Consider the following 57,671-nt stretch of genomic DNA (forward strand, 5'->3'; position numbering starts at 1 on the left):
CCTAGAAGAAATACTTCGACTTGGAAAAACTTAGGCTTAAATTAACGGCTATGATTTCCCAATATAGAAACAATAAAAAATCCAAAAAGACAGAAACGTTTGATAAAGACAATAAAAATCTATAATTCTCGTAAAGCTGCTTTTGATGCATATTTTGATGGAACAGCAATTGAAAAGATTAAATACGAAAATGAAAAAGGGGAATCTCAACATCTATCTTATGCTGAAATAAATAGATGGATGAAAAGATGCCTAGAAACAACTGCTACAGGCAATATTTATGGCTACACTGGTCTAATTCCTTATTATCATATTGAACCATATAAGCGAACTAAAAGCTGTAAAGATGAGATGAGTACCAGCGGACAATCTGGAATTTTTACTAGGTTTCTTAAGCTTCATCCCGAAATAGATGACATGATTAAACAGAAATATCTGGCTGGTGGGACATCAGAAATTAAGACAAAAGGTACTAAGGTGAAAGATATTTATAAAGAAATGATGACTATGTGTGCGGATATGAACCTTTATAATGAGTACCCACTCAATCGAGATGGTTTAACAAAGCATCCTGGGAAACGTGCATTATATGATTATTTAAAGAAACTTAAATCGTCTTATTATAGCTCGTATGCAAAATATCATCTTACTAAAGATGCCGCTACTTTAGCAGCTACAACTGGAGCTGGTCAAAAAAATAATCCTTTACCCGTAGATCTCTTCCAAATAATAGAAATCGATGAGCATACTATTGATGGTAAATTTATCATTGATTTATCAACTTATGAAGGAGATGGTTTCAAAGAAGTAGTAGATAATATTACATTAATTACAGCTGTTGACCGTAATAGTCAGGCTTTGATAGATTATCATGCAGTTCCGGGAAAAGGCTTTACTTCACAGGATATTATGAGATGTATCATTAACTGTCTTATTCCACATAAAAGAATGACATTTAATGTTGAGGGATTTAAGTATCCAGCAGACGTATGTTTTACATCAGAAGTAGCTCCAGAAATGGAATGGGCAACATTTGGACAAATTATGTTTGATAATCATATAACACACAAAGCTGTTGAAATTCGTCACTTCCTCGAAAATGAACTAGAGGTGCATGTCAATTATGGGCCTCTAGCTCATCCTACAGTAAGAGCTTACATTGAAAAATCATTCGATCTTTTAAAAGAGAATGTGTTTACTAAATTACCTAGTACAACTGGAGGCAGTAAAGATAGTCCTTTACGTAATAATCCAGAGGAACAAGCAGTTAAATATGGTATAACTTTTAATGATGCTAAACAAATCATTGAGCTAGGCATTGCTAATTATAATGTATCTCATAAGATGGGTAACTATAATATGACACCAATTCAAACTATAAAAAGCAGACTAAGTACCGGAAGAATTCCAAAAACCTTAGAAGAGTATAAGCGATCTAAAGTTACCACAATTACAAATAAAGTTAGTGTAACTGTTCTTGGTGATTTAGAAAAAGGAAGAAATCCCTATGTCAATTACAAATATGCACGATATACTTCAAAAAAATTAGCAGCAGAAAAATCTTTGATAGGTGAAAACTTAACACTTGTTATTAATATTGATGATGCCCGTTATGCAAAGGCCTATAAACAAAATGGAGAATATCTTGATACATTAACTGCAAATGGAAAATGGGGGGTTATAGAACACACGCTCAATTTCCGTATCAAGTTATGCACATTAAGGAATGAGGGCGAACTTGATTTCTTAGATACAGATGATTTTATGGAAGTATATAAACAGTATATAAGTAAACATCATAATGCAAAAGTTGCTAATGACTTTATTAGAGATGCAGAAGAAGAAATTGCACGTTCAAGTAAAAATGCAGAAATCCCAGAGGTTGTAAAAGGAGAAGATGAAATCAGTATTGACGCATTAATCCCAAATGCTGATGATAAAACTACCTTTATGCAAGAACAAAATCAAGCTACTTCCAAACTTAAAAACACTGGATTATTTGAACAATTAAGTAAAGATATGCAGTTTAAATTTTAGGAGATGATAATATGAGCGAAAAAACACAATCAGACAATACTAATGAAAATAATAGAGCAGTACATCCTGATATTCCTAAGGGAACCCATCCTATATTTACAGGGGAATATGTTATCATTAGCGATGCTATTATGCTACTAGTTCAAAATGTACTGTTTTGGTTATCTAGCCGTAGTCCAGGCTCAATTATTTATGGAATTTATCGCTGTGGTAAAAGTGTTGCAAAAAAAGTATTAATTAGAGCTATTCATACTACCTTTAGTGAGGAGATTCCTATATTCTCTATTTCTTGCACAGGAGGTAAAAGCGTAAATGAGAACCGCTTTTTTGGTGATATTTTAAGTGGATTAGGTTTAGCACTTAAGAATAGAGAAAAACCAGAAGAAAGAAGAGAACGCATCATACGCTATTTATTAGAAGCAAGTCATCATGCTAACTCAAAGAAAATTATCCTTTTTATAGATGAAGCTCAAAATATGAAACCTTTAGATTACGTGTTATTGATGGATATTTATAATCGTTTAGAAGATAATAACATCAATTTGAATGTTATTCTAATAGGCTCAATGGAGCTAAAGGATACAATGGATTTGTTTATCGCACAAAAGAAAATGTATATTATTGGACGATTTATGATTAATGAATATAATTTTAAAGGTCTTCAAAATCTAGAGAATATCGTTACCTGTCTAAAACAATACGATTCTCTCTGCTATCCACAAGATAGTGGATGTACCTTTACACAGTATTTCTTCCCACAAGCATACGAAGACGGCTATCGCCTTACGGATGATGCAGAACTCATTTTTAAACTGATTACCGCTGAATTAGAGAAAAGTATTCATTCACCTGACCTGAACATTCCTATGCTGCCATTTGTTCAAACAATTAATAACTGCTTAATTAAGATAGGCTTTGAAGGAGAATGTAAATACAAACCAAGCAGTGAAGACTGGAAGGAAGCAGTTGATATGGCTAATTTGAGAAAATATCGTTATTAGTATCGTCAAATTATAGAAAGCAAGGTGATTATAATGATTTATACTTGGGACGATTCATGAGTTCAACCTTATGAATCATCATGGTGCACACTACAGAAATTTCAATTTGCAAACGCCCTTTCTCTTGGGCAGTTACTTCAGTTTCTACAAATTCATTTAGAAAAGAGTAGAATACCAATCTATGACTATATGCATCTAATTGATACTTTAAGTAAGATAGACTATAAGTTAGTGGAACATCAAGCAGCCTCACTAAAATTATTACTGGGTCAATACTACAGTAAATACGCTATACACAGATACTTTCATCCTTTCTTGTGCTATTGTCCTGAATGTATGAAGGTAGGTTATCACGCTTGGTTCCATCAAAGTATCTTTGCAAACGAATGTCCTATCCATCATATTCCCTTACGATATACTTGTCCGAAATGTAAACAACCTATATTACTAGATTTAGTAGGTAATAGGCAAAATCATGCTTACAGCTGCAAATGCGGATATAATCTGTTAAATACATGTAATTCCTCTAAAATACTTTCTAAGTGGTTTTCACAAAATATAGCTTCACAACTTTCAAGGTGCGACTATGAAAAGTTATCCTTGTCTCATAAAAAGTTTGTTTCACTATATTATTATGATGACTTAGATTTCAAAAGTCACAAACGCACGTATATTCCTTTAAATGATGGTGTAACTGTAGCGAAGATAACTACAGCCTCTCTAAAATCATCCAAATTAGTGTTATCAGAAAGAGAACGACTTATGCACTTTATATTGCTCTATAAAAGTACCCTAAAGGGCATTGCAAAATACTTACGTAAAATGATCCCTAAAATGAGTTCTCGCATTAAATATCTGAAAAAAGCCATCACATATAACATTTCTACTGAAATTATCCCTAGTGAAGATATTGCGGCATATACCTATCTTATGTGGCGAAGAGATATAGAAGGGCACTTATCGTACCAGACGGTTCATTCGCACTTAGAGTCATCAAGCCGTGCTTCTGGGTTAGAGGGTTATAATAATTTAATTTGTAACAGTATGCTATTTCAATACTTTTGAAATGAACTAAATGCTTATACTGGAGAAGAACTGGAGTTAAAATTCGCGGTTATAGCACCTGTATTAGCGAATATGATGCTTCGTCATTATTTAAATTGGAAGGAGTATATTCTTACATTGCCTCTAAATACCATATATTCTCAAGCACAAGCCTCTCATGCAATTCCATATATGTTTTCTGCTTATATGATTCAAGAGATTTCTAATAACACTTTTCAAATTAATGCATTCCCAATAACAACATCTCAAATATAGGAGGATAGTATGAATACAACTAGACTAAACAACCTTAAATATATAGATGGTAGTATACTACTGCATGATAGCTGCACAATAGAACCGCCCGTAATGAGTGAAATTGTAAGTCGTATTAAACAATCCCTATATTCAGATGAGCCTATCTACCTTATTTATGCTGATATTTTCTGTGGTTCAGCAGCTGTAGAGGTTACGCTTAATCAAGCGTTACAACAACAGCTCCATTCAACAGCGATTATCTTTGAAACATTAAGCTATGGACATTATGTTTCAAATAATAAAGAACTTCCGTGTGATCTATTGTGTAATCTAGAACATGGTTTATGGACTGTGGGCAATGCTGAGGCATTATTTACACGATTAACAAGGTATCTTATATTTCTTTCATTGAAGACTCATAAAACACACATTATTCTTATAGTTAAAGCCGCACAAAATTTACATCAAGACAGCTTAAATGTTCTTTTAAAGTTAGTTCATAAACTAAAAGAAGAGCATGTCAAATTGTTTTTAGTATTAGTTGGAGAAACTCTAGAATTGAGTGAGTTAATATCACATTACCCATTCTATGAAGACGGTATAAATCAACCTAATAGCTATCGACTGACGCCAGTTAAATCAGAAGACTTATTTGAAACGATACTTAAACAGTTCGATGTATGTTTGACGGGCGATTACTTTCCTATCGCATATAAAGAGGGCTACAGACTTTGCAATGATCGGCAAATCCTGTTTGAGGCTTTTAGAAATGCTTCTGCAGAAACAGCAGCAGTGTTTACCGGTATTCCTTATGAAATCCTTCTAGATACAATCTATATTTGTATGGGTTTAAAGGGCATAGATGGTGAAAACAAATATTGGCCGTCAGTTGAAGATTGGGTAGAATGCATTAGATACACTTCATATCAAAGGTACATTCAAAAGGTAAATTTATCGTGTTAATTACGCTTGAAATAGGTTTTATCGACTAAATCCTTACTTTGACAACCTAGTAATTTTGAAATGGTATCAATAGAGGCGTTATTATTTGCTTGTTTCAGTGCAAAGTATTTTCTTAATGTATGTGTTGTAATGCCATTTTCATTTAGAGATAGTGCTTTTAATAACTCTCCAATATTCATCAGTCTATGGCGTGAACTATTTAAAAAAAGTGCCTTTTCATCCTTAACATCAAATCTTTTTCTATCTTCCATATATAATGTCATAATTTGTTGTAGATGAGCAGACATAGGCAGCAGCGTCGGTTGATTATGACGTTTTACTTTAATATACTGATTTTCAAGATTAACATCCTCCACATTTAGGAGTTTACATTCGGACATCTTTATTCCTGTTTCCATGAACAAAGTTATAAGAGCTAAATCTCTTAGCTCAGAATAGATTTTATGAGATGGTGGTTTTACAGATTGCTCATAGATTGTATATAAGGTAGTATATGCCTCATCTACTTTAGAGAGGATTTCGTTATCATCAATATGAACAATATCTGAAACCTCACTAGAGATAGACATATTAGATAGAAGTTTGCAAGGATTACTTTCAATCAGTTGCTGATCTGCAAGATAGCCAAATAGCATACGCAGTGAAGAGAGGTTTCGGTTATAAGAAGACCTAGAAAACTTACTAAGATATGTTGTAATTTGAGTGTCTGTTACGGTAGCTAAAGTTAAATGGTCCAGTTGAGATACTTGTTTATTACTGTAGTAGTTTTCTATAAGGTACTCAAAAAACTTACTTATATCATTAACATACTCAAAAGTAGTGGAAGATGACCTACTTGCTTTGAGATGCTCTATAAAGAGATTCATAAAAGCTGGAAGTTCTTTCTTCTTATCTTCTAATTTTATTTCAGCGTTTTGTTCACGAATTAAGTTACTGCTTGATTTGTTCATTATTTATCACCTAGTACGTAGTATTAGATTGGTTCTATAAAATTATTCTATATGCAGCAAGGAGACGACATCAAATGATTACTTGGGATAACGATTGGATTAACTTATACGAATCACCATGGTCAGTTTTAGAGAAGATAAAATATGCTAATGAAATCACTATAGATGATTTAGTGGAAGTCTTGGGGGTTAATCCTAGTTTAGAAGAAAACAGCAACGCATTCAGTACTTGTGCAGAGCTCATTAAGCAAATAGAGATTCAACTCAATGAGACCATCACTACAAGCTTTCTTGAAGATACGCAGCAGGCATTAGGGTCTTTTTTCAATGAAAAGGATTTGGTAAAGTACTTTCGCCCATTTGTTACTTATTGTCCTATATGTATTAAAGAGGGATATCATTCGATTTATCATCAACTCATTTTTAAAAATGAATGTTTTATACATCATGTACCCTTAAAAATTGGGTGTCCCAATTGTGGTTGGAAAATCCCTTTTAACCAACCAGCTAATAGGTTAAAGGGATTTAACTGTATATGCGGCTATAACTATTTATCTAAAAGCAGTTTTACTGAAGTACTTATTTCATGGAATGACTTTAGCAGTAATCAATACAGTCTCTCTGATCTATTATCAAAACCAGAATTAGAGAAGCATAGTTACCTATACTATTTAGCACCAGCGGTAAATCATTTGCAATTGGATGCCACTAATAAAGAGCGTATTATTTCAAAGGATATTAGGACACTTGCTCATGTAGCACTGCCAATAAAAGCATTTAGTTGTACCGCAGCAACTGTAGCTATTGAAAAAGATCTTGAGTATTTATATACCTTATATATTAATGCCTATAAAGCTATTGCAAAGCATTTAAGAAATGTAATTCCTTCCATCAATAACTACGTTTCGCATTTAAAAAGTATAGAACTGCTCCTTAAACATAATCTAGGAAACAACAGTAATTACACCTATCAATCTATTTCAGTTGAAGGATTTGCCTATTTAATGTGGCGAACAGACGTTGAAGGGCATCATAGTTATTCCACTGTACATTCAAGATTAGATTACAGAGAATTAAACCCTAACTTCGATGCTATGAAAAATATCTTAAACCATAGTAAGTTATTCTATTTCTTCTACAAGGAGTATAAGAAGCAGAGCCAAAACAAACTACACATAAGTAATGCAGCCTTTTGGGAATCATTAGAATATGTTATGTATGTCTATGTATGGGTACATTATCAAAACTGGTACAAGCATGCTCAATTTCTAAAGAGAGAAAGAGCAGAAGAGAGGATTAATATTAGTGAAAGTATTCCATATCAACTACCAGGTATTTTAGTTGAAGAAATAGATAAAGAAGTACAATTATACTTATTTTTAAAAAATGCATATGAATAGGAATAACATTAGATCTCATGTTGCCTTAAAAATGAGTAAAAAAACAGCATCACATCATAATTCGACAAATATTTCAGTTGTTATAATATAAAATTAGAACATGACATGCTGCTGATATTCTTATTAATAAGAATATCGATAGTATAAAAAGAGGTGAATTAGATGATTTCAATAAATAAAAGTGATTTTTTTAAGCTAATAGAATTTGCTTTAGAAGAATATAGCGGAAGAAACACCTTAAACCGAGTATTAACGGTAGATGATAAATTAACTCAACGATTTGGGTCAATTTTTGCAGAGGTTTCTATAATAGTAGCAGATAAGCAGCATCTTTACGTAAGACGATATGAAGTAAAGGATACTAAAGGAAATACGATAGTAAGTTTTATTTTAGGACATGTTGCTATGCTATTTTCAGTAAGTACTCGAAAATTTAGAGAAGAACTCCTTAGTATATATTCTATAAAGGGTGTTATTACACTCAAACAACGTATGTTTAAGCATATTACTACACCGATGGCAGTAATAGTGTTGAACAAGGATAAAGGATCTACATGGTTTACATCTGTGGAAGACATAAATATTTTTATAGATATACTACTTGGAAATATTCCAGATGAACAGAAAATATATCATTCAGATTCTATTTCCGTTGAAAGTATGATGCCGGAATATTATAACGGAGATGATCAGATAATTGAAGATAGTATGAATGAAAAAGAAACAACAGAGCTTGGTAAAATCGCAGTAATTATTAATGGTAAATGTGCTAAGAAGGAAGATTTTGTTGAGATAGGAATACCATATTTGAGAGCAAGAGATATACAGGATGGAAAGATTAAGTTACCAAAAATATGTATTGATCCTAATAAAGCCTCAATATTTTCAAAACAATTGCTTCAAGAGGGAGATATCCTCCTAACTAAATATTTTAAGCAGAATAAATTAATACGTATTACCTCTGCTGATACACCAGCTATTGCATCGAATAGTTTTTTTATTATCCGCCCGTATGGTGTATCTGAAGGCTATTTGTATAGATATCTTAATAGTAAAACTGGAAGTAATATTTTCAATAAACAGTTAAATAGGATTCAAAAGGGCGAAACAATTCCTTTTGTAACACTTAGAGATTTGGCCCATATACGTGTCCCAATTTATGATAAGCAAACTATGCAAGATATTGAAGGTATTGATAGTCTTGGCACATTTGAAACTATTAATATGACTAAACGATTAGTTGAAAATAACAAACGTGGTTTTGATTTAGAAAAAGAAGTATATGAAAAGTTAATAAAAGCTGGATGGTCTCAAGAAATGCTATTGAATGAGAACGAGAGAGAATCATGGATTTCAATCGATAAGAATAGGAAATGGAGGCCTGACTTTGTTTATGAACTACCTGATAAGCGTCGAGTATATATAGAAGTTAAAACAGATTTAACTCATGTAAAGCCTGAATGGGTACTGGCAATACAGAAACTTTTATATGGTAATAATAATTGTTTTTTTATCCTTACAACAGGTATGTATTATGAGGTACATGTAACTGGAATAGATAGTTCGTTGAAATTGCTTCAGACACCTACAATTACTGAGATATTAAGGTGGGAAAAGGAGATGTGTTAGAATGGATGTTGCTCAAGCCTATTCAAATGAAATGTTAGAAATGCTCCTCGAAAAAAATGATCAAATCTTTGATTTACTACAGTATCTTATAAAGAATGCTAATAATATAACCCAGATTGCAGAAAAAATTGATTCTAAGATGGATGTTGCCTTAGAAAGACTTAATGGACTTGAAGTAGATTTGGGTGATTTGAAAAATGAAAAGCGTGAAATTGAACAAAAGTTTATACTAATGACATCTAAACTATCTAAATGGGATAGTTCTATTGGACAAGATGCTTTGGAGGATTATTATGCATTGGCTCAAAGCATGTATTCTAATTGGGAAGATTTAGATGCTTTGACTAGAAAATTTATTCCTTTAGCAGAATATCTATATTCTAAACTTCAGAAATATGATAAACCAGATTACTCCCCCGTTATTCTAGAATTATGTAGAGCAATTGAGAATGAATTTCTACTAAAGATTTTTAGAAAATATACTTTAGATGTTGTACAGCGTAAAGGTAACTGTTTAGATGAATTTTTGGCTAAAGATAAAGCTAATTATAGGTTAAAAAATAAAACAGATTTATTTGCAAAAGCTATTACAAAAGCTCAGAAGACAAAAAAACCAGAATACACATTAGGTCAGATGAATACAATTTTATCTATTATAAACCAAGAAAATTTAGTACAAATAAGTCCATTATTACAAGATTTTAAGGATTATCTAAAAAAGAATACAGAAGTACAGAGATTATTGGATAAGAAATATATTGATAACATAGATGATATTGTTAAAAAGTATCGTAACCCATCAGCACATCCAGAATTGATGTCACTTGAGAAAGCAACTGAGTGTCGCGAGATAATGCCAGATAGATTGGACTATCTTATGGACTGTATGAATAACTAAATAGTATAGTAGAAGGTTTTATAAATAGTTAACTTATCGGTTTACCGCCATTAGATGAGCAGAAAAGAATTGTGGCTAAAATTGAAGAGTTGATGCTATGTTGCAAACAGTTAATTAAAATAATGCTTATAAGTTATAAGTGAATATATATTGTCAAGAAATTCTTGACACTATATTAGTAAAGTAAATGGGGGGATAGTATGAGGATGTTAGCCGGTAGAGAAACATGGAATAGACTTCTTAATTGGGACCGTGGACAAGCTGCAGCAGAACGATTGGCTGCACTAATATTAGCAAGTGATGGATTTCATAACATTGATCCATCACATCCTTTAGGTGGAAAAGACGGACTTAAGGATATGGTTCTTTCTAATGATGGGAAAAAGTGGATTGGGGCAGTATATTTCCCAAGAGGGCAAAAGAATTTTCAGGATATCAAAGATAAATTTATTCATGATCTTGAAGGGGTACATACTAACGGAGCAAAAGGTATTGCATTCATAACCAATCAAGAAATTAGATTAGCTGAAAGAAAAATTCTTACAGAGATTGATAGAAATATAGATGTTAATATCTATCACTTAGAACGATTAGCCTCATTACTTAATATGCCTATCAATTATGGCGTTAGAATGGAGTTTTTAGAGATAGAAATGGAAAAAGAAGAACAGCTAAGCTTTTTTGCAATGCAAGATAAACGAATTACAGAACTTGAAACCGTCTTAAAAAGGGTTACTATTGGGCTAGAAGAATTTAAGCAAATTCAAGGTAATACTGTAGCAATGAAACAAAGTTTGCAAACATGTTTTAAGGAAGAAAATACTCAAAATGAGGAATCTACAGAAGCTGATTATTATGAGGGTGATAGTTATGAAGATAAAACAAGAGCTATAGATGAAATAGTAAGAGCTATAGATGAACTATTTGATAAAATTTGGTTTGATCGACATTTATCATTAAGATATCGTATTGAAAATAAAGGAGAATATGTAGATCCTAAGATTTGGAAAGATGCTTTGAAAGCTGCTCAAAAAGTTATTGATAAATTTGGTGAAGATAATCTGGGACCATACAGTGATTTTGAGTGGGGAATGCTAAATGGCAAATTATCTGCACTCAGATGGGTACTAGGCGATGAATGGGATATGCTTGATACATAAATGTATATTTATATGTCGATTTATTTTACATAGTTTCTAATAGCTTATGTAGAAGAAGATAGATAATCAATTTTCATAGCATACCTATATTATCAATGATTTCTTGTAGAAAGGGGGTGAATAGTGTGACAGATTTTGAAGAACAAGTAATTAAATTATTAAAAAAAATACTTAATAAGTTAGATGAAATTGAAAGTAATACAGGCGACGTTTACTACACAAAAAGTGAATGTGAGACAATTAATACTAATTTAGGAGAAGTGCTAGAAAAACTAAAAGATATAGAACATGATATAACACATCCAGAAGAATATACAGAATAAAATACATATATGGGCTACCAGGACACTGATAGCCCTTTATTTTTAATCATTTAAGTATATATACATTTAATCATGGAAAAGAATTTTTCAAAAAAGAAAGAAGTAGGTAAATTTAATTTATGAGCTGAAATAGAGGAAGAACATAGAAGAGAAATGGGGAAACAGAATATAGATCTACTTACTAAATAATAGAAGTTGGCACAATCCAAATATAAAGACAAATGGGATGTATCAAAGTTATTAATTAGTACAATATATTTCTGTATACATATTATAAAGTAAAAATGAGGTAAAACTCTATATATTATGTATGCCTAGTAACATACATAATATATAGAGTTTTACCTCACAAATTAAACCTAGAATTACAATAACTCTAAATAATTACCACACAAATAATTACCATCTAATAACTATAAACTTTTACCTACCTGAAAATAAAGGTTAAGTGCTAAGGATTCTGGATAAATTAGCTAAAACAATCTTATCTATAAAGTTTTACCTCAAAAGTGAAAAACTTTTACCTCGCTGATCATTTACTATTATATAATATTCTAAAATTAAATGAAGCTAAGGGGACTGGTAGTCGCTTTAATTTTTTAGAATTTGCAAATAATACATGGCAAAGAGAACATGTTTTTGCTGCTTATAGCATAGAACTATTCGTAAAACCGGTGTTTCGCGAATAGTTGTATGCTATAAGTAAATCGCTCTTCTTATATCACCTATAAGGAATCTTGTTCTGCTGCTGAGCAATTTGCTTTATAGGTGGTCTCAATTTATTTTCCTATAGGATGCCATTTAAAATCTGAATCTCTCAATATAGTTGTTCCTTCTGGATAACCATACTGATAAAGAGCTTTGCCTTTTTGATCTACTCCTATAATATCCATAGTATTTACATTAGATAGAGCTGTTTTAAATGCTTCTGGATTATCAACAAAGTTCTCTATACTATATATACAATATAGTATAGAGAACTTTATAAGTATTACATTTCTAGTAAATTAGGCATAGATAATTATTGTTTTGCGAATAGCTGTATACTATAGTAGATGCTTAGTGCTGTATTAACTTATAGGTCTAAAGCAATATGCAGCAGTTTCACTATTGTTACTACTTGTTTGAGGGGCATCACTTAAATCAACAGGTGGCTGATACTCGGTAGTCATATCAACTACAATACCAGCTGGCGTTGATTGATTCATATCTATTTGCGTTTTCATTAAATTCAAGCTTTCTAATTGAGGATTTTCCCACCTTTTTTTACAGCACATGATTTTCCCAACTCCTTTCTCTGTTTATCAATGAATAATTTGAGAATTTTGCAACTTCTACAAAATTTCTCTGTACATCACCACCAGTGATAATATAAGGGCCGCATCTAAGCCATGCATGTGCTAGTAGTGTTTTATCTTTTGCAACACCTAAATATAAGGTGGTGGGAATATTATAATACTTAAGTATCCAGCTAACTACTAAGGCTCTTACTAGACATTTACTTTCCCACGGGGTATATTTACAAGCTAGTAAACTTAAATGTCTTATCCGTTTAATTGTCTGCCAATCTTGTAAGCAAATATTCTTATGAGGAGAATCTTCATTGGGAATACCAATATAAGGTTGATATCTTTTTAGAGGAACTGTAATTATTAGTGCTCTTGCAATACCACTTAAAATAAATGCAACTAAAAATAGTAACTGATCTTTAAAGGGCATATGTATAAAAAGTTGGAACTTTTTTAAAACTCTAATCTTCATTTATACTCACCTACCCTTGTAGCCTATTTTTAACAATATAGTATATGTTCATTAATCTTTTTTAGAACAATCTCTAAACGACATGCTCTTTTTTCTGATCTTGAAAAACTTTAATGAGTAACATAATCTGTTCGTCTATGGTATATTCAGAATCAGGTCTTTGTAATTGGTATACAGGAATTTGCTTAGCAATCATAAGGCACCTTTTAAAGTAGTTAGATGGCATAGATAGATGTTCCCAAATACTACAACGATAAATATTTCTAAATAATATCTTTAACTTTTCTTTACCTTTAATTTCATTTAATTGAAGAGTCGTTCCAATGGCAATTTCTATAATGCAGGTCAAAGGAATTGCATGATTAATAAATTGTTGCTTGACAGGTAACAAATATTTATCACGTTCTTCATCAACTTTTATGTAATTATTAGGTGTATACCCCATTTGTATCATCGCATCTCTACATAATTTTTGCTGTGGAAAAGCTGGTTGAACAATACATTGATTTGCATGATTAAGTGTTGTTACTGAAACATCATCAGCTAAGAAACCATATCCTTGATTTCTAAGTGCAGTAGTTAATGTGGATTTACCTGCGCCGGATTCTCCGGTAACAATAATAGCACCATGATTCATAACAATGGTACCACCATGGAATGCTACTTGCTCGCGTTGTGCTATTAAGCAGCCAAAGGCTGTACCTAATAGATAACCTTTAACAAGTTGGAAGTCCTTATCTTCATCATAATCCACTTCGATAGATGTACCATTTTTTATATGATAAGTACCTAGTCCTTCTACTTCGTACCATATATCGTTAGTAGAAAAATGATAATGAATATTATTTATTTGTGCCTGTTTAATCTCAGCAGATATTGGTTTCTTTATGATAAGAACATCTATATTATCTTGTTCAGAGGACACTATAAGTTCTGTTAGTTCTATTTCTGAAGCAACATGTAAACCATATAATTTATAATGATATAATGAACTTGAGTTATTCATAAGTTTAATCCTTTCTTATAATAGTCTCTTTTATTTTTATGCATAGATACTAATATGTATGTTTCAAAAAATATCTATAGATTAACCTTTTATCCGATTAAGCCAGATGTATACGTTTGAATATACATGTTAGTTTTTTTATATTTTGAGTTTTAATATAAATAAACACCTATTTATTAGTCAATAGGTGTTTATTTATATTATCCTAGATATAACATATGTTATTTATTTTAGCTTACACCACCGGCCCACCATTTACCAGATGTATCATATGTTGTTGCATCATGATCTGTAGTTGGATTAGAGCCTTCTTTTGTTGCATCCAGACTAAGCTGAGACATTACAGGATTATTCCATTGTTTTTTCATTTAAAACCACCCCTATGTTTTGATTTTAGATTAATCTTATGATTAATCTATGTAAACTTATGGTGAACTTAAGTCAAACTTCTTTCTGTGGGATGCGCTTTAACTTATGTTCATAGTTACTTATATGTAAGTCAAGAGAATGTTATGACTAAAATTTATACATGTTAAGCATTTCTTGAATCAAGCTATTATATGATATATAGTAATTAAGCGTTTTGCTATAATATAAATAAGCACCTATTGAACCAGTAGAATTTAATCTATTAGTTCATAGGTGCTTGTTTGTTATTCTAGAGATAGTACATATTATTTATTTTGGCTTACGCCACCAGCCCACCACTTTCCAGTTGCATCATAGGTAGTCATATCATGTTCTGCTGTTGGTGAAACACCATCTTTAGTAGCACTTATATTAATTTGAGACATTGTAGGAGTATACCATTGTTTTTTCATTTAAAACCACCTCTATTATTTTTTATTTTAGGTTGCTTTATGTATCTCTAGAACGAACATAAGTTAAGTTACTTTATTTAAAAATTTACTTTGGCTTATGTTCATACTTACTTATATGTACTACAAATAGATAGTATGATAAAAAATGTCCAATTCATATGCTTATATATTTTTTTGAATAAAACAATCACATATATAAAGTAACAAAAACATCTTTACTTCATACCAGTCTTCTTCTTGAAGCTCATGATTTAGGGCTTCTAGATGCCGCTGATATTTTTCTTGGTTAATTAAAGAACATATATAATGATGTTGTGGTAATTCTTGAAGGTTTTTATAGAGTACTTTCCACGAAGGCTGTAATCTTTGTAATTTATCAGCGCCTTGTATCCCACGATTTTCAGTATTACATCGAATAATATCGGGTAGAATATCTTGCATACTATAGCGAATCAACCGCCTCTCTATGCCATCTTTCATAAACTGCTCCCCTGGTAAGCTTAAACAAAATTCAATAAGGCGTTTATCACGTGTGGGGTCTCTTATAATAAGCCCGTTTTCTAAGCTTTGCTTCATTTCCATACTAGCAATTTGGGTAAATCCCATTAAGTCTATAATATTTTTACGCTCTTCTTTTAGGTTATAAAAACGCTCTGGATATTGATAAAAATTAGCATTGCGTAATCGCTGAAGTAGATGATGCTTTTGAATAAGTGTTTCATTTAACAAGGAGTATTTAAAGTAATCAAATGATTTAATCTGCTTGTGTTTAAGGAGCTGTTTTAACTTATAAGGAATAGAAATAGATAAGACTTTTTTAACCACACGTTTACAACTGATATGATGAGACATGCTAAAGGCTTTTATTTCTTGAGCCAACTTAAACCATCTTCCTTTCTGCAGTAAGGTTAAACTTTGAGTTAAAAAATTCCCATAGGAAATTGTACTATTACCATATTGACCATTCAGTACAATTTTACATCCTTGTTCTTTTGCAGTTTTTAAACATTGTCGATACCAAGGAATGTTTTCTAACATCTTATAAGGGTATTCAAAGACATCTAAAACATGTTCAAGGTCTGAAATAGCAGTTTCGCCGTCGGCCTTACAATAATGCTGATTAATATTGGAATAAGCTGCATTTAGTGCTTCAATAAATAGTGTTTCATTGGCCTGGCGACCTGCAATAGTATACGGTTTATAATTAGTCATCGGAATTGAACTAAAGGCTTCTAATATTCTATTTTGTTTGGCTAATGCTTTAGAAGCTAAACAAGCAACTGCACTAGAATCAAGCCCTCCACTTAATAAGATCCCTATGGGATGTGGTGTATTTAATCTACATCTAACAGCTGAATTAAATATATCTAAGAAAGCCTCTTTGTATGCTTTATCGTTAGGAAGTTTAAGTGGCATGATATGTTTAAGAGGTTCCCAGTACTTTACAAGATGTATGGACGTTTTTGTAATTAATAAGCTATGTGCAGGTGGGAGCTGTTTAATTCCTTCAAAGGGTGTACTTTCATAGTTAAATTGATTTAAAACAATGGATGTGGATAGAAATTCTAAGAACCAATCTTCATTTAATGCATGCTTCTTTTCATCTGCCATTTGTATAGCTTTTATAACCGAACCAAAACAAAAATAATTGTCTTTAAGGCTATAATAAAAAGTCCTTGTACCAGTAGCATCTCGCGCACAAAAAATTTGCTTAGTAACTTGATCCCAGATAACAAAAGCAAAGTCTCCAATTAAATAGTTAGGACAAGCCTCGCCCCATTTATCATAAGCTAATAAGATGAGTTCACTATCTGTTTTACTCTCCCCTTCTGCTACGCTCAGATGCAATGCCCTATAGAGTTCTTTACGATTATCTAAGACGACATCTGCTGTAATTAGCCTTGTATGATCTTTGTTGTAAAGTGGCAGTGTTTCAGTTTGATTTAAAGTTGTAATATAAAGTAATCCACATCCCATAAAGACAGCATTCTCTTTAATTTCTGAATAACTATCTACTTGATAACAGTTTAAAGCAGGTTGTATATTTTCCGTATTCTTTAAAGAGTGCCCATCAAGATTAATCATGCCATAAATAATACCACTCATTGTTGCCTCCTCCTTAACTGATATAAATGATAGCTTATAAGTAAAATAAGTGTTACAAGTGAAATGGCACGCCCTATCTTAAGACCTGGAACTTCATATGACATTATAATATGGTGTAGTCCTGTATCCAATGAAATCCCAAGAAGGGCATCTTGTATAGCTTGCGCAACTTGCTTCTTGCCATCCACGTTAATCTGCCATCCTGGGTCATATAAAATAGAAGTCATTAAAAGTTGATTATCTTTTTGAATAGTGATATCCCCTTCTATATAACCTTCATGCCAATGCGTTACGGATATGCTTTGGGCCCTTAAGTTTGCATTGAGTGTTTTAAAACGCTCTAAGTCTAAGGTATAAAATAAACTATCTTGCATAGAGAACTGTGAATCTATTAGTTCTAAGGTGACGGTAATACTCTCCCCTTCCTCATAAGTCCCCAGATTTTTAATGCCATAAGTTGTGCCTAAGAAATAATAGGATGCATCTATACCATTCACGTAAATCTCTACTGGATTTCTAGAAAGCTGATTTGACTGAAAGCGTGGAGAAGTCAGATACATATAAAGAGGTGCGTGATTTTCTATAGCCAACTTATAGGTAATGGTTGCCTTTTTCGTAATATCTTGCTTAGTATAAACTATTTCGCCATTCTCTTCCTTTTGGAGGATATTACTATAGCTTACATTTTGAATGGTGACAGGTTCATAATAATTTATAGAAGTATCATTTAATTGATTTAAAAAATGATTTTGTATGTCAAATACATTTGTGGTATTAGGTAAGGAGCGTAGAACTTCTTTTGAAACACTATAACCTACTGGCAAAGCATAGGGATTTTTATAAACGGTCATAGAACCACTTTTCTCCAAGATAGGATAAAAAGATTGTGCCCCCCAAGTAGTAGACAGATAGTCAATAGGTTTATATTGGTGCCATATTAAATAATATTTAATACCTAATAACATATCTGTCGGTAATGTCCCCCCTTCTATATACTTTTGATTGACAGTGGCAGAACAAGAACATACACCTAATTTTTTTAGAAAATCCAATCCACTTTTATCAATAGCTGAGCTAGAATGATTGATGCCGTTATAACCAAATAACATAGGCTCTGTATCAACAGCTTGATAAAATTCTTCTAAACGGAAAAAGTCATTTTGATGAGTAAGGTTTTCAAGAACAGGGGCAAAACACTTCATGCTATTTACAATGTATTTTCTAGGAAAATAGGAGAACTGCTCTTCGATCGTCCAACCATTAATTAATAATTCACTATAAACTATAAGCATTTCTAATAATAAAAAAGCTTTTTTAGATTTAAGTGTATAAATATAGAGGCATAAACACCCCAGAAAGACAAAGAATAGGGTTAGAATAATTTTCTTTTCACTTAAGTAACCATAATTTTTCCACCATATGACGCCTCCTAATAAACTCCATATGCCTATAATAGTTATATAATGTTTAAGCCGTATGCCCTCTAAGTGTACAAAGCACTTATAAGCTAATGTAATCAAGAAGAAGTTTACAATAAAAGCATTTCTATAGGGAAAACAAACAGGATAATCAAAACCATGCCATATTAAGTTTAGAGTACTGACACTAAAACTAAGATAAAAGATAATAAGCATACTTGCAGAGGCAATCTTTTCCTTAACACAAATCCGTTTATTTAAAAAGTAACCCAATACTAAACTAAGTGTTAAGCTGCCTATAAAGATTACAGGAAAGCCGTTTTCTAGCTGCTCACCATTAAAGCTACCTATAAAACATTTACTAAGTAAATCGCTTAGACTAATTTCTAATTTTATAGGAATTTGTGTTAACCGAAAGCTTGTCTTGCCATTTCTTAATGAGAGTAAAGTAGGAAAAAGTAAAAAGGCGATAAGACTCCCTGCTGTGAGAGAAGCTAATATAAATTTACAGATTGTTTTTCTGAGCTGTTTGGCCTCTCCAGTTTTGATGAATAAATTGTAAATAAAGTAAAGAACACTTGCTAAACAAAGCATATAACCTATATAGTAATTTGAATAAATACTAATGGCTAGGCTAATGACATAAAGATCTATTTTTTGTTTCTTGATTAAGCGTTCAATACCTAATAAAATAACTGGAAGCCAGATCACACCATCTAGCCACATAATATTAGAAAGATGCCAGATATTATAAGACATGAGTGCATAGCAAGAAGAAAAAACAAGAATACTGCCATCATATTTATGAAAGTGTTTATTTAAATAAATGGCAGATGTTACGCCGCAAAGTCCTATTTTAATTAATGTAATCACTAATATTGCTTCTGTAATATGATATTTTGAAAACAAAAGTAAAATTAAATTGAGGGGACTTGCTAAATAATAAGCAAAAAGCCCGCTCATATTTCCGCCTAAGCCCTTGCTAAAAGCATATACGAGGCTTCCCTTTCCTAAATAAATATCTCGTAAATAAGCGAGCATGCCAATATATTGGCCTCGTAAGTCCACCGTTAAAATAGTGTTTTCACCAAAAGGATAAATACCTTGCTGAGCTATAAGTATTACCATTACAAATATAGGAATAAAAAAAGTAAGCAATCCTAATATCTTATTTGTTAAGTGTTTTTTTAACATACTCCCCCTCCTTGTCTTAATATATGTATAGCAAGCTGGCCTTAATATATACCATGAAGTTTTATGTTTTAAAAATTTAATGACAGGCATATATATACTAAGAAGTTGTTAAAGGAGGACTATACCAATGAAAAAATTGATAATGCAGTTTAAATGGCTTATCCAAAAAGCTAACCCTATTAAGTGGTTGTTAGTAGTAAATACGTTAATGAATATGGTCTTATCAGGTATCTCTATTTATCTTGCGTTAATCTCTAAATCATTAATTGATGCAGCAACTAATGGAAATATAGTGTTAGTTTTTAAATGGATTAAAATTTTAGCAGTTATTTTTATGCTCCAATTGCTATTGCGTGCACTGGTAAAATATCAACATACTTTTGCTGTTACAAAGCTACTTAATGATATTCAGAAAAAGTTGTTTAATCATTTATTGCATAGTAACTGGCAAGCACAAATCTCTTATCATAGTATGAATTTATTAGGGCATATTGGAAATGATGCCGCTAAAGTAACTACTTTAATATGTGATGTCTTTCCTAGTTTAATCACTTTATCCGTAACATTTCTAATTTCTTTTGTTACCTTATTAAATTTGGAACCTACAATTGCATTAATAACACTTCTAATATCTCCAATCTTTGCACTCCACAGCTTATTTATCCGAAAAAAGATGCGACAAACTTATCATGAAACTCAAGAACAAGAAATTAAATATAATGCTTTTATGCAAGAAAATTTACAAAACATAAGTATTGTAAAAAGTTTTTGTCATGAAAGAATGAGCATGATGGATTTTGATATTTTACAAGAAAAAAGATTTAATTTAAATTTACATACGTGTAAATTAAATATCAAAGCTGATACATTATTAAGCATTGGCTCTACCCTTACATATTTTTTTATTTTTAGTTTCACTGCTTATGAATTAGCATGTCATAAGTTAAGCTTTGGCACATTGGCTGCCTTATTACAGCTCTATCGTAATGTGCAAACACCACTTTCAAATTTAGCAGGAAGTCTTACAAGTATCATACAAGGATTAGTTTCAGTCGATCGACTAATAGAAATAGAACAAATATCAGAAGAACCATTAGGATTACCTACTGAAATGAATCATTTTGAGTATTTGGGATTTAAGGGACTAAGATTTAATAAGGTTAATTTTGCATATATAATGAACCAACTTGTTTTAGAAGATATTAATTTAGAAATTAAAGCAGGCGAAATTATTGGACTTATGGGACAGTCAGGTTCAGGCAAAACGACGTTAATTCGACTGCTCCTTGCGTTATTAACTCCATTACAAGGAGAAATTACTTTTGAAATGCAGGAACAGACAATGAAGCTTATGACGTCACATCGCCATCTAATGAGTTATGTGCCTCAAGGCAATACACTTTTCTCAGGAACTATTGAAGAAAATATAACCTACGGTAATGCACATGCAAGTTTTGAACAAATTAAAGAAGCAGCCGTTTTAGCTGCTGCATGGCCGTTTATTAATTCCCTAAAAGAAGGATTAAAAACATCAGTTGGTGAAAAAAATAAAGGTTTATCAGAAGGACAAGCGCAACGCATAGCCATTGCAAGAGCTTTGCTCTGTAAAAAACCAATCCTAATATTAGATGAAGCAACTTCTGCTCTAGATGCGACAACAGAACGAACGATATTAAAACATCTAAAAAACTGGGAAAGCTGTCCTACTTGCATCATTATTACACATCGTCATGCGGCACTTGATATTTGCGATCATGTGTATGAAATAACAAATGGCCATATCATTGAAAATAAAAATCTTAATATTATCTAACTCAATATTATCTAATAGGAAGGGATTGGTAATACATGAAAGAAAGAGAGTATAATTTGGATTTGTTACGCATTATAGCCGCATTATTTGTAATTATTATTCATGTAATAGTACGACCACTAGTAATAAGTTTTGAGCAACCGTATCATTCTATAGACTTCTTGATTTGTAGTGGTATTAAAGGTTTTGTCCAGACGGCAGTACCTATATTTGTTCTTTTAAGTGGGGCTTTTATATTAACTCAAAATAAAAACAAAAATTTCTCTTATTTCTACAAGAAAACATTTACTAAGATTATTTTACCGACTCTGATAGCCGCTATTATCTATTACTATTTTTCTTTAGTACTACAAGTTATAAAAGATCATCTAGGCAATACCATATCGTCTACAGCGTATAATTGGTTGCCTATAAAAATTCTATTTGCCTCCCCTTTTTATCACCTTTGGTATATGTACATGTTAATAGGGTTGTACTTAGCGGTACCTTTACTTATTAAATTAAAAGAGCGATTAGGGGAAAAATGGTTCTTTATTATAGGTATTATGCTTCTCATTATGGCTATATTTATTGAGCCTTATAATCGCAGTATTTGGCCTATTCGCTTTATAAATTATTTAGGTTACTTTATATTAGGACATTCTATACATTATTATAAGGATTATTTTAGAGCAAAGTGGCTATTTCTTTCAACGTATCTTATCGCTTCTATACTAGCCACTATAATGACATACTTTATTGTAATTCATCATACGTTTTCTGATATCAACAAAAGTCTTATGTTTTATGATAATCTTTCGCCATTTATGATAGTTAGTTCACTAAGTCTTTATTTGTTTTTTTTAAATCTACCTTCTAAAAGAAGCAAAATACATAGGTTTACAAAGCATACATTTAATATATATATACTTCACGCAGGAATACTCATGTTAATTGATCAAACCTTAAATAATATCCTTCATATTTCAATAAATGTAATAATATATATTCCACTACTCTCATTAATTATTTTTATACTTTCCTATATTGGATCATTATTATTAAATAAGTTAATATATAAGTTTCAAGCATTAAGATTTATACATATTCATTCTGTGCGTTAGATGCTTATCATAACAAATTAGTATTGGACATATATATTACTAGTCTAGCATGTAGACTACTTATTACTTTAGGAGGTCATTATGACATGGTTAAAAGTTATAATAAAGTTTTATCAATTTCTTTATCGTGTGATATTGGTTATAACAATTAGCCTCTATCTGATAATAGGTTTAAAGTGTTTGCTTTATTATGGTAATAATCATATAGATATTACGCAATATATAATTCAATCTGATAAAATATCAGATTCTTTTTCGGGCTATCGTATTGTACAACTTTCAGACTTACACAGTAAAACTTTTGGAAGTAATCAAGTAAATCTTCTTAAGAAGGTCAAGCATTTACAACCGGATATTATAGTGTTTACAGGAGACTTAGTGGATGGTCGTACAAAGCTGGAAGGCCCTTGCTTTGAATTAATGAAAGGATTAGTAGCAATTGCACCTACTTATTATATTTATGGAAATCATGAGGCAATACTGCTCTATGATAATGAAAAACAAGACTTTTTTAAGAAATTAGATGAAATAGGTGTTATAACAATGAATAATAAGGTTATTACACTGAAAAGTACGCAAGATGATGTTATTAATTTAGTAGGTCTTCCAGATCCTATTGCTTTTTCTCTACCTAATAAGATATTTAAATACCCTATAGCGGATCGAAATAAGATACTACTAGAACAAACTATTGGGACTATAAAAGATAAGCAGGCCTATACAATCTTACTATGTCATCGTCCAGAATATATCCAAATCTATAGTGAATTTCCTATTGATTTGGCATTGTGTGGGCATACACATGGTGGGCAAATTCGTCTCCCTTTTTTAGGAGGTCTCTTTGCAACAGGTCAAGGTTTCTTTCCAAAGTATGATAATGGCATTTTTAAGTACAATCAGTTAACATTGTTAATTAATCGTGGATTAGGTGGAAACTCATTTCCTTATAGAATTTTTAATAATCCCGAAGTAAGTTTAATTATCTTAAAGCATTAAGTAAATATATTTTCAAGGAGGAGACTATGAGCCCTAATGAAAGATTATTAGTTCAATATGTATTAGCAGCTACACAAAGTGAAAAGATTAATCTCTTAAAACCTAATGCTGATAAGCTTGATTACTTATATACACAAGGATGTAAACATCAAATCCAAACGCTTATTTTTTCAGCTTTAGATAACTTAAAAATGTTACAGGAGATAGCACCTGATTTAATCAAGAAATGGACACAGGAAACGATTATGCGAAGTTGCTATCAAAAAGAATATATAAAGCAAGTGAACTATATTTTAGGTGAGTTTGAAAGTCAGGGTATTCCTGTTCTACCCCTTAAGGGAGTAGTTCTAAGAAATCTTTATCCTAGACCAGACCTTAGACTTATGGGAGATGCCGATATCTTAATACATAAAGAAGATTTAGATAAAGTAAAACAACTTTTAGAAAATCAAGGTTATCAAGAAGTTCAAGATACACATGCTTATCATGTAGTCTTTTCACATCCACAGTATATGTGCATTGAGGTACACTGGGCACTGACCAATCATCGCTCTTTTAATATTCCTGCTGCGATTGCATTTGAAGAACAAGTTTGGGAACATGCAATGGTGGCAAATACTAATAATAGCGCTGTTCTTACCCTTTCGTTTAATGATCATTTAATTTATCTCTGTATGCATATGGCTAAACATTTAAACTATGCTGGTTTTGGTTTAAGACAGCTTTGTGATTTTTATTTACTACTAAAAAAATATGGTGATAAATTTAACTGGACGTACTTGACTCAACAATTAAAAGACATTGGCCTATATGAGTTTTTTGCTATGCAAATAGCTGTTTGTCAAATCTTTTTTAGCTATGACCCCCCTACTGCATTAGTTAATTTACCCCAATATCCTAAAACTAAAATAAACTTATTTATAAATGATATCTTTCAAAGTGGTGTGTTTGGGATGGCCACATATTACCGTAGTTTGGCTGCTACATTTACCAATGTGAAAGGGCCTAATACATCCTACCCCACTTCCATGTGGCAAATGTTTTTTCCTAAATACAATAAGCTTAAGATGAAGTATTCCTATTTAGAAAAAAAACCATATTTAGTAGTTGTAGCATGGTTTCAACATCTATATTATTTATTAGTCAGAAAAGACCAACGATTTTTTACAAAGATTGAAGCATTAATCTTTACAAAGTATAGCATGTATAAACGAACGTGCATGCTTAAAATGTTAAAATTATCAAAATAGTATGGCATTCTATTTCTCTATATATCAACATGGTTTTATGGCATTTAAAAGTTTGTTTCCTGTACGATACCCAGCTAGGTCATAAATAAGTTTAATAAATTGTTTTTTGTAACCTGTAACGTATTCTAGTATATAGTTATTCTCCTTAATATAATCTATCACCGGTCTACACTCTTCAGTTGGAAGCTTATTAATAAAACGTATGAGTTCCATATATCTATTAGCAAATCGTTCTAGAGCTAAACGCCTAATGGCAGGATTAATAGATAATTGTTTATAGTAGTCAAACCATTTTTTTTGTACGTACATCTTGCTTAAGATATTTTTAGCTGTAATATTTTTTGTCATCGCATTAAGATTTGATTTCCTATAAAAATAAAAGTTGTAGTTACAAAAGGTAAAGGTATTGATCTTTTGTAGCAGTGTATAAAAATAATCTTCATCCTCAGACCATGTTAAAGTTTCAGTAAAATATAAACTATGCTCTTTTATAAATTTCAGATTATAAATATTATGAAAAACAGCATGAGGAGCTTTATGCTGATAATCTAAAAAGTATGTCATAATATCATGTTTATTATTTAAAAGATTTATATCATAGAGTATAAATTCTTTGGTTCTACCATCGTCATAATAATCAGTCCCTCTATCCCCAAAACATATATCGACATTTTGGGGCTTTAATATTTCATAAGCATTTTCTAGATAATATTTATCCCAAAAGTCATCACCATCTAAATGCATAACATAATCACCTGTAGCAATATATAAACCACTATTGCGAGCAGCTGGGAGTCCTCTATTAATTTTATGAATTACTTTAATTCTAGAATCTTTAATAGCATATTTATCACAAATTTCATTACATTTATCAGGAGAGCCATCATCTACTAAAATAAGTTCAAATTCAGTGTATGTTTGAGTAAGTACACTTTCTATACAGGTAGGAAGATATTTTTCAACATTATATATAGGAACAATTATACTAAATTTCATTTACTATTCCTCCAATAAACAATTTGTTATTTATCTTTATATACTCAAAAGATTTCGTTTGACTGATAACCAATTTGTCCATTTGTGTATATATTATAGTAAAGGAGTGGATGAATTTATGAGTCATACTATTGATTTGAAATCCCAAACTTTATCAATATCTTCAGTAGCTAGTGTAGACACCATATCAGATTTACTTTCTTTAAATAACTTATCCCTTAATACTGTTATTAAAGTAACTGGCTATTATACTGCTACAGATGGTGCCACACATTATCGTATAGTTTCTAATACGGATAATGGTTCTGGTATTGCCTACAATAATTTATATTTAAATATCCTATATACTAATGAGCTCTACTCTACTTGGTTTGGCTGTAAACAGGATGGTATTACAGATGATACCATTAACTTTCAAAGGTTTCTAAATTTCTTTGGTAAAGCTAAGTTATATGTGCCTAAAGGCATTATTAAGATTAGCAGCATGCTAACAATCATGGGAATGTTTAGAAATGCTACAGGGTGGGATGATAATCGCTCTTATAGAACATTGGAGTTTCAAGGCGCTGCATTTGATTGGTATGGTACAGAAAACGAATGTAGCATCAATATATTTTGTCATTATAACTCTATCATCGATGGTGTAGCTTTTGTTCATAACTCTCGTTCTAATTTTGTCAATATTTGTGCTGTATGGGATAGTCAAATTAAGAATTTCTATATTGATACTTTAAAGTTTAATAATGCTGCAATTAACAGTAATACAAAACTCCCTTATGGATTAACAGACTTTGATATCTACTATCAGTTTAATAATGTCTTTACATTTGGTTGTATTCTAAAAAATGTCATTATAAATAGTACTGCCAAAAATATAACTGATAAAACGTATGGTATTAACAGTTTGAAATTTAATAATGTAGCTATTGGATCAAAAAACTGCAATTATTGTGTGGAAATTTATGGTGATAAATTATTAAATAATGTTGGCTTTAATAATTGTGATTTATCATATGCCTCTAAAGCACTTTTTTATTTAGAAAAAGAGAATCCAAATTGCACAATTACATTAAATAGTTGTTACTTTGATTCAGCTCTCCCACTGACAGAAGATTATAACTATAAATATTGCAATTTTAATTTATATAATAACTATGAAGCAAGTAACGATTCTAAACAGATATTTGCACTTAAAACGATTAATTTTACAAATTCGATTAAACTAGGCGATAAAGGAATTGAACCTAATTATCTCCCTATGGGTGTTATGAATTTAGCATTAAATGGCGATTTATCATACGCCACTATCTCTTGGGATTGGATACGAAATGTTAATGTACCTATTACTATGGTTGACCGTACGTATGGCATTCATGGAAAAGTTGTTTCAATGACATTTAGTGGTAATGGAAAATATGTAGAATTTCCTTTAGTGAGCTATACACCATTTACAGGAATGTATACACTTGGTTTGCGTTTAAAGAAAGTAAGTGGTACAGGCGTTATTCAATTTTCTTATAACAATAATTCTTATAAAAATTATGATATGAGACTCCTTAATGATAATGATGATTTTATTGTAGCTTCCTATGGCAATAGCACAAAAATATTTTCACAAGGAGATGCCATTAAATGTGTCCTATCATCTGTTACGGATACAACACAACTCATTTTAGAACTTATTGAAATAATTGCATTACCAGGTAAACAGATCCTTTTTAATCTCCCTTTAGCACCTACTGCTCAAATTAAGGTAACATCTACTACTCAAATACATGAAACTAATGTGGTTTCTGTTGTTAATACTACAGCGAGTACGACTTCTAGTTATGCAGAAGATATTTTATTTAAGCGTATTGAGGATATTGCCTATTATGGTGTAGCAACTGGTAACCTCCCTTCTTATGTAACAACTAAACATATCATATGTGATAAACAGACTTTAGGAATGTATGATATGTTAGCTTCCAAGGCGATACACGGATTATTACAAAAGTCACTAGGTGTCATTACCCATAACTTAGAATCTAATCGACAAGTTGCTTTGCCCCTTACCATTGGACACTATGCTGACACTTATTATGTAACAATTCGTGTTGATAGCATCTCAGCAAATGTACCCTCTTTAACACTCTATAATGTTAATTCAACAAATAGTGAACAAGTTCTAAGTAACTTACAGGCTACAACAGGTATTCAAAAACTCTCAGTAAAGGTAGGCGGTGGTAATTTAACTGCAGCAAGTATTTGTGAACCTATGATTGGAATAAGCAAAGCAGATGTTGCAGCTGGTAAGTATATTACGTATGAAATATTAGGTATTTATGATTCTAATCTACTGGGAAATGATGAGAACTTTATCAATGATATTAAGTTTGCTGGTAGCCCTATTAAAAGAAGTGATGCCTTAGGATTTGATATTGTTTTAAATAATGAAAGAACAACTATTGATAAAGAAATCCGATGTTTAAATGGTGTCTCTGATTATATAAGAGATGGTAAACTTCATAGACGAATTAAAAAGTTATTGATAACAGGTGATATGATTTTAGATTATGAACCGAGCTGGACAGAAAAATATACAATTGGTGAAAAATCCTCTTTTGTCTTTTTAAAACCCGAACTAAATTATGGCTTTAATAATTCAATGTTACCTCAAAAAGCTAGTGAAAGTTATGTAATAGCACCAGGTTTTTCTAGATATACCTTAAGTACTGGACATGGTGACAAAAATATACGCTCTATTGGTGCAGCAATCCCATATGGTGTGGGCATTGAACAGTATTGTATTACGGTTCGCTTAAGAAATACAGATTTAGGTGTTGAAAGTAATGCAAACTTATCTACTGCAGAAATTATTAATTTATTTAGTGATTGGTTTGCAAAAAATCCAACGTACATTTATTACGCATGTTTAGATGAAGAAGTTGAAGATTTAAACGTAACACTACCAACTTTAAATGGTAACAAGACAATTAATACGCTTTATTTTACAACAAATAAAAGTATGGGGGTTTATCCACATATTAGAGTACAAAGACAAGTAAGCCCATATATGAATCTAGACGGTAAATCATGGTTAGCTATTGGTGATAGTTTAACTGCTGCTGATGGTGCATCTTTAGCATATATGGACTTAGCATCCTACCTGATCCCAAACTGCATTACTTATAATTACGGTAAAAGTGGTGCAAGTATTGCACCTTATACTAATGTAAACAATAGGGCTGTGGGAAAATGGATTGATGAAGCATATGACACATTACCAGAATACGTAAGTCTCATTACAATTATGCTAGGAACTAATGATCGTCAAACTGATTTAGTTATTGGTACAGTAGAAGATACACTCGCCGTAGATACTGGAAGTGGAAGTGGTGTAGCTAGCACAAGCTTTTTAGCTTATTATAAACATCTTATTCTTAAGCTTTATGAAAAATACCCTGAAGCAGAAATTGTACTACTTACACCACCTAGAAATTCTAAATTTGCAGACACAACAGTCATCAATAATAAAGCTCAAAATACTTTTGGTGACATTATTCAAGCAGTAAAGGATTTAGCAGCATATCTATGTTTACGTTGTTATGATATGAATCATGAAAGTGGTGTTAATCAGCTTGCTTCTTCAAGTACTTTAAAATTAAGTTGGTTAGCGAAAAGAACAAATTTTTTAACTGTTGATGGACTTCATTATAATGATTTAGGACATGAACTACTATTTAGGTATATAACCTCTGTATTATAAAAATACTAAAGAATCACTATGCTACGCTATAAATAAAAAACAAGATGATGAGATAGCCCAAGCAATTGACCAGGGTTATAACATTATCTTGTTTTTATTTATATTAATGTACTATATGTTTAATAGAAGCTGTAATCATATGTAGTATAAAATATTTTATGGTTTGTAAATAATTTAAGTGCTCTTGATTTCTATAAATATGCCAAGTCCAGGTAATAGCTTTAAATTTATTGGCACTTACTGAAGTAGCTGTTTTACGATATAGTGCTAATTCTTCATCTATCCCATAGGCTGTAAATCCACTTTTTAGTATAGAAAGCCAAGTAGCATAATCTTCATGTTTGATATTAGGCATTTCTATTGTATGGATTATTTGATGATTAATCATAACAGTTAGGCAATGTAGAGGATTTCCTTTTAATAATCTTTTATAGTTTACTTGCAATGGTATATGTGTTACTTTTTCTTCTTTGTCTCCTAGTTTATTAATGTAGCCGTTTCGTGTATAACTGATTGCATACTGATGATCTTCCATAAATCTAACTTGTACAGATAGCTTTTGAGGATACCATATATCATCGCTATCTAAGAATGCGATATATTTACCAGTGGCATTTTTTAGTGCTTCATTTCTTGCATTTGCTACGCCACCATTTTGTTTTAGCGCAATTATTTTAATCCTTGAATCCTTAGCAGCATATTGATTGGCAATAGTTAAACCTTGATCATTTGAGCAATCATCAACTATTAACATTTCCCAGTGCCTATAATATTGTGCTAGAACACATTCAATAGTATCTTTTATATATTTTTCAGCATTATACATAGGTGTAATGATAGAGACTAATGGCTCGGCTTCTGTTGGCATATAAGGCAGAGAACTATATTCACAGCAAGCAATTGATTCTTCGAAACTTGTTTCTTTATGCACTTTCTGGATTGTATAAGCAATATCAGCTGAATATGTTAGGTTTCCAAATATTTTCTTCATAATATTAATATTTTTACCTAATAAGTAAATAAGCTTGTTTAACCAATTCCATGTTATAAAGTGATATTGATGACAATTTGCAATTTGCCGCATCAATTCTTTAGTAGAAACATATTCCTTATTTTGAGGACAGATAATTCCATCTTGTTGATTTAAAATGATTTCCTCTATAACCTCACATAAATTATCAATATAAATCATACTACGTTGATTATCTAAACTAGGGCTTATACCTACATATTTAACCCATTGTTTTAAACAATTATAATTTCCTTTGGCATTTTTACCATATACCATAGGCGGTCTGATAATCGTGACTTTGAAATCATCATCTTTTAATTCAGTAATAAGCTGCTCTGCTTGTAATTTAGATGCGCCATAAGCTGTAGTGGGATTACAAAGTGTATCTTTTGTAATATTTTCAGAAGCACCTATTTTACCACTTAACCCATATACTGCCATTGTGCTTAAAAAGATAAAATGCTTAACACCTTCATTTTTAGCTTTATATGCTATCTTATAAGTTAAATCTCGATTAATTCGAAAATAAAGTTCATCACTTACTTCCTTCTTTTTTTTATGAACAATACCTGCTACATGAACTATGGTATCTATACCGTTGAAGTTTTCAGTATCCCAATTTGCATCTTTCACATCTAATACATTTACTTCGATTTGTGCTTTATCTAAATAGCACATCAGTTCATTCCCAATATAACTATTTGCACCTGTAATCAATAGTTTTATCATGGGTTGTCGCCCCTTTTCCTTTTTACTCAATATAGCCTATTCCATCTTTTAAGTCTTGTTTCATTATTTGTTTTTGTTCTGTGGTGATATGATTTAATGTCCAAGTCGCATTATAATGTGGTCTGTTGGAGAATAAGATCTTATTTTTTTCAATATAGTCATCTACCGTACTGATTACTCGGGCTGGATTACCACATACAACACAATTATCGGCTATGTTTTTAGTAACAACACTTCCAGCCCCTATAATGACACGATTCCCAATATGTACTTGAGGTAAAATAATGGTTCCAGCCCCTACAAACACATCATTGCCTATAATGACCTCACCAATTTTAGCATAGCCTAGATAATTTTTTGTACTCGCATCATGTGCCAAGATATGAACATTAGGTGCTAGAGAAACACGATCACCTATACTTATTAGCCAACAAAATGACTCATCTATAATACAACCTTGTTGCAAAGTAAAGTTGCTTCCTACAGTAAGCCCTCTAGATAGTAAATCCTCAATAGGATACTGACCTCTTATCCTTGAAATAAGCTTATGAATAAATTTCAACTTCATTTGTACTACTCCTTTCATTATTTTTCTGTATATTTTAGCTTTTTCTTTTTGCCTTTAATGGCTAGGTCATTAAGGATGAATCCCTTTACTTTTCCGTTTACGAACTCTAATCTTCTAATAGCCTCTTTGATATCTTTATGCTTTGTGTAATTTCGCCTAACGACAAAAATAATTTCCATTTCTTTATAAGTTGCTAATATAGAGGTATCTGTTACGATATTCACAGGTGGGGTATCAACAATAATATAATTATAGATTTCTTCTAGTTCACTAAATAAAGTACTTATCTTATTACTGTCTAATAATTCAGAGGGATTGTTAGGAATATGCCCAGCTGGAATCAAATCTAAATTAGCATAAGAAGTCGGTGTAATAATTTCAGATACTGTACACCTCTGCTCAAGAAAGTCGCTTAATCCATTCTGCACCTCACTGTTAAAAAGCTTTTCCTGTGAGGGCTTTCTCAAGTTACATTCTAAGAGAAGAACTTTACCACCTATCTCAGCAAAACTTATAGCTAGATTTGCACAAGTAATAGATTTACCTTCATTGGGCAAAGGACTTGTTATCATAATCTTTTTACACCGATTATCAGGTAATTTTGCCTTGATATTCGTCCTGCAACTTTTATAAGCTTCTGTAATGTAAAATCGAGTATATTTATTCAATAGTTTGTTCTCGTTGAGTTTCACTTGAATCTCCCCCCTCAGGAATATCTATATTTTGAATATCATTTTTTATAGTTTGTTTTTCAAGAGTAGGTATTTCACCTAGTATAGGGATATCGTAATAAAATTTCAAATCATTATTACCATGAATCGTTGTATCTAGTAAGCTTCTGATTAAAATCCACAAAATAGGGAGTAAAGCTGAAAGAACTAAACAAATTAAAATCTTGGTAAGTGTATTGGTAGGATTAGGTGATAAGGGGCCTTGGGCTGGGTCTACTACTTCTACATAAGCGATACGTAATACGTCGTATAATTGCTGTGGCGCCACCTCAGACATAGCATTAGCAATAAGGATTGCATCATCTGGGTCTTTGCAAGTAATCATGATATTAAAAAAAGGCGTTTTAGTAACTTGAGAATAACTAAACATTCTTTTTAATTCTTTTGCCGAATATTTATTATTAATTTGACTAGAGACCTTTTGTAGCATTTGGTCACTTTCTAAAACAGGAATACACGAACCAACCATATCTCTAGCGGCAGAAATATCATTAATGCCTGCTTTTAATTGGGTAACATCTGTATTGCAAATAACATACAAAGACACAGATGCAGTATAAGTATAGACTTTATGCTGCTGAGTATAAACATATCCTGCTCCACCACCTAGGATAGCACATAATATAATGATGGGTATTCTATGTATAATGCGAACAATAACTTCCCACAAAGTAGTTTCTATATTATCCATAATAATCCTCCTTTCACACTCTTAAAGTAGAGTTTTGGTTACTTCTTCTGTGGCACGGATTAATAAGCCGTTGCTGCCATTGTGATTAATACATTTGGCAGGAACCCCCGCTACTGTTACATGACTTTCAATATTCTTATTTACAACACTGTTTGCACCTATAGCCACATCATTACCTATTTCAATTGCACCAAATATTTTAGAACCAGGGCCAATATACACATTATCACCAATAATAGGTACTTCCTGTTGTTCTTTTCCACGCGTGCCAATATTAACACATACATTAATCTTGCAGTTTGCACCTATTTTAGCTTGATTATTAATAACTATAGTTCCTCTATGTGTTAGTGCTAGGCCTGGTCCAATTGTATTAATAGGAATTTCATAACCGTTTTTAGCACCTAATGTGATATAACGATACTGTAAATAAACAGTATATAGCTGCCACAATTTTGATTTGCAATTTGTATAATATTCTAGTTTGCGCATTAAACGCTCATATTTCCAGATATCATCTAATAAGCCCGGTCTTTTTTTTGTTCTTCCTAAGGCAATTTTATCGCATTTCAAATAATATAAATAATCTCTTTTGGAATGTATCATAAAGTTCTCCTTTGCTTATGGCTTTATAATCTTTAGCTGTAATAGTTCATTTTTAAGCCACCACTTTAAATATAAATATATTGCTTGTGGCAAGATTATGATAAACATTAAACTATTGTCAAATATTTTACGATCAATCATCTGGTTAATCATCCAACATCCTGAAATATACTTTGCAAAGGCATTCTTTTTTTGCTTAGAACCTTTAGCTAGCATTATACGTTGTTGCAAATAGAAGCTATAACCTTTAGGGTTTTTGCGATAGAGCTGGACTACATTTTGGGTATAGCCATCTTCTAAATATTCACCTATATAAATAGGATGATCTACTAAATACATCTTATAATTTTCACTAATTTGATCATACACTACACATTCACCTACAAATTTTTCATTTTCAAACTGAGGGAATAAGTATTTCCTTAAAATCTCTGTTCTAAAAACTAGTGCTAAATCACCTTTAAAATGATAGTTTTCATATAAGTCGTACAAGGTGCTACTGTCTATTCCCTTGGGCATATGGGTACTCATAAGTTGACCATTTTGATATTTTCTAAGCATTGCAATACCTGCAAGCTGTTGATTGTTTTTTATCATATCCCAGTACTTATAAACTAACTCAATAGCATCATCTGTTAAATAATCATCTGAATCTACGCAAATAAATAAGTCTGTATCACAGTTTAATACGCCTGTATTATGAGCGACATGTTTTCCACCATTTTCTTGCCGTATAAAATGAATAGCAATCTTTTTTTCTTCAATCCACTGGGTAATTAAATCTTCTACTTGATCTGTAGAACCGTCATCTACAATAAGCCACTTAAAGTTTTTATTTGTTTGATGTAATAAACTTTGATAACATTTTTCTAAAATGTACCTCCGGTTATAAACAGGTGTAAAAACCGTAATCATTTTATTCCCTCCTTTGATTTGCTTGTTCAATAATGCCATCAATATTATTACTCATAATAATGAGCGTCCAGAATGTAACTTTTACATAGGCAAAAACACTTTCAGTTAACCCCATGAAAAAATACATGAATATAAAAAATAGTAGTAAATTAGTAAACTTACTATTTTTATATTGATCTAACTTCTTACCTGCATTACCTATAATGAATATAAATAATCCTAATGTAACTAATCCGCCACAGAGAAAGATTTCTAATAGTCCATTATGAGCTTCTGAAACTTTTAAGAATTGTCTCCAGATTACATCATTTCGTCCACCATAACCAATAATAGGAGAGTAAATCATTCGACTTAATATATAGTCCCAGATTTCAGTTCGTCCTGTAAATGTTAAGTCTTTTTGTAATACATCTGTAATAAGATGCGCAAATAATTTATCTTGGATTCTAAAGATAACAATAGAAAAATAAATTATTAGATAGGTAATTGATAATCCTTTAAAAGATAAATGAAGTTTAGAAGAAAGAAGTAAATAAAGCGGTAAAAGTACACTTATTACAGCAGCCGTTCCACTTCCAGATTTAAACATAAGCAATATTGCTAATACGATAATAATATAAAAAAACTTTTTATGCGTATTAAAATAATAGATTCTAAAGAAAATGAAACAGATTCCAGGAAGCATTACCATCTGTAAACTGTTTTTACTAGATAATAAACCTATAAAGCACTTCTCTCCTTCATAATATAAATAGCTAGTACCAGGTGATACAACTGCAGCAATATAGCTACCTATTACTATAAAAATAAAGATATCTGTTATAGCAATTAGAAATTCACTAAAGTAATCCATACAACTATCTACATAGAAGAATACGCCTAAATAAAAAGTATATGTAAATATGATTCCAAAAGTTAAATTATCATTCCATAAACCAGTAAAGAGCATACTTATGGAGTAAAGCGTTGTGCCTATTATAAAATTTCTTCTAGATATAGACATGGTGTTTTGTCCTTTAATATAATCATCTCTTAGCCGTATTATTAAAAAAAAATATCCAAGTATACCTGGTATGGCTTGCCATGCTAAATTACCATAATAAGAAAAGTTAAGTGTGGAAATAGTCATGAAAGGAAGCAAACAAAATATCATGAGTAGCCTGTTTTTAAAAATATTCATAGGCATTCAATCCTTTATATTTCAAATCTAGTGCAATCTTTGTAAGCTCTCTACAACTATTTTCCCAAGATGTACACTCTTGGTTAATACTTTCTATTAAGCGTTTATTATTAGGATGATTTAAGTTAAACCATATTTTGTATGCAATCTCTTCCGTATCTTCTACATCATTAATAATATCTGTTTCTAGGCAATGATTAATAACAGATAACGCACCTACATTTTTTGAAATTAATAAGTTACACCCCCTCATTAAAGCTTCTACAATAGCTAAGCCAAAAGTTTCAAAATAGCTATTTTGAATATAAAGATCTGCTGTAGAAAGTAGTTCTAAAATCTTTTCATGAGGTAAATAATCAATATATGCGACAAATGGATAGTGACTAATTGCTTCTTTATCTGTAAAATCATTCCCGATAACGATATACTTAATTGTAGAAAAACCTCTTTTTTGTAATAAGTCAATGGCCTTACAAATAGCTAAATTATTTTTTCGCTTCATGCCACCGCCCATACTTATAATTCTAAATTCATTGCCATGTATAGCTGAAATAGGTGTAAATTCAAAGTCTTTCCAATCTATTCCGTTATTAACATATGTTATTTTTTCAGTATACTCAGGTAATTCTTGTTTTAAATACGTTGAAAATCGTTCTGATACACATATAATTTTATCTACGTGTGCTAAGATATATTGCTCACATTGATTGAATTTTAAATCAACCACACCATTAATTGAATTTTCTTTTTGTAAGTAACCATGCATGATATACATACTAGGTTTTTTCCAGATTTTACACCATTTTATGCCGATAGGTACAGCTAATGAAATACCTGAAAAAATCACTACATTGGCACGTGGTATCTTTATAATAAGTTCTAAGAATCTGTGCCATTTTTTTGTTGCTACACTATATTCATTTTGGCGTCCCATTACTTGCTCAATATTTTTATTTACGATTGCTGGTCCAGTATTAGAAGTAAAATCCCCTATGATAAGATTCTTAAGTTTTTTATTTTGGAGTTTTAATAGATTCTTATAATCTTGAATGCCTAAGAGCATATTTAAAATGATATGATACCATTTCATATCCTGCTTATATAAAGAATAATGTCTTAAAACATGCTGAACAATAAATGTGACACTAAAAGTATGGGACATTGCATAATAGGCAGCTCCCATACTTTTAAAATAATGTGGCGTATAGCCTGTAAACCATGTTGAGGTCTCACAACTTACATGGCCAATTATAACAGGAACATATATAACTTTAAGCTTTTGCCTAAGGCAATCAAACATAAAAATATTCTCTTCACCACAAACGAACCAAGCACCTGCTCCGAAAAGTGGATTGAAACTTAACCCTTTTTCTATAATGCTGCGGCGTTTAAAAGTCATTTCTACAGAGGAAATCTTCATACTTGATAGATAGTTTTCTTGACATGCTTTTTTTCTAAAGCTCTTTAATCTAGTACTTCCAGTCCTAACAACTTGAAAGGCAATAATATCTGCATCTGGGTACTGTTCATATGCAGATATTATCTTCTTGACATAGTCATCTTCATAACGCATATCGTCATCAGCAATGAGGCATATATCGGCTGTAGCAGCCGCTATAGCACGATTACGACTCCTACTTAATCCTTTTTCCTTATAATTTAGCATTTTGATTTTGTTATGTCCAATCTCTTCAGTTATTACATCTTCCCTGTGGCATTGATTGATAATAATTGCATCTGTTTGTAAATTCATAGGATTTATAAATTCTAAGCTTTCACGATTCATTGTGGATATTAATGTTTCTACCCTCATCTCTACGCCTCCCATTAAGTATGTAACACTATTTTATCTTTTGATGGCCATCTGTTTGCATCCCTTCAACAATACCTTTTCCAAGGAATACACTATAAATTGTTAAGAAAATAATCTTTAAATCAGTAAAAATGCTTATTTGGTTTAAGTATTGGACATCATATTGTGCACGCTCACTTATGGACAACTCGTCTCTTCCATTCACTTGTGCCCAACCGGTTAAACCTGGTTTAATACTATTAACGTTAGACGTTTCTCTTGCCATAATCAAATCTTCTTGATTCCATAGTGCAGGTCTAGGACCAATAAAGCTCATTTTTCCTTGCAGAATATTAAATAGTTGAGGTAGTTCATCTAAGCTTGTTTTTCTTAAGATACTCCCAACTCTAGTGATATAAGACTCAGCATTAATAAATAGATGTGTAGGCATATCCTTGGGAGCATCTATTCGCATGGTCCTAAACTTCCAGATATCAAATAATTGCTTATTTTGCCCTACTCGTTTTTGTTTAAATAAAACAGGCCCTTTAGAATCACATTTAATTGCAATGGCAATAGTTAATAAAATAGGTAATAGTATTATTAATAGCATAAAAGCTATTAATCGATCCAATATAGACTTAATAAAAATATAAGCTTTCATTTCTCCCCCTCATTTTCAATGTGTACAAGTTTCTATATTATATTATTAAGTCTCATATGCTTTTATGACTCATTTAGATGATTGTATAAAGTTAAGATGCTTAATTTTTCGCATGTTATTTATTAGTCTTTTGGAGAAATATATAAACATATTTAGTTTAGAGGTGACTTGTATATATCCAATATGTTTAAACATAGCAGATAGATAGTCCATTCTTTGTAGATCCTTCATGAAATTTTCTCTTTTGTTTAAAGAGTACTTTTCTTGTGTTCGATTCTTAAAAACATATTTTGCAAATTCCCATTGTAGTGGATAAAGATTAAATACCTCTTTTAGATTTGGAATTAAAGCATCTGCCTTAGAGGTATTCAATATAATGAGGGACAATCCTTTTTCATCATTTAATACAGGGTTATAATCCATAACGCCCCAAAAGTCTGCAAGTGTAATATCCGATTCATGTTGTACATTACAGTAATGACATTGATAACAACTTTTACGTAATGTTAAACTCTTTTTCATAAAGGCATACATATACCAATCAGTATCTAATGTACGGTCATATATACTACCATTTTCAAAAGTTACGCGTAAATGATGTTTCCACCAGGGATGTTGTTTATCTGTTTTAGGTCTAAAGTCAATTGAACTAAGCTTCGACTTATATTTTTTTTCAAGAAACTTAATATGGGCTTGAAGAAGTTGATTAGAAGGGACGCCATGACAGATGAAATCACATAAAAAGAGTTGCTGATCATAACCTTTTTTATTAAAATAAGATTTAATACCATTTACGTGGCAAGGGGTCCCTACGAAGAGTACCTTTTTACCTTGCTTTAAATCTTCTTCTATTTGAACAATAATGTTACCGAGCTCGCCTTGAACATATTTTGATTTTCTAAGTTCATTAAGTGTTACTTGCTTTGTACTTGTATATACTAAGCATCTTTTTTCATAATCAAAACTTGTACCGTAGACAATGCCACCTTCTGATAAAAAATGTTCAGCAAGGGCAGTAAACGCACCGCCTGAAGAACTCTGTCGACGTATTTTTTCATCCTTATGCCAACCATAATAAGCTTTCTGATAAAGATGATGTTCTATTTGATGTTGTTGAGGACATACGGCTTGGCACTTACCACATTTAACACATTTTTCCTCGTTAACTATGGGATATAAAAATCCTTCTTCATTTTTTTGCATAGTAATACATTGTTTAGGACAGGCAGTATAACAAGCAGTACAACCTGTACAATCATTCATGTTTGTAAGTATATTCATTCTATTACCTTCTTTCCTAATGACCGATAGATTTTTTTCCAGATTTGAGAGGTAATCTCCCTAATATAGTTAAATTCTTTCATTTTAAAGCAACATAGAAAAAAGACAAAATTAGGTATAATGATACATAACATCATTTTAATGATAAAGTGCCATATACCACCACTAGGTAGAAGTAAACAGCATAATTTAGTAATACCTGCTGCTATAACTGTCAGAAGACAATAAACAACATACTTTTTAAAATACTGTAATGGTGATTTATTAAAGCGGTATTTATAAATAACTAGAGGTTCATACCAGCTAAGAACTAATAATCTGCTCATTAAGGTACCTAGTACAACACCTAACACGCCAAAAGGCTTAACCATAATAATGGAAGTTACGGCATTCACGAGAGCACCTATTAATGGACGATACTTACCTTGAACATATAATCCCATTGTATTTCTGAAAATCATAGTTGGATTATGTATACCAATAAAATAAAAGCAAAATACCATTGCAATTACAACACTTTCACTTAACAAATAGTCTTTGCCGGCCCATAGTGCTATAAATGGATTAATTAATATGTAAATACATACGGAACTAAAACCAAATAACCAAAAAGCTACAAAGAGCATAACATGATATATTTCCTCTTTTTTTCTCGTATCAGCTTCTACATTTAAATTACCAACACTGGCAGTAGTAGCTGAAAAAATTTGTCCTAAGATCCCAGTGATTTTATCTGTTATTAAAGTATAGTTTGAATAGATGCCAACAGCAGCTATGCCAACAAAGCTAGAAATAATAATGTTATCTAGTCCTATAGTTAATAACGCACCTATTTTATAAATAAGAAGTGCTTTGATATTTTTCCAAATAGCTTGCTTTTCATCAGCCTCTAATAAAGTTTTTTCTTTACATTGTAAAATGGGATACATTGTATTAGCTTTATAAGATATGTAGATATTACATAATAAGCTACCTACAATTTGGATGATTAAATAAATCAAAAAATTTCGTGTAAGATAAAGAAAAATAATTTGAATAATGCTAGATACAATAGTAAAACATTGAGTAACTAATGTAACAATGTATTCCTTTTGATCCGCAATAATTAACGAGCGTTTATACGCAAAGAAATAAGTCATTAAAGAATTAGCAAGATATAATAAATATAAGACAATTAGATTTTCAGAGATATTTGGAGTATCTCTAATAATATACTTTAGTAAAGGAATAAATGCTAAACCTACTATAAGTACAACAAATGCAATAGTATGATAGGCTTTAGCATATAGATCCATTAAAGCTTTAATTTTTGATTCATTTTTATCGGCTAATGGTTTATATAGGCTATAAATAATGGCATTTCCAACGCCTAATTCAGCTAAAGATAATAACATCAAGATGTTTCCAAACAAACCGCTTACGCCCAGATATTCAATACCTAAAAGCCTTATAAAAATACCTCGCACAATAAATTGTACGAGGATAGTTATAACTTGCCCTCCCATTCCACATACGACATTAATTAATGTATTTTTTGTTCTCATTTATTCATCGTCCCTTTTCTATAGTCTTTGTACTTTCCATTAAAGACGTCTCTAAGAAATCAAGTGAGTCAACTCTTCTAGTACGTATCATTGAATTAATGCCACTATAATTTATGGCACTTAATTGTGGAAGCTGCTGCCCTGAATAGATAATCCTATCTTGCAGATTAAAGCTTTCCAGTAAATCTGTTAAACGTTTATTAGATCCTTTTATGGCACTATAATACGTATAAAAATTTTTATTTAGATTAATAGATAGGATTGTCCCATGAAATGAATCAGTTATTACATATTGTGATTCATAAATTAATCTAATGAATGTGAGTGGATTAGGTAAAACAATTTTCCATGTACTTATATAATCTAATATACTTGTAGCTATTTTTACGACGTTATAGCCTGTTTGCTGTGCCAGTTCTTTGGCTAATTGATTGATTTCTTTAGAGTTGTTGATTGTATAGAGGAGAATATATTTCTTCTTTTTAGAAAAAGGCTTAGTATAAGTCAGCCATTCTTCAGCTGTAAATAGCATTGTAGGATCAACAACAACTTTAGCTATTCTATCAGTTAAATCATGGATTATTGCTTGGCCACTAATTTCTCTAACGGATAAAAAGTTAATATTACTTAATAGTCTTTGATAAGTTTCGCGATAAGGCATTTCTATATGGTTTACACCAAAGCTAGCAGCATAAGCAATTTTTTGATAATCATTTGGTATAAAATCTAGCAAATAAGATTGATCAAAACCAGTATTAACATAATTCCATACTTGATCGCTACCAGTAATTACAATATCCCATGAATGAGCATTATGTAAAGATTCAGTAGTTCTGTACACTTGACTGGTACAATTTAACCACTTGTTTCTAAAGCACTCGAATTTAATATATTTAATTAACCGATATGGATAATTAATGATGCCATTGATATTACCTTTCCAATTTTTATGCTTGCCAATATCTAATAGATGGTAATACTTTTTTTTATTAGCACATCTGTAATCAATCACTTCAACATTCTCATTAAAGTTTTTAACAGTATTTTGTAAAGCCATTGTTTGCAAGACTGCACCATAATTATCGGAATTATGAAATGTAATAATTCCTATTTTCATATTTGAACCTCCTTAGTAAATGAATATAACTTTTATCTATATTTTTTAATTAGAGATTCGGACATATTAAGTATAAGCATCTGTAAGGGTTTCTGCCTTTTTAAATAACTTAACTTAAGCTGTCGTAATTTAAAACCTATAGCCTTAGTCTTTATAGGGACTTTGAGGGAATAAGCAACCTCTTTAACATCAGATTTTTGCATAATGTTTTTTATGTAACAGTATCTATCCTTTAGACCCCATCCCCATTTCGGGTTCATACATAGGCCGATAATATTCATAACATCATCAATAAAGTATTGCTCTAATTGTTGTTTTGCCCCATCATTATATTGTCCCCATTGTTCTAAAGTGGTCTTAAAATAGTTATATATGTATAAGGACGTATCATAGTAATTTTTTGGAACTTTGTTACTATATATTGTATCAATTACTCTATAATTAGAATACACTTTAGAAGTTGTTATAAGTGAGCTAATGCACTTATAATAGTCAATATTAAAAATGATATCTTGACGTCTTCTTAACTTAGGAAAACGAATGTGATACTTATTAATTAATGCCATACGATAAAGTTTGTTCCAGGGGACACCTAACAGCAAATCATCCCACTGAAAAATCTCAATAAATGTCTGTTCACATTGCGCCTTTGTTACTAAGTGTAAATCTTGTGCTTGAATGACTTTCTTTCTTAAAAATGTATCTTGCTGATCATAAATCATAGCTTGTAAGCTCCAAAGTAATAAATCACACTGGTTATTTTCCATTATTTCATACATTTCTTCTAGCAAATTAGCTTCTATCCAATCATCTGGATCAATAAACATAATATACTTTCCTGTGGCCATTTCGATGCCTTTATTACGCGCTGGTCCTGCACCTTCATTTAAACTATGTTTTACTTTAATTTGTGAATACTTTCGGGCATATTCATTGCAGATTGAACCACTTGAATCCGTTGAACCATCATTGATAAGTAGAATCTCATAATCTTTAAAGCTTTGACTTAATATAGAGTCAATACATTGTTTTAAATAAGGTGCCACATTATAGACAGGTACCACGATACTAATTAACGCCATGTCTACTCCTCTCCTTTATCTGTAGATACGCTTCTATTAATGTTATTCACATCTAGAGACAAGTATGACTTATTTTTAGACAAACACTCATATTACCCTGATTTTGTTCATATATAAGAAGTGATAACTCATAGATATGTTTGTCTTATTGAGAGGAGGTTATTATGAAAAAAAATTTAACTATACTTCACTGGTTACTCCAGCAAACAAGACCCGTTTTATTTTATTTAATACTTATTATTCTACTTAATAGTGTCACCTCGGTTGTGGGTGTTGCCTCTGCACTTGTTACAAAATCATTAATCGATGCAGCCACAACACATGGACCTATTTTTAAGTGGATGGGCATTTTAGGTGGGATCTTAATCTTTCAGATTGTTGCACGATTTGTAGGTAGCTTATTGACGACGTATTGTGCTAATAAATTCTCTAATACACTACAAACAAAACTTTATAGCCATATTACATATAGTGAGTGGCAAGAGCAAATGGTATACCATAGTGCTAATATTATTAGTCGTTTAACCGGTGATTTAAATACGGTTACAACCCTTATTACTTCGTCTATCCCTTCAGTGATTTCTTTAGGAATTACATTAGTTACAGCTTTCTTTACGCTATTATACTTAATACCTAGTATGGCAATCATAGCAATTATTCTTTCACCCTTAACAGTTATCTTTGCAAGCTTTTTTAGTAAGTGTGTTAAAAAGTATTATATGGCATTACAGGATAATAACATTAAGCACCGCTCTTTTCTTCAAGAATCTTTGCAAAATATCGTTATCACTAAAGCCTTTTGTGAGGAACAGCAGAATATCGAGGTACTTAAATCCATTCAAGATAAATCCTTTAAATTATCAATGGATCAAACAAAACTTTCTACCTGTTCAACAACGTTTTTTCATATAGGTGGTGTATTAGGATATTTCTTAATTTTTGCTTGGGGCGCCTTAAATTTAGCGCATCAAACAGGAACTTATGGTACGCTTACAGCTTTAATGCAACTTTTTTCTAATGTGCAAGCCCCATTTACAAGCTTGGCACGCTATTATCCCCAGTTTGTCACGAGTTTCGCAGCAAGTGAACGACTTATGATTTTAGAAGAGCTTCATTTAGAAACCATCAATAAACTTAACTTAGGTGCAGCACCAACTATTGAATTTAAAGATGTTAGTTTTGCATATGAACCTAATCGCCCTGTATTAAATAAAGTTTCTTGTATATTTGAGCCTGGAGAAATCATCGGTTTAATCGGGCCTTCGGGAGAAGGAAAAACTACACTTATTCGCCTGCTGCTAGCACTTGTTACACCTTTAAGTGGCGAGATATTAATTAACGATGGCATACATACCTCAAGGCTTTCTGCTAGCTTTAGAAACTTTGTTTCCTATGTACCTCAAGGAAATACCCTTTTCTCAGGTACCATTGCTTCGAATCTTTATAAAGGTAATCATCAAGCAACACCATCTGATATTATGAAAGCTTTGCAACTGGCTGATATTGATGAATTTGTTTATAGTTTAGAACATCAACTCGAAACATTAATAGGTGAAAAAGGTATTGGACTTTCAGAAGGCCAAGCACAACGATTAGCTATAGCTAGAGCATTCCTTCGTCAGAAGCCCATTTTAATATTAGATGAGGCCACATCAGCACTAGACCCTAATACAGAAATTAAAGTGCTTAAAGCAGTTTCTAAACTTGAATATCATCCAACTTGCATTATAATTACCCATCGTCCTTCTGCATTAAATATCTGTGACAGGATTTATGCTTTAGAAAAAGGATGTCTTATAGAAAAAGAAAGTATAAAAAAAGACTACTGCATAAACAATTAAATTTGATTATGCAGTAGTCTTTTTTATGCTTAGTGACTAAAATTAGCTGGAGAATCAGGGCCACTATGATCACCATAGATGCTTTCAAAAGCGTCTTCAATACAATCTGGGATAGAAGTGTCATTTCCACTTGTAGCAGGGTTACCCGCGGTTTTTGCAAGCCTTAAGTTTGTAATTTCTGGTTGTTCCCATGTTTTCATATAAATCATCCTTTTTAGAAGATATGTATGATAAATAATGTTTCAGATATTATCAGGAAAGTTAAAACATTATTATCACCCGCAAGGCGTTAAATAATATTTATTTGCAAATGCAACAAATTGTACACTACATTTACAGTAACTATTTCTATGCGCTATTTATTTAACTTATGACTAAGCCGGAAAATAAATAGTATTGACCTGTTTTATTTGAATAAAATGATAAAATACTAAAGCCGTCATGAGACTCTTCAATTCAAAGCCATAAATATTTAAATGATTATTTTTTTCATACTGTTTAAGCAAGTGAGCAATTTTAGGGAAATCTAAGTAGTCCTTAATACTAGAATCACTTAATAGCAGTTCTAATTCTTCTTTGATTTCAGAGCTATAAGGCATTAGGCGCTGCACCCAATCTGCAGCTTGCTTACCTCTTGTGTAGTAATTTAAACGGATGCTATTTGGTACAGCATCCTTCATGGCTCTCCTAATTAGCGAACGTTCTTCACCGTGATAAACAAATTGTTTCTGTGGAATGCTTAAACAAAGTTCAATAACACGCTTATCTCTAGTAGGATCTCTTCTAATTAAGCCATAGGTAAGCGATTGTTTCGTCTCTATCGCCCCCATATGTGAAAATAAAATTAAATTTGTAGTAAATTGTTTCTGACTATGTTCTTCTAATATTCTTTTGTCATTAAAGAGATATCCTTTTTGTTTAATACGTGCTAAACAGTGATATTTCTCAGCAAGTTTTGGGTTAACGATGGCTAATGGGTCTACTTGTAAACTACTACTTTTAAATTGATTAAATAACTTCTTTAAGACAGTAAGATACGCTATTTTTCGACTACTATGATGAAATTTACAAAATGCATTAATTTCTTTTATTAAACATAGCCAACGCCCCTGATGAAATAGTGTATTCCAATAGCAGAAAACATTACCCTGTGAGATAGAAAAATTGCCAAACTGACCATCTAATAAAACTTTACACTGTTTTTCCTGAGCAGTTTCTAAAATGCCTTCTATCCAATATAGGTTTTCGATGACTTTATAAGGTTGCTCTAGAATTTGAATCCTTTTATCTATACCTTCAAAGGCGTTCTTAGCATCAAAACTCTTAAAACAAGGTTCTATATTGGGATATAGTTTTTGCATTTCTAGGACATAAGGAGATTCATCAACTATTTTAGAGCTCCCCATTTGATTACTATATGCCATTAAGGGAATTTCAGTAAAACTCATGAGCTTTTTATTTTGTTTGGCAAGTTCTGGTGCTGCTACAGCAGCCACAGCAGTAGAGTCTAATCCGCTACTAAGCATAATACCTACATTTTCAGAAGAACGTAAGCGACATTTTACAGCCTGATTAAAGACATTTCTAAATGCTTTCTCATATGCAGCATTATTACCTAGATTTAAGGTTTTGATGCGCTCAGGATGCCAATATTGTAACATATGTATTTTTTGATCAGCCGTAACAATAAGTTGATGACCTGGTGGAAGTTGATTAATTCCTTGATAAACTGTTTCATCTATACATATTTCATGTACAACACCTTGAATGGTTAGAAAATCAGCTACCCACTTTTCATTTAAGGGTCTCTCTCCTATTACTTGTAAAATGGGTGCCATCACTGTACAGAAAATAAACTGCCCAGAAGCTTGTGTATAGTATAAGCTCCTTTTACCTACATGATCCCTTACACAAAAAAGTATTTTTTTGATGTTATCCCATATAGCAAAAGCAAAGTCACCTATTAAATGCTCGCTACAATGTGTGCCCCATTTTTGATAAGCTGCTACAATAATTTGACTGTCTGATATATCTTTGCTAATATGCAAGCTTGCAATAAGCTCTTCCCTATTATCAATAATAGCATCTGCTGTAATACTTAAGGATGGTGTTTTAAAGGGAAGCTTTTCCTTTAAAGATTCTATAGTGAAATACTGCATACCACAGGCCATATAAGCTTGTGATTGTTGTAAGAACGCTATTGGTTGTGTTTGATAACAATTCATAGCATTTAATAAGACTTTATAATGTGATTGACTTGCTGTACCTAAAATACCACCGATAATGCTCAACTTATAGCCCCCTTGCGTTTATCATGCTATAACAGCTACTAAATCTGCATTATATAGTTTCTGTAAATAGGCAAGAACTTGCTCTTCACAAACAGTTTGTGATACATCATATTCTTTTAATAGGTTTTGAACTAAATTTTCTACGGTAATAGGATTTTCAATTCCTTCCCAAATACTAGCCCCTATACTATTTAAGGCATAATAATTGCCTGTATCTAAATCCATCATTACCTTATCATCATCTAAATCAGTTAGATATATTTCCCTTTTTTGAAGGACCGTTGTTGTTAATGTAATATTTTCTTTCTTCATAAACTTCACTCCTATAAAATAATTATTTTTGATTATTAATTACAATTTTTTCTAGCATTTCATTAATACAAAAGTGATCTTTTGGTCTTGTTATTACAAAGTATGAGACGTTAGTTGCTATTTGAATTAATTGTTTCATAAAAGCTGAAGAAGTTCCTGTATAGTATCTAACTTGTAATCTAAATAAATTTTTCATTAAACCAATAAGTTTTGCCTTACCTTTTTCTTCCTTAATTTGTACATAAGATACATCACAGGGGCGTATTTCATAAATAGCCTTTACTGGAACAATTTTTTTTGAATAGCATGTTAAATGATGCGTAATATACTTACCTTTGGCATAGCTTACCTTTTTATAGTTAGTCTTATCGATGTTTAAGTGATTTAAGGCATTTTCACACAGCTTTTGCTGGGGAAAGCCTTTATAGGCATTAACTGTATTGCTATTATTTAACTCTAAAAGATTAATATCATCTGATAATAAGGGATACCCTTTTAATCTAAATGCTGTCGCAATAGTAGATTTTCCTACACCGCAGTTTCCACAAAATAAAATAGCCTTGTTATCTATTACCACACTACTACTATGTAGAATAACAGCTTCTCTTTGTGCTAATAGCACACCTAATACGGAACCTAACAAAAATAAAATGATGTTCCCATCATCTAAGCTTTCCATAGGTTCTATGCGAATATAATTGCCATGTGCAACATAATAATTGGCCACCTCTTCTACCTTTAGACAATATTCATTTTGAGCTAATTGACTATAGCTATTTTCATAAAGAACACTTTCTTTTATAGCAGGAATTTGCCCTAATTCAATAAAAACATCTGGTGGAGTATCTATTTCTTCACTTTTATCCAATAGTGCAAGCTCTAATTGACTTTCTACTTGTAAATTAAATAGCTGATATTTATATAGTATATTCATCCTTAGCCTCCCAGCATCTCAAACTTGTCCTCCATTCATCTTATGATAATTTATATATAATTATGCTATTTACACATTATATATAGGAAAAAACAAAGTGTTTAACCTAAGTATGATTTTTCGGCAGTAAAGAATTTAAGCATTAATAAAGCATATCTATCTTTATATCTTCATATATAACTAGAAATAGCTTGTATAGGAGGTGTATAGATGCAAACATTAACAGTTATTGTGCCATGCTATAATGAAGAAGTTGCTATCCCCTATTTACATACAGCACTCCGTGAGACTATGTCTAAACTTGATTCATTAGAATGTGAAGTTTTATTTATTGATGATGGTTCTACAGATCATACATTAGAAGTCATTAAATTACTTCAAGCTACTTATTCTGATATTCACTATATTTCATTTTCACGTAATTTTGGAAAGGAGGCAGCTATCTATGCTGGGCTTAAAAATGCAACTGGAGATTTCGTTGTAGTGATGGATGCGGACATGCAACATCCACCTAAGTTGCTTATTGAAATGTATGAAACGTTATGTAATAAAAAATGCGACTCCGTGGCAACGAGACGAGTGACACGCAGAGGTGAACCGCCAATTCGCTCATTTTTTGCTAGATGGTTTTATGCAATTATGCATAGACTTTGTAAAATTGAGGTTGTAGATGGGGCCTGTGACTTTCGTCTTATGACAAGACAAATGGTGAATGCGCTATTAGAGATTACAGAATATAACCGTTTTTCAAAAGGACTTTTTAGTTGGGTAGGTTTTCATACAGAATGGATTGAATATGAAAATGTAAAACGTATAGCAGGTGAAACGCATTGGTCTTTTTGGGGACTTTTACGTTATTCATTGGAAGGGCTCATTGCCTTTTCTACTGCGCCCTTAGCTTTTGCTTCTATTATGGGATTATTCTTTTGCATATGCTCATTTGTAGCTATTGTTTTTACTATTGTGCGTCAGCTCATTTGGGGAGGTTCTGCTTATGGATGGCCTTCCTTAGTTTGTATTATTTGTTTTATCAGTGGTATTCAGTTATTCTGCATTGGTATTTTAGGTCAATATTTAGCTAAGACTTATCTAGAAACTAAGCATAGGCCTATTTATATTATTAAAGAAATTCATTAGTTAAAGGAAAAAGACTATGATTATATTTATTTGCTATATTGTACTTACAGTAAGTGGTTTAACTTTGTTTAAGCTTGGCAGTCCAACTAATTTTTTTCATTTAACAGTAAAGCAATTAGAACTGCACTTTTCATTACTTTCACTATTAGGCATCTTTTGCTATGGCTGCAGTTTTATCCTATGGCTGGTGATTATTAAGCATGAATCACTGAGTTATATTTTCCCTATGACGAATGGTATTATAACTTTAATGACTTTAATAAGCGGTGTCGTATTATTACATGAGTCACTGCAGTTTCCTCAGATTATAGGAATTATATGCATTATTACAGGTGTCATACTTATCAATTTATTTAAATAAAGTATTATATTTTCAGAAAAGTGTTTGACATTGTCAGGATGACTTATTATAATAGGCATATGTTGATTTAATAAAAAAATAAAAAATTAAGGAGGTGGATTTATGTTTTTACATTTTAATAATCAAGAAGTTAAACAATTAAATATTAAAATAGATCCATCTCCTATAGATGGGTCAAGTAACCAAGGCCACTATATTATAGAGCTCATTCGTATAACTTTGTAGAGTATATAATTTTTGAATGAGATAATATTATTTTGTAATAAAAAGGTCATGGTTTTACTATGGCCTTTTATCTGTTTATTTAATTTTGATGTCCTTAAATAAATTGATTAAAAAAGGTCATAGTAACACACTATGACCTTTTTTATTTTTATAAAAACATAATATTAAAGGGGGAATATATTTGTTAAGAGTATTACGCTATGTTATAAAACATAAAAAGCTACTGATATTAGGCACACTTTGTATGCTGCTTGTTATTGGTATTGATCAAATTTCACCACTTCTGCAAATGATACTTGTAGATCACATTATTATTGAAGGTAAAGCTGAATTATTTAAATATGTTATTTTAGCTATGTTGATTTTAACAGTTTTAAAATCAGCCTTTGGGTTTATTAAGGAATATACCTATGACCTCATAGGTGTTCGTGTGCATACAGCATTAAAAAATGAGCTTTTCAAGCATATGGAAACATTTGAATTTACGTATTACGATAATATGAATACTGGTGAATTAATGTCACGTATTAATGAAGATATTGAAAATGTGTGGCAAACAATTGGCTTTGGTTTACGAATGTTTGTGGAGAACATTTTTTACTTTACATTCAGTGCCATTATTATCTTTGTACTAGATTGGCGATTAGCTAGTATTTGTGTAGCTTTTATGATTCCTATTAGCTTCATTGCAATAAAGATAGAAAAACTATTTGGCATCAGCTATGGGAAACTGAGTGATCAAACAGCTATCATTAATACAACTGCTCAAGAAGATCTTTCAGGTATGCGCTTAGTTAAGGCCTTTGCACGTGAAAAATATGAAATTAATAAGTTCCTAAAACTTAATCAAAAGTTCTATGATATTAATATGGAAATTGCGGATACAGAAGCTAAATATATGCCACTTATTGAGTTTTTAACGAATATTTCTAGTGTCGCTATGATTATATTTGGTGGCGTATTTATTTTAAAAGGAAATATGTCTATGGGCGTTTTAGTTGCCTTTAGTAATTATATTTGGAATCTTATTTGGCCTATGCGTCAATTAGGATGGCTTATGGGGGTACTTTCTCGTAATCAAGCTTCGGCAAAAAAGGTATTTGCAATACTTGATCGTCAAACTAAAGTCCAATCTCCTTCAAAAAATGCATATGCACCGGAAAAAATAGAAGGTGATATAATCTTTAATGGCGTGAATTTTAAATATCAAGATGAAAAGGTATTAGAAAATATTAATCTTACCATTCCTAAAGGCAGTAAGGTAGCAATTATGGGCACAACGGGTGCCGGGAAGTCATCACTTATTCAGTTACTTGGCCGTTACTATGAGGCTTATGAGGGAGATGTATTAATTGATGGCGTTAATGTAAAAGACTATGACTTAAATGTACTACGTCGCCAAATGGCCATTGTGCCACAAGATACGTTTTTATTCTCAGATACCATTGCGAATAATATTCGTTTTAGTAAACAAGATGCTACATTAGAGGAAATCAGAGAAGTATGTAAAAAGGCTTGTATTTTAGAGTTTATTGAAAGCTTACCTGAGGGATTTAATACAGAGATTGGTGAACGTGGGCTTGGATTATCTGGTGGGCAGAAACAAAGACTTGCTATCGCACGTGCATTACTTCGTAAGGCACCTCTATTAATTTTGGACGATGCGACTTCTGCTCTTGATATGGAAACAGAACATGCACTACTTACTTCGTTATATGAATTAGAAAATGCCTGCACCACATTTATCATTGCACATCGTATTTCTGCTGTGAAAAATGCAGACTTAATTGTTTATCTAGAAGATGGAAAGGTTAAAGAATCTGGTACACATGAAGCATTACTCAAACAGAAAGGTTGCTATTATGAAGTCTTCTGTAAGCAATATGAAGACTTTAATACACTAGAAAAAAGGGGGGTTAAAATTGGCTAATTCTTCAAAGAAAAATTTAATTAGACGTTTACTAACTTATCTTAAGCCTTATAAAATACCAACTTGTATTGCAATACTATTACTTATTGTAACTATGTTTTGTAGTGTTATTAATCCCTATTTATTAGAAATTGCCATTGATAAGTATATTGCTAATGGAGATTTCAAAGGGTTATTTATTATAGGTGGCATTTTGATTAGTCTTAATGTCATGAGCTGGATTATTTCATATTATCGTACACATATGATTGCAAAAGTTACAAATGAAATACTTGTTAATATCCGTTATGAGCTTTATAGTCATATTCAACAGCTTTCATTTGACTTTTTTGATACGCGACCTGTTGGTAAGATTCTTGCTAGGGTAATTGGAGATGTAAATGCCCTAAAAGACTTATTTAATCAGACGATTCAATCTTTAGTACCTGAAATTCTAACATTAGTTTGCGTAACATTTTTTATGTTTCTATTGAATGTGAAGATGGCACTGGCATGTTTAGTATTACTGCCCATCTTAGTGGCAGCAATGTCTTTTATTGAGATTCACTCGCATAAAAGATGGCTTATTTATCGTGAATATCGTTCAAATTTAAATGCCTTTAGCCATGAAAGTTTTTCAGGTATGAAGGTTGTCGAGGCCTTTGCCAATGAAGCAAGTCATGCTGAAACATTTAAGGAACATGTACAAAAAATGTCAGATAGCTTTATCCATGCTGTCAAGCTAAACGACTTCTTTTGGCCATTAGTAGATCTTTCTTGGGGGGCTGGTAATGTTATTGTATTTTTCATCGGGTACCATTTAGTAATGAAGGGTGAAATTCAAATAGGAACCCTTTTAGCATTTTGTATGTACGTTGGTATGTTCTGGCGACCTATTATGAATCTCTCAACCTTTTATAATACACTTATCACAAATCTTTCTGCTGCACAGCGTATTTTTGCTATATTGGATGAATCCCCAGCTATTCAAAATAAAGATGCTATAACAGGCAAAATATTACCAGCTATAGGTACAATTAAAGGACGCGTTATTTTTGATCATGTAAGTTTTTCTTATGAAGAAAATGTACCAGTATTAGAAGATGTGAGTTTTACAGTTAATCCTGGGGAACGTGTCGCCTTAGTAGGACCTACTGGTGCTGGTAAAACAACAATTGTTTCTCTTTTAAGTAGGTTTTATGAGCCAACTCAAGGGCGTATTTTAATTGATGGTACAGATATTAAATCAGTTGATTTAGAATCTCTTAGAGGTCAAATGGGGATTATGTTACAAGATACTTTCCTATTTTCTACAAGTATTATGGAGAATATTCGCTATGGTCGTTTAGAAGCTACAGATGAAGAAGTTATTGCTGCGGCTAAAGCAGTAAATGCTCATGAGTTTATTATGAAGATGGAAAAAGGCTATGATACCGAAGTAAATGAGAGAGGATCTAGGCTCTCCCTAGGCCAGCGCCAGCTTATTTCATTTGCAAGAGCATTACTTGCAAATCCAAGGATTTTAATATTAGATGAGGCAACCTCTAATATTGATACACAAACGGAAAAACTTGTTCAATCTGGAATAGAAAAACTACTAAAAGGACGCACTTCTTTTGTTATTGCACATCGACTTTCTACTATTCGTGATTGTGATAAAATTATGGTCATCAATCATGCAGGTATTATGGAATCTGGTACACATGAACAGCTTTTGCAACAAGATGGGCTTTATGCAAAACTTTATGAAGCACAATACCGATTAGTTTCTGAAACAGCTTAAAGAATGAATATGTTATTTCTTTATAAGAGATACTAAGTAAGTATACAACTTTAAATTGGGTAAGGAGCTGATAGAATGAGTAATCAGAATTTTTGCATTGCGACCCTTTCAGAAACTGAAAAGCAAAAGCTTTATGAAGTAGAACAAGAACTTAAACAAAAGACAGGCAAGGAATATGTTTTAATTGCATGGGAGACCAAATAATATAGATAGGTTTCTTAATAAACACTAAAAAAGATAGGATATCTAAGTATCCTATCTTTTTTAGTGTTTATTTGTTTCCGGTAAGTCCTTTCATATATGAAAAAGGATCTGTTGGAATAAGTGATTTAATATCAGGAATCTCCCCTTCTACACCATCTACAAGCCAATCCATATGCACAATGTCATCATAATCTAATGAGACATTGCGTTTAACTTTTAATTGCTTATTTTGGTTGTATATAGGACCTTCAAATATATTAAATTCATTGCGTGTAATAGCCTTTTTTACATTTTCAATCAGATATTTCATAGGTGCGTTAATATTGCGGTTTGAATAAAGCAAATCCACAATGCCATTATTCATACCTTGCCAGAAGTTGATTGTACGTCCTTCAGAGTCCTCATATAGTGTATGCCATGTGCCGTTTAAGATGTTTTGGATAACGCTTTCATAAAAAACACCCCAATTCCAAATAGCCATAGCATAATGTGTTTTTTCATGAGTAATTTCATCAATCTTATAAACACCATATCCCTTTGAAACATCACCTGGGATTGGTAAATCTTCATTGGAGATAATATCGGCACCCATATTTAACAGCTTTTCTGCAATGCATTTTCCGCCTTCAGGGTTATCCCATCTATTCGTCCAAAGTGCTTTAACTGTAACATAAGGATTTACTGCACGTGCACCTAATGTGAAGGCGTTAATGCTGCTAATTACTTCTGAAATAGGATAAGGTGCAACATAACCAATTACGTTATTTTTTGTCATACTCCCTGCAATCATTCCTAATAAATAGCGAGGCTCATGAATACGACCATAATAAAGCGTTAGAGATTTATAGGAATGTGTGGCTGCACAGTTAAAGAATTTTACATGTGGAAATTCAATGGCAGCTTTTAAAGCAGGTGCTAAAAAGGTTGGACTTGTAGCGAAAACAAGATCATAACCCGCTTCAGCTAATGTTTTAAAAGATTCAAAGGCACGTTCATCTTCTGGTACATTACAAACTTTTTCTGTTGTAATTTGTCCCTTAAAAACATTATCTATGTGTAGGCGTCCTAGTTCATGACTATATGCCCATCCAGAATTCTCACTACTTTTTGCATATACAAAAGCAATTTTAAGAATCTTTTTAGGTGTCATAAAATCCGTTAAGTTACTTAGACGTAATTTTTTACGTGGCACTTCAATCGCTTCAGTTTCAACACTCACAGCATTTGAGACGGTACCTTGTAATTCTTCAATAATGCTTTTTATATTGGCCTTATGTTTTTCTGGTGTAATTTCTTCAGGAAGCCCATATACTTTTAAAAATGTTAAAAAAGCATCACCTGTCGTAATATTTAATTTTGCACCACCCTGTTCATGATAAATCTGACGGAAAGGTCGATACAGATTTGCTAGGAATACTTTGCCCTTCTCTTCCACTTCAAGTTCTTCGTTAAATGGATAGGCCTTAAAGTATTTTAGTAATTCATCAAAAGAACCTTCTTCAGAAACCCATATGCTATTAATTCTTGAGGCTTTATAAAAATCCATAAATTCATAATAGATATTATTAATTTTACTTTCCGGATTACGTTTAGGGATCAGGCGAATAACTTGCCCACTAATTGTAGTGCCTTTTAAGTATTTTAGCACACTTACACGCTTATTACCTTCAACAACAAAAAAGCGATTTAAATATTCATAAACTTTAATAGGGTCTGCAATCCCTTGTTCTATATGATAATGATATAGATGCATCCATTTTGATGCAAACTCAGTTTTAATCGGCATAATAGGTAAAAAGTTGGCTGTAAAAGAGATACTTCTTGAGTGAGTATATGTACCAATAATTTTATCAATAGGTATATCAATAAGACCTAATGGATATTCAGCGGCTATATCATTAGGCTGAATCATTCCATCTAAAGCAGGTAAGTATCCAGATTCACCCTCAGAAACCTTCTGATTCCAAACTGTTTTTCCATTTTTATATGCTTGCTCATAAATATGTTCTATTTCTATACGATTCATGATGTTCACCCTACTTTCATGTGAGAGAATAAAGGGATTTATTTTCTTTTAAAGCATTCCTGTGCTTCATCATTCATCCCCCAATACAAATATCTACCTTCAATACGATAAGACATCGTAAAAGTTAAATCATCTATTGTATATTCCATCGTATTAGGAGAAATAATATGATAAGTACCAGTAAGTGGACTTGCTGAAAGAATAACTCGCTCATCTTGAGTAAACTTAACAGTTGCACCTGTCTCAGTAGAAATCCATTTACCTGTTAATGAAGGATTTTCATAGTTATTCATTGAGCCTAATGTTAAGAAACTCACAGCAAGTACACTTATAATTAGTAAAAGCATCCATAATTTTTTCTGTGATATATGATGTTTCGTCGTGTACATCTTTGATTTGTACATGATTTCCTCCTCTTTAGAATAATATACTAACTTTATATTACACTAAAAAGTCAAAGATGACAATTTTATTTAAGAATGCTTTGTAATATATCAGAATTAATAGGAAACTCAACAACACCTGCTGCATAAGGAGCAATTTCATATACGTTAAAAACAATTACAAGCTGACCATATTTATTGATATAAAATTGTACATTATCTTTGATTCCAGAAAAGCCATCACTACCAGTGAAGAAAAATTCACCTTTTGCAGTACGTGCTATAATTTGACGGTTAATTTCTTCATTAATTATCTCCTTATAAGGTGCGTTAGCTTTAAATAAACTAGAAAGTGATACTTCCTCATTATTGATAGTATCTAATACAACATATTTTTGTGTACTTAAACCATGTGCACCACCACTGTATTCATAATCTAAAAATTCTATGACAAAGTAAGGATCCACTGTTTCAATAA

Annotated in this window: 49 protein-coding genes (1 of these 49 running past the window's edge); 20 read left to right on the plus strand and 29 right to left on the minus strand. The window is 31.7% G+C overall.

The features are described from left to right. Positions 1 to 99 precede the first annotated feature (99 nt). The 4 genes from AC1VAQ_RS04485 (at position 100) to AC1VAQ_RS04500 (ending at position 5,303) form a co-directional block, all read left to right on the plus strand. A complete protein-coding gene (locus AC1VAQ_RS04485; RefSeq protein WP_479903517.1) occupies positions 100 to 2,037 on the plus strand; it encodes a hypothetical protein in 1,938 nt (645 codons plus the stop codon). Positions 2,038 to 2,048: 11 nt separating this feature from the next. Beyond that, a complete protein-coding gene (locus AC1VAQ_RS04490; RefSeq protein WP_479903518.1) occupies positions 2,049 to 3,038 on the plus strand; it encodes an ATP-binding protein in 990 nt (329 codons plus the stop codon). Positions 3,039 to 3,227: 189 nt separating this feature from the next. Further along, positions 3,228 to 4,103, plus strand: coding sequence for a hypothetical protein (locus tag AC1VAQ_RS04495; protein ID WP_479903519.1), 876 nt, complete (start codon positions 3,228 to 3,230; stop codon positions 4,101 to 4,103). 264 nt (positions 4,104 to 4,367) lie between these two features. After that, positions 4,368 to 5,303: a hypothetical protein gene (locus tag AC1VAQ_RS04500; protein ID WP_479903520.1), complete on the plus strand. Its 936-nt coding sequence runs from the start codon at positions 4,368 to 4,370 to the stop codon at positions 5,301 to 5,303. Here the strand turns inward: AC1VAQ_RS04500 and AC1VAQ_RS04505 are convergent. Continuing rightward, on the minus strand, positions 5,300 to 6,253 hold the full coding sequence (locus AC1VAQ_RS04505; RefSeq protein WP_479903521.1) for a tyrosine-type recombinase/integrase: 954 nt from the start codon (positions 6,251 to 6,253) through the stop codon (positions 5,300 to 5,302). The genes AC1VAQ_RS04500 and AC1VAQ_RS04505 overlap by 4 nt on opposite strands. A gap of 74 nt (positions 6,254 to 6,327) precedes the next feature. Here AC1VAQ_RS04505 and AC1VAQ_RS04510 point away from each other — a divergent pair, with 74 nt between their 5' ends. The 5 genes from AC1VAQ_RS04510 to AC1VAQ_RS04530 all read left to right on the plus strand — a co-directional run bounded on the left by AC1VAQ_RS04510 (position 6,328) and on the right by AC1VAQ_RS04530 (position 11,663). Continuing rightward, entirely contained in the window at positions 6,328 to 7,653 is a 1,326-nt protein-coding gene (locus AC1VAQ_RS04510; protein WP_479903522.1) for a hypothetical protein, read from the plus strand. Between the two features lie 162 nt (positions 7,654 to 7,815). Then, a complete protein-coding gene (locus AC1VAQ_RS04515) occupies positions 7,816 to 9,282 on the plus strand; it encodes a restriction endonuclease subunit S domain-containing protein (protein ID WP_479903523.1) in 1,467 nt (488 codons plus the stop codon). Position 9,283: 1 nt separating this feature from the next. Then, the gene (locus tag AC1VAQ_RS04520; RefSeq protein WP_479903524.1) at positions 9,284 to 10,180 is read left to right on the plus strand and encodes a hypothetical protein; all 897 of its coding nucleotides are present in this window, start codon (positions 9,284 to 9,286) and stop codon (positions 10,178 to 10,180) included. A gap of 200 nt (positions 10,181 to 10,380) precedes the next feature. Further along, positions 10,381 to 11,340 carry a hypothetical protein gene (locus tag AC1VAQ_RS04525; protein ID WP_479903525.1) on the plus strand — a complete coding sequence of 320 codons (960 nt, stop codon included), beginning with the start codon at positions 10,381 to 10,383 and terminating at the stop codon, positions 11,338 to 11,340. 125 nt (positions 11,341 to 11,465) lie between these two features. Continuing rightward, positions 11,466 to 11,663 carry a hypothetical protein gene (locus tag AC1VAQ_RS04530; RefSeq protein ID WP_479903526.1) on the plus strand — a complete coding sequence of 66 codons (198 nt, stop codon included), beginning with the start codon at positions 11,466 to 11,468 and terminating at the stop codon, positions 11,661 to 11,663. Between the two features lie 1,070 nt (positions 11,664 to 12,733). Here the strand turns inward: AC1VAQ_RS04530 and AC1VAQ_RS04535 are convergent. The 7 genes from AC1VAQ_RS04535 to AC1VAQ_RS04565 all read right to left on the minus strand — a co-directional run bounded on the left by AC1VAQ_RS04535 (position 12,734) and on the right by AC1VAQ_RS04565 (position 19,969). Further along, complete coding sequence (locus tag AC1VAQ_RS04535) at positions 12,734 to 12,940, minus strand: hypothetical protein (RefSeq protein ID WP_302596266.1); 207 nt, start codon at positions 12,938 to 12,940, stop codon at positions 12,734 to 12,736. Then, positions 12,930 to 13,424 carry a lasso peptide biosynthesis B2 protein gene (locus AC1VAQ_RS04540; protein ID WP_302596267.1) on the minus strand — a complete coding sequence of 165 codons (495 nt, stop codon included), beginning with the start codon at positions 13,422 to 13,424 and terminating at the stop codon, positions 12,930 to 12,932. Before AC1VAQ_RS04540 ends, AC1VAQ_RS04535 begins: the two co-directional genes overlap by 11 nt. Before the next feature lie 73 nt (positions 13,425 to 13,497). Continuing rightward, the gene (locus AC1VAQ_RS04545) at positions 13,498 to 14,430 is read right to left on the minus strand and encodes a phosphoenolpyruvate carboxykinase (ATP) (protein WP_302596268.1); all 933 of its coding nucleotides are present in this window, start codon (positions 14,428 to 14,430) and stop codon (positions 13,498 to 13,500) included. A 230-nt stretch (positions 14,431 to 14,660) separates the two neighbouring features. Then, on the minus strand, positions 14,661 to 14,798 hold the full coding sequence (locus AC1VAQ_RS04550) for a hypothetical protein (protein ID WP_302596269.1): 138 nt from the start codon (positions 14,796 to 14,798) through the stop codon (positions 14,661 to 14,663). A gap of 306 nt (positions 14,799 to 15,104) precedes the next feature. Continuing rightward, positions 15,105 to 15,251: a hypothetical protein gene (locus AC1VAQ_RS04555; RefSeq protein ID WP_302596271.1), complete on the minus strand. Its 147-nt coding sequence runs from the start codon at positions 15,249 to 15,251 to the stop codon at positions 15,105 to 15,107. A gap of 162 nt (positions 15,252 to 15,413) precedes the next feature. Then, positions 15,414 to 17,357, minus strand: coding sequence for an asparagine synthase-related protein (locus tag AC1VAQ_RS04560; protein ID WP_302596272.1), 1,944 nt, complete (start codon positions 17,355 to 17,357; stop codon positions 15,414 to 15,416). Beyond that, a complete protein-coding gene (locus tag AC1VAQ_RS04565) occupies positions 17,354 to 19,969 on the minus strand; it encodes a YfhO family protein (protein ID WP_302596274.1) in 2,616 nt (871 codons plus the stop codon). Before AC1VAQ_RS04565 ends, AC1VAQ_RS04560 begins: the two co-directional genes overlap by 4 nt. Positions 19,970 to 20,096: 127 nt before the next feature. On the opposite strand from AC1VAQ_RS04565, the gene AC1VAQ_RS04570 reads away from it, so the two are divergent. The 4 genes from AC1VAQ_RS04570 to AC1VAQ_RS04585 all read left to right on the plus strand — a co-directional run bounded on the left by AC1VAQ_RS04570 (position 20,097) and on the right by AC1VAQ_RS04585 (position 25,131). Then, a complete protein-coding gene (locus tag AC1VAQ_RS04570) occupies positions 20,097 to 21,782 on the plus strand; it encodes an ABC transporter ATP-binding protein (RefSeq protein WP_302596275.1) in 1,686 nt (561 codons plus the stop codon). 35 nt (positions 21,783 to 21,817) lie between these two features. Then, a complete protein-coding gene (locus AC1VAQ_RS04575; protein WP_302596276.1) occupies positions 21,818 to 22,885 on the plus strand; it encodes an acyltransferase in 1,068 nt (355 codons plus the stop codon). Between the two features lie 81 nt (positions 22,886 to 22,966). Then, a complete protein-coding gene (locus AC1VAQ_RS04580; RefSeq protein WP_479903527.1) occupies positions 22,967 to 23,881 on the plus strand; it encodes a metallophosphoesterase in 915 nt (304 codons plus the stop codon). A gap of 26 nt (positions 23,882 to 23,907) precedes the next feature. Beyond that, on the plus strand, positions 23,908 to 25,131 hold the full coding sequence (locus AC1VAQ_RS04585) for a nucleotidyltransferase domain-containing protein (RefSeq protein WP_302596278.1): 1,224 nt from the start codon (positions 23,908 to 23,910) through the stop codon (positions 25,129 to 25,131). 24 nt (positions 25,132 to 25,155) lie between these two features. On the opposite strand, the gene AC1VAQ_RS04590 is transcribed toward AC1VAQ_RS04585, so the two are convergent. Then, complete coding sequence (locus AC1VAQ_RS04590) at positions 25,156 to 26,127, minus strand: glycosyltransferase family 2 protein (RefSeq protein WP_302596279.1); 972 nt, start codon at positions 26,125 to 26,127, stop codon at positions 25,156 to 25,158. A gap of 118 nt (positions 26,128 to 26,245) precedes the next feature. Here AC1VAQ_RS04590 and AC1VAQ_RS04595 point away from each other — a divergent pair, with 118 nt between their 5' ends. After that, a complete protein-coding gene (locus AC1VAQ_RS04595; RefSeq protein WP_479903528.1) occupies positions 26,246 to 29,875 on the plus strand; it encodes an SGNH/GDSL hydrolase family protein in 3,630 nt (1,209 codons plus the stop codon). A 103-nt stretch (positions 29,876 to 29,978) separates the two neighbouring features. Here the strand turns inward: AC1VAQ_RS04595 and AC1VAQ_RS04600 are convergent, their stop codons facing one another. The 13 genes from AC1VAQ_RS04600 to AC1VAQ_RS04660 form a co-directional block, all read right to left on the minus strand. After that, the gene (locus AC1VAQ_RS04600) at positions 29,979 to 31,616 is read right to left on the minus strand and encodes a glycosyltransferase (RefSeq protein ID WP_479903529.1); all 1,638 of its coding nucleotides are present in this window, start codon (positions 31,614 to 31,616) and stop codon (positions 29,979 to 29,981) included. A 22-nt stretch (positions 31,617 to 31,638) separates the two neighbouring features. Next, entirely contained in the window at positions 31,639 to 32,184 is a 546-nt protein-coding gene (locus AC1VAQ_RS04605; protein ID WP_302596283.1) for a DapH/DapD/GlmU-related protein, read from the minus strand. A gap of 17 nt (positions 32,185 to 32,201) precedes the next feature. After that, on the minus strand, positions 32,202 to 32,852 hold the full coding sequence (locus AC1VAQ_RS04610) for a CpsD/CapB family tyrosine-protein kinase (RefSeq protein ID WP_479903530.1): 651 nt from the start codon (positions 32,850 to 32,852) through the stop codon (positions 32,202 to 32,204). Beyond that, entirely contained in the window at positions 32,845 to 33,606 is a 762-nt protein-coding gene (locus AC1VAQ_RS04615; RefSeq protein ID WP_302596285.1) for a YveK family protein, read from the minus strand. Before AC1VAQ_RS04615 ends, AC1VAQ_RS04610 begins: the two co-directional genes overlap by 8 nt. 21 nt (positions 33,607 to 33,627) lie before the next feature. After that, positions 33,628 to 34,212, minus strand: a complete 585-nt coding sequence (locus AC1VAQ_RS04620; RefSeq protein ID WP_302596286.1) for a serine O-acetyltransferase — start codon at positions 34,210 to 34,212, stop codon at positions 33,628 to 33,630. 15 nt (positions 34,213 to 34,227) lie between these two features. Next, positions 34,228 to 35,127: a glycosyltransferase family 2 protein gene (locus tag AC1VAQ_RS04625; protein WP_479903531.1), complete on the minus strand. Its 900-nt coding sequence runs from the start codon at positions 35,125 to 35,127 to the stop codon at positions 34,228 to 34,230. 1 nt (position 35,128) lies between these two features. Further along, positions 35,129 to 36,256, minus strand: a complete 1,128-nt coding sequence (locus tag AC1VAQ_RS04630) for an O-antigen ligase family protein (protein WP_479903532.1) — start codon at positions 36,254 to 36,256, stop codon at positions 35,129 to 35,131. 37 nt (positions 36,257 to 36,293) lie between these two features. Then, positions 36,294 to 38,120 carry a glycosyltransferase gene (locus tag AC1VAQ_RS04635; RefSeq protein ID WP_302596291.1) on the minus strand — a complete coding sequence of 609 codons (1,827 nt, stop codon included), beginning with the start codon at positions 38,118 to 38,120 and terminating at the stop codon, positions 36,294 to 36,296. Positions 38,121 to 38,148: 28 nt separating this feature from the next. Beyond that, on the minus strand, positions 38,149 to 38,763 hold the full coding sequence (locus AC1VAQ_RS04640) for a sugar transferase (protein ID WP_302596293.1): 615 nt from the start codon (positions 38,761 to 38,763) through the stop codon (positions 38,149 to 38,151). 69 nt (positions 38,764 to 38,832) lie between these two features. Next, a complete protein-coding gene (locus AC1VAQ_RS04645) occupies positions 38,833 to 40,044 on the minus strand; it encodes a Coenzyme F420 hydrogenase/dehydrogenase, beta subunit C-terminal domain (protein WP_302596295.1) in 1,212 nt (403 codons plus the stop codon). Beyond that, positions 40,041 to 41,588: a lipopolysaccharide biosynthesis protein gene (locus AC1VAQ_RS04650; RefSeq protein ID WP_479903533.1), complete on the minus strand. Its 1,548-nt coding sequence runs from the start codon at positions 41,586 to 41,588 to the stop codon at positions 40,041 to 40,043. The genes AC1VAQ_RS04645 and AC1VAQ_RS04650 overlap by 4 nt, the downstream gene beginning before the upstream one ends. A 4-nt stretch (positions 41,589 to 41,592) precedes the next feature. Beyond that, positions 41,593 to 42,705 carry a polysaccharide pyruvyl transferase family protein gene (locus AC1VAQ_RS04655; RefSeq protein WP_302596299.1) on the minus strand — a complete coding sequence of 371 codons (1,113 nt, stop codon included), beginning with the start codon at positions 42,703 to 42,705 and terminating at the stop codon, positions 41,593 to 41,595. Between the two features lie 32 nt (positions 42,706 to 42,737). Continuing rightward, entirely contained in the window at positions 42,738 to 43,787 is a 1,050-nt protein-coding gene (locus tag AC1VAQ_RS04660) for a glycosyltransferase (protein WP_302596301.1), read from the minus strand. Between the two features lie 164 nt (positions 43,788 to 43,951). On the opposite strand from AC1VAQ_RS04660, the gene AC1VAQ_RS04665 reads away from it, so the two are divergent. Then, complete coding sequence (locus AC1VAQ_RS04665; protein WP_479903534.1) at positions 43,952 to 45,628, plus strand: ABC transporter ATP-binding protein; 1,677 nt, start codon at positions 43,952 to 43,954, stop codon at positions 45,626 to 45,628. A gap of 29 nt (positions 45,629 to 45,657) precedes the next feature. Here the strand turns inward: AC1VAQ_RS04665 and AC1VAQ_RS04670 are convergent, their stop codons facing one another. The 4 genes from AC1VAQ_RS04670 to AC1VAQ_RS04685 all read right to left on the minus strand — a co-directional run bounded on the left by AC1VAQ_RS04670 (position 45,658) and on the right by AC1VAQ_RS04685 (position 49,165). Beyond that, positions 45,658 to 45,828 (minus strand): hypothetical protein, encoded by a 171-nt coding sequence (locus AC1VAQ_RS04670; RefSeq protein ID WP_302596305.1) that lies wholly within the window; start codon positions 45,826 to 45,828, stop codon positions 45,658 to 45,660. Positions 45,829 to 46,002: 174 nt separating this feature from the next. After that, entirely contained in the window at positions 46,003 to 47,919 is a 1,917-nt protein-coding gene (locus AC1VAQ_RS04675) for an asparagine synthase-related protein (RefSeq protein WP_302596306.1), read from the minus strand. Between the two features lie 21 nt (positions 47,920 to 47,940). Further along, entirely contained in the window at positions 47,941 to 48,231 is a 291-nt protein-coding gene (locus AC1VAQ_RS04680) for a lasso peptide biosynthesis PqqD family chaperone (RefSeq protein WP_302596310.1), read from the minus strand. A 22-nt stretch (positions 48,232 to 48,253) separates the two neighbouring features. Further along, the gene (locus AC1VAQ_RS04685) at positions 48,254 to 49,165 is read right to left on the minus strand and encodes a hypothetical protein (RefSeq protein ID WP_479903535.1); all 912 of its coding nucleotides are present in this window, start codon (positions 49,163 to 49,165) and stop codon (positions 48,254 to 48,256) included. Between the two features lie 210 nt (positions 49,166 to 49,375). Here AC1VAQ_RS04685 and AC1VAQ_RS04690 point away from each other — a divergent pair, with 210 nt between their 5' ends. The 5 genes from AC1VAQ_RS04690 (at position 49,376) to AC1VAQ_RS04710 (ending at position 54,784) form a co-directional block, all read left to right on the plus strand. Beyond that, complete coding sequence (locus AC1VAQ_RS04690) at positions 49,376 to 50,302, plus strand: glycosyltransferase family 2 protein (RefSeq protein ID WP_302596314.1); 927 nt, start codon at positions 49,376 to 49,378, stop codon at positions 50,300 to 50,302. A 16-nt stretch (positions 50,303 to 50,318) separates the two neighbouring features. Then, the gene (locus AC1VAQ_RS04695; RefSeq protein ID WP_302596315.1) at positions 50,319 to 50,663 is read left to right on the plus strand and encodes an EamA family transporter; all 345 of its coding nucleotides are present in this window, start codon (positions 50,319 to 50,321) and stop codon (positions 50,661 to 50,663) included. A 406-nt stretch (positions 50,664 to 51,069) separates the two neighbouring features. After that, positions 51,070 to 52,818 carry an ABC transporter ATP-binding protein gene (locus AC1VAQ_RS04700; RefSeq protein WP_302596317.1) on the plus strand — a complete coding sequence of 583 codons (1,749 nt, stop codon included), beginning with the start codon at positions 51,070 to 51,072 and terminating at the stop codon, positions 52,816 to 52,818. Next, positions 52,811 to 54,580: an ABC transporter ATP-binding protein gene (locus AC1VAQ_RS04705; RefSeq protein WP_302596318.1), complete on the plus strand. Its 1,770-nt coding sequence runs from the start codon at positions 52,811 to 52,813 to the stop codon at positions 54,578 to 54,580. The genes AC1VAQ_RS04700 and AC1VAQ_RS04705 overlap by 8 nt, the downstream gene beginning before the upstream one ends. A gap of 75 nt (positions 54,581 to 54,655) precedes the next feature. Next, positions 54,656 to 54,784: a hypothetical protein gene (locus AC1VAQ_RS04710; RefSeq protein ID WP_302596320.1), complete on the plus strand. Its 129-nt coding sequence runs from the start codon at positions 54,656 to 54,658 to the stop codon at positions 54,782 to 54,784. A gap of 67 nt (positions 54,785 to 54,851) precedes the next feature. On the opposite strand, the gene AC1VAQ_RS04715 is transcribed toward AC1VAQ_RS04710, so the two are convergent. The 3 genes from AC1VAQ_RS04715 to AC1VAQ_RS04725 form a co-directional block, all read right to left on the minus strand. Beyond that, a complete protein-coding gene (locus AC1VAQ_RS04715; RefSeq protein ID WP_479903536.1) occupies positions 54,852 to 56,810 on the minus strand; it encodes a BMP family ABC transporter substrate-binding protein in 1,959 nt (652 codons plus the stop codon). A gap of 38 nt (positions 56,811 to 56,848) precedes the next feature. Further along, the gene (locus tag AC1VAQ_RS04720; protein WP_302596323.1) at positions 56,849 to 57,214 is read right to left on the minus strand and encodes a hypothetical protein; all 366 of its coding nucleotides are present in this window, start codon (positions 57,212 to 57,214) and stop codon (positions 56,849 to 56,851) included. A gap of 65 nt (positions 57,215 to 57,279) precedes the next feature. Next, positions 57,280 to 57,671, minus strand: partial view of a DUF3298 and DUF4163 domain-containing protein gene (locus AC1VAQ_RS04725; RefSeq protein WP_302596325.1) — the 3' portion only. Its footprint extends 376 nt past the window's final position; only the last 392 of its 768 coding nucleotides appear in the window; its start codon lies beyond the right edge, outside the window — the gene reads right to left on this strand; its stop codon occupies positions 57,280 to 57,282.

The sequence above is a fragment of the Cellulosilyticum sp. genome, from assembly GCF_982396655.1.

Excerpts from the sequence above, each read along its gene's own strand:
- AC1VAQ_RS04490 (WP_479903518.1), top strand. The coding sequence starts at position 2,049 with ATGAGCGAAAAAACACAATCAGACAATACTAATGAAAATAATAGAGCA.
- AC1VAQ_RS04495 (WP_479903519.1), top strand. The coding sequence starts at position 3,228 with ATGCATCTAATTGATACTTTAAGTAAGATAGACTATAAGTTAGTGGAA.
- AC1VAQ_RS04500 (WP_479903520.1), top strand. The coding sequence starts at position 4,368 with ATGAATACAACTAGACTAAACAACCTTAAATATATAGATGGTAGTATA.
- AC1VAQ_RS04505 (WP_479903521.1), bottom strand. The coding sequence starts at position 6,253 with ATGAACAAATCAAGCAGTAACTTAATTCGTGAACAAAACGCTGAAATA.
- AC1VAQ_RS04510 (WP_479903522.1), top strand. The coding sequence starts at position 6,328 with ATGATTACTTGGGATAACGATTGGATTAACTTATACGAATCACCATGG.
- AC1VAQ_RS04515 (WP_479903523.1), top strand. The coding sequence starts at position 7,816 with ATGATTTCAATAAATAAAAGTGATTTTTTTAAGCTAATAGAATTTGCT.
- AC1VAQ_RS04520 (WP_479903524.1), top strand. The coding sequence starts at position 9,284 with ATGGATGTTGCTCAAGCCTATTCAAATGAAATGTTAGAAATGCTCCTC.
- AC1VAQ_RS04525 (WP_479903525.1), top strand. The coding sequence starts at position 10,381 with ATGAGGATGTTAGCCGGTAGAGAAACATGGAATAGACTTCTTAATTGG.
- AC1VAQ_RS04535 (WP_302596266.1), bottom strand. The coding sequence starts at position 12,940 with ATGTGCTGTAAAAAAAGGTGGGAAAATCCTCAATTAGAAAGCTTGAAT.
- AC1VAQ_RS04540 (WP_302596267.1), bottom strand. The coding sequence starts at position 13,424 with ATGAAGATTAGAGTTTTAAAAAAGTTCCAACTTTTTATACATATGCCC.
- AC1VAQ_RS04545 (WP_302596268.1), bottom strand. The coding sequence starts at position 14,430 with ATGAATAACTCAAGTTCATTATATCATTATAAATTATATGGTTTACAT.
- AC1VAQ_RS04550 (WP_302596269.1), bottom strand. The coding sequence starts at position 14,798 with ATGAAAAAACAATGGAATAATCCTGTAATGTCTCAGCTTAGTCTGGAT.
- AC1VAQ_RS04555 (WP_302596271.1), bottom strand. The coding sequence starts at position 15,251 with ATGAAAAAACAATGGTATACTCCTACAATGTCTCAAATTAATATAAGT.
- AC1VAQ_RS04560 (WP_302596272.1), bottom strand. The coding sequence starts at position 17,357 with ATGAGTGGTATTATTTATGGCATGATTAATCTTGATGGGCACTCTTTA.
- AC1VAQ_RS04565 (WP_302596274.1), bottom strand. The coding sequence starts at position 19,969 with ATGTTAAAAAAACACTTAACAAATAAGATATTAGGATTGCTTACTTTT.
- AC1VAQ_RS04570 (WP_302596275.1), top strand. The coding sequence starts at position 20,097 with ATGAAAAAATTGATAATGCAGTTTAAATGGCTTATCCAAAAAGCTAAC.
- AC1VAQ_RS04575 (WP_302596276.1), top strand. The coding sequence starts at position 21,818 with ATGAAAGAAAGAGAGTATAATTTGGATTTGTTACGCATTATAGCCGCA.
- AC1VAQ_RS04580 (WP_479903527.1), top strand. The coding sequence starts at position 22,967 with ATGACATGGTTAAAAGTTATAATAAAGTTTTATCAATTTCTTTATCGT.
- AC1VAQ_RS04585 (WP_302596278.1), top strand. The coding sequence starts at position 23,908 with ATGAGCCCTAATGAAAGATTATTAGTTCAATATGTATTAGCAGCTACA.
- AC1VAQ_RS04590 (WP_302596279.1), bottom strand. The coding sequence starts at position 26,127 with ATGAAATTTAGTATAATTGTTCCTATATATAATGTTGAAAAATATCTT.
- AC1VAQ_RS04595 (WP_479903528.1), top strand. The coding sequence starts at position 26,246 with ATGAGTCATACTATTGATTTGAAATCCCAAACTTTATCAATATCTTCA.
- AC1VAQ_RS04600 (WP_479903529.1), bottom strand. The coding sequence starts at position 31,616 with ATGATAAAACTATTGATTACAGGTGCAAATAGTTATATTGGGAATGAA.
- AC1VAQ_RS04605 (WP_302596283.1), bottom strand. The coding sequence starts at position 32,184 with ATGAAGTTGAAATTTATTCATAAGCTTATTTCAAGGATAAGAGGTCAG.
- AC1VAQ_RS04615 (WP_302596285.1), bottom strand. The coding sequence starts at position 33,606 with ATGGATAATATAGAAACTACTTTGTGGGAAGTTATTGTTCGCATTATA.
- AC1VAQ_RS04620 (WP_302596286.1), bottom strand. The coding sequence starts at position 34,212 with ATGATACATTCCAAAAGAGATTATTTATATTATTTGAAATGCGATAAA.
- AC1VAQ_RS04625 (WP_479903531.1), bottom strand. The coding sequence starts at position 35,127 with ATGATTACGGTTTTTACACCTGTTTATAACCGGAGGTACATTTTAGAA.
- AC1VAQ_RS04630 (WP_479903532.1), bottom strand. The coding sequence starts at position 36,256 with ATGACTATTTCCACACTTAACTTTTCTTATTATGGTAATTTAGCATGG.
- AC1VAQ_RS04635 (WP_302596291.1), bottom strand. The coding sequence starts at position 38,120 with ATGAGGGTAGAAACATTAATATCCACAATGAATCGTGAAAGCTTAGAA.
- AC1VAQ_RS04640 (WP_302596293.1), bottom strand. The coding sequence starts at position 38,763 with ATGAAAGCTTATATTTTTATTAAGTCTATATTGGATCGATTAATAGCT.
- AC1VAQ_RS04645 (WP_302596295.1), bottom strand. The coding sequence starts at position 40,044 with ATGAATATACTTACAAACATGAATGATTGTACAGGTTGTACTGCTTGT.
- AC1VAQ_RS04650 (WP_479903533.1), bottom strand. The coding sequence starts at position 41,588 with ATGAGAACAAAAAATACATTAATTAATGTCGTATGTGGAATGGGAGGG.
- AC1VAQ_RS04655 (WP_302596299.1), bottom strand. The coding sequence starts at position 42,705 with ATGAAAATAGGAATTATTACATTTCATAATTCCGATAATTATGGTGCA.
- AC1VAQ_RS04660 (WP_302596301.1), bottom strand. The coding sequence starts at position 43,787 with ATGGCGTTAATTAGTATCGTGGTACCTGTCTATAATGTGGCACCTTAT.
- AC1VAQ_RS04665 (WP_479903534.1), top strand. The coding sequence starts at position 43,952 with ATGAAAAAAAATTTAACTATACTTCACTGGTTACTCCAGCAAACAAGA.
- AC1VAQ_RS04670 (WP_302596305.1), bottom strand. The coding sequence starts at position 45,828 with ATGAAAACATGGGAACAACCAGAAATTACAAACTTAAGGCTTGCAAAA.
- AC1VAQ_RS04680 (WP_302596310.1), bottom strand. The coding sequence starts at position 48,231 with ATGAAGAAAGAAAATATTACATTAACAACAACGGTCCTTCAAAAAAGG.
- AC1VAQ_RS04685 (WP_479903535.1), bottom strand. The coding sequence starts at position 49,165 with ATGAATATACTATATAAATATCAGCTATTTAATTTACAAGTAGAAAGT.
- AC1VAQ_RS04690 (WP_302596314.1), top strand. The coding sequence starts at position 49,376 with ATGCAAACATTAACAGTTATTGTGCCATGCTATAATGAAGAAGTTGCT.
- AC1VAQ_RS04695 (WP_302596315.1), top strand. The coding sequence starts at position 50,319 with ATGATTATATTTATTTGCTATATTGTACTTACAGTAAGTGGTTTAACT.
- AC1VAQ_RS04710 (WP_302596320.1), top strand. The coding sequence starts at position 54,656 with ATGAGTAATCAGAATTTTTGCATTGCGACCCTTTCAGAAACTGAAAAG.
- AC1VAQ_RS04715 (WP_479903536.1), bottom strand. The coding sequence starts at position 56,810 with ATGAATCGTATAGAAATAGAACATATTTATGAGCAAGCATATAAAAAT.
- AC1VAQ_RS04720 (WP_302596323.1), bottom strand. The coding sequence starts at position 57,214 with ATGTACAAATCAAAGATGTACACGACGAAACATCATATATCACAGAAA.